65 protein-coding genes and 3 tRNA genes (1 of these 68 cut by a window edge) are annotated in these 56140 nt (G+C 45.8%); 31 read left to right on the forward strand and 37 right to left on the reverse strand.

Annotation, left to right across the window (positions count from 1 at the left end; all coding sequences use genetic code 11):
* Nucleotides 1-272 precede the first annotated feature (272 nt).
* The 3 genes from NWE96_08665 to NWE96_08675 all read left to right on the forward strand — a co-directional run bounded on the left by NWE96_08665 (nt 273) and on the right by NWE96_08675 (nt 1534).
* On the forward strand, nt 273-605 hold the full coding sequence (locus tag NWE96_08665) for a PadR family transcriptional regulator (protein MCW3984053.1): 333 nt from the start codon (nt 273-275) through the stop codon (nt 603-605).
* Between the two features lie 113 nt (nt 606-718).
* Complete coding sequence (locus NWE96_08670) at nt 719-1381, forward strand: DUF996 domain-containing protein (GenBank protein ID MCW3984054.1); 663 nt, start codon at nt 719-721, stop codon at nt 1379-1381.
* Between the two features lie 15 nt (nt 1382-1396).
* Complete coding sequence (locus tag NWE96_08675; GenBank protein ID MCW3984055.1) at nt 1397-1534, forward strand: hypothetical protein; 138 nt, start codon at nt 1397-1399, stop codon at nt 1532-1534.
* 88 nt (nt 1535-1622) lie between these two features.
* Here NWE96_08675 and NWE96_08680 read toward each other — a convergent pair whose 3' ends face one another.
* Both NWE96_08680 and NWE96_08685 read right to left on the reverse strand, forming a co-directional pair.
* On the reverse strand, nt 1623-1814 hold the full coding sequence (locus NWE96_08680; GenBank protein ID MCW3984056.1) for a hypothetical protein: 192 nt from the start codon (nt 1812-1814) through the stop codon (nt 1623-1625).
* Nucleotides 1815-2162: 348 nt separating this feature from the next.
* Nucleotides 2163-3524, reverse strand: a complete 1362-nt coding sequence (locus NWE96_08685) for an NAD(P)/FAD-dependent oxidoreductase (protein MCW3984057.1) — start codon at nt 3522-3524, stop codon at nt 2163-2165.
* 104 nt (nt 3525-3628) lie between these two features.
* Between NWE96_08685 and NWE96_08690 the strand changes: the two genes are divergently transcribed.
* Nucleotides 3629-4057 carry a helix-turn-helix transcriptional regulator gene (locus NWE96_08690; protein MCW3984058.1) on the forward strand — a complete coding sequence of 143 codons (429 nt, stop codon included), beginning with the start codon at nt 3629-3631 and terminating at the stop codon, nt 4055-4057.
* Here NWE96_08690 and NWE96_08695 read toward each other — a convergent pair whose 3' ends face one another.
* Nucleotides 4058-4558, reverse strand: a complete 501-nt coding sequence (locus tag NWE96_08695) for an Lrp/AsnC family transcriptional regulator (protein ID MCW3984059.1) — start codon at nt 4556-4558, stop codon at nt 4058-4060. It abuts the gene before it with no gap.
* Between the two features lie 125 nt (nt 4559-4683).
* Between NWE96_08695 and NWE96_08700 the strand changes: the two genes are divergently transcribed.
* The 5 genes from NWE96_08700 to NWE96_08720 all read left to right on the forward strand — a co-directional run bounded on the left by NWE96_08700 (nt 4684) and on the right by NWE96_08720 (nt 9930).
* The gene (locus NWE96_08700) at nt 4684-5652 is read left to right on the forward strand and encodes an asparagine synthetase A (GenBank protein ID MCW3984060.1); all 969 of its coding nucleotides are present in this window, start codon (nt 4684-4686) and stop codon (nt 5650-5652) included.
* Between the two features lie 17 nt (nt 5653-5669).
* Entirely contained in the window at nt 5670-7565 is a 1896-nt protein-coding gene (locus NWE96_08705) for a phosphoenolpyruvate carboxykinase (GTP) (GenBank protein ID MCW3984061.1), read from the forward strand.
* 137 nt (nt 7566-7702) lie between these two features.
* Nucleotides 7703-7948 (forward strand): hypothetical protein, encoded by a 246-nt coding sequence (locus NWE96_08710; GenBank protein MCW3984062.1) that lies wholly within the window; start codon nt 7703-7705, stop codon nt 7946-7948.
* 127 nt (nt 7949-8075) lie between these two features.
* A complete protein-coding gene (locus NWE96_08715) occupies nt 8076-8846 on the forward strand; it encodes a YhfC family intramembrane metalloprotease (GenBank protein MCW3984063.1) in 771 nt (256 codons plus the stop codon).
* 103 nt (nt 8847-8949) lie between these two features.
* The gene (locus NWE96_08720) at nt 8950-9930 is read left to right on the forward strand and encodes a ferritin-like domain-containing protein (GenBank protein ID MCW3984064.1); all 981 of its coding nucleotides are present in this window, start codon (nt 8950-8952) and stop codon (nt 9928-9930) included.
* A gap of 191 nt (nt 9931-10121) precedes the next feature.
* Here NWE96_08720 and dnaK read toward each other — a convergent pair whose 3' ends face one another.
* From dnaK to NWE96_08755, 7 genes are all read right to left on the reverse strand, one after another.
* Nucleotides 10122-12041 (reverse strand): molecular chaperone DnaK, encoded by a 1920-nt coding sequence (gene dnaK, locus NWE96_08725; GenBank protein MCW3984065.1) that lies wholly within the window; start codon nt 12039-12041, stop codon nt 10122-10124.
* A 33-nt stretch (nt 12042-12074) separates the two neighbouring features.
* Nucleotides 12075-12596 (reverse strand): nucleotide exchange factor GrpE, encoded by a 522-nt coding sequence (locus tag NWE96_08730; protein ID MCW3984066.1) that lies wholly within the window; start codon nt 12594-12596, stop codon nt 12075-12077.
* Between the two features lie 19 nt (nt 12597-12615).
* Nucleotides 12616-13017, reverse strand: coding sequence for a hypothetical protein (locus tag NWE96_08735; protein ID MCW3984067.1), 402 nt, complete (start codon nt 13015-13017; stop codon nt 12616-12618).
* A gap of 292 nt (nt 13018-13309) precedes the next feature.
* Complete coding sequence (locus NWE96_08740) at nt 13310-13720, reverse strand: toprim domain-containing protein (GenBank protein ID MCW3984068.1); 411 nt, start codon at nt 13718-13720, stop codon at nt 13310-13312.
* A gap of 5 nt (nt 13721-13725) precedes the next feature.
* Entirely contained in the window at nt 13726-14814 is a 1089-nt protein-coding gene (locus tag NWE96_08745; GenBank protein ID MCW3984069.1) for a tyrosine--tRNA ligase, read from the reverse strand.
* 74 nt (nt 14815-14888) lie between these two features.
* On the reverse strand, nt 14889-15275 hold the full coding sequence (locus tag NWE96_08750) for a PIN domain-containing protein (GenBank protein MCW3984070.1): 387 nt from the start codon (nt 15273-15275) through the stop codon (nt 14889-14891).
* Nucleotides 15268-15498, reverse strand: coding sequence for an AbrB/MazE/SpoVT family DNA-binding domain-containing protein (locus tag NWE96_08755; protein ID MCW3984071.1), 231 nt, complete (start codon nt 15496-15498; stop codon nt 15268-15270). The genes NWE96_08750 and NWE96_08755 overlap by 8 nt, the downstream gene beginning before the upstream one ends.
* A gap of 426 nt (nt 15499-15924) precedes the next feature.
* On the opposite strand from NWE96_08755, the gene NWE96_08760 reads away from it, so the two are divergent.
* Nucleotides 15925-16482, forward strand: a complete 558-nt coding sequence (locus NWE96_08760) for a YdeI/OmpD-associated family protein (GenBank protein ID MCW3984072.1) — start codon at nt 15925-15927, stop codon at nt 16480-16482.
* A gap of 6 nt (nt 16483-16488) precedes the next feature.
* On the opposite strand, the gene NWE96_08765 is transcribed toward NWE96_08760, so the two are convergent.
* The 5 genes from NWE96_08765 to NWE96_08785 all read right to left on the reverse strand — a co-directional run bounded on the left by NWE96_08765 (nt 16489) and on the right by NWE96_08785 (nt 23501).
* Nucleotides 16489-16564, reverse strand: a tRNA-His gene (locus NWE96_08765).
* A gap of 239 nt (nt 16565-16803) precedes the next feature.
* A complete protein-coding gene (locus NWE96_08770; GenBank protein ID MCW3984073.1) occupies nt 16804-19539 on the reverse strand; it encodes an HAD-IC family P-type ATPase in 2736 nt (911 codons plus the stop codon).
* A 130-nt stretch (nt 19540-19669) separates the two neighbouring features.
* A complete protein-coding gene (locus NWE96_08775; protein ID MCW3984074.1) occupies nt 19670-20950 on the reverse strand; it encodes an alkaline phosphatase family protein in 1281 nt (426 codons plus the stop codon).
* 64 nt (nt 20951-21014) lie between these two features.
* The gene (locus NWE96_08780; GenBank protein MCW3984075.1) at nt 21015-21959 is read right to left on the reverse strand and encodes a hypothetical protein; all 945 of its coding nucleotides are present in this window, start codon (nt 21957-21959) and stop codon (nt 21015-21017) included.
* 66 nt (nt 21960-22025) lie between these two features.
* A complete protein-coding gene (locus NWE96_08785; GenBank protein ID MCW3984076.1) occupies nt 22026-23501 on the reverse strand; it encodes a M56 family metallopeptidase in 1476 nt (491 codons plus the stop codon).
* 230 nt (nt 23502-23731) lie between these two features.
* Between NWE96_08785 and NWE96_08790 the strand changes: the two genes are divergently transcribed.
* Entirely contained in the window at nt 23732-24127 is a 396-nt protein-coding gene (locus NWE96_08790) for a response regulator (protein MCW3984077.1), read from the forward strand.
* 86 nt (nt 24128-24213) lie between these two features.
* Here the strand turns inward: NWE96_08790 and NWE96_08795 are convergent, their stop codons facing one another.
* Genes NWE96_08795 through NWE96_08810 form a run of 4 tightly spaced genes read right to left on the reverse strand, consistent with a single transcriptional unit; the run spans nt 24214 to nt 27672 of the window.
* Nucleotides 24214-25470: a PQQ-binding-like beta-propeller repeat protein gene (locus NWE96_08795; protein ID MCW3984078.1), complete on the reverse strand. Its 1257-nt coding sequence runs from the start codon at nt 25468-25470 to the stop codon at nt 24214-24216.
* On the reverse strand, nt 25467-26246 hold the full coding sequence (gene arsM / locus NWE96_08800; protein ID MCW3984079.1) for an arsenite methyltransferase: 780 nt from the start codon (nt 26244-26246) through the stop codon (nt 25467-25469). The genes NWE96_08795 and arsM overlap by 4 nt, the downstream gene beginning before the upstream one ends.
* Nucleotides 26247-26269: 23 nt before the next feature.
* A complete protein-coding gene (arsB, locus tag NWE96_08805; protein MCW3984080.1) occupies nt 26270-27322 on the reverse strand; it encodes an ACR3 family arsenite efflux transporter in 1053 nt (350 codons plus the stop codon).
* A gap of 2 nt (nt 27323-27324) precedes the next feature.
* Nucleotides 27325-27672, reverse strand: a complete 348-nt coding sequence (locus tag NWE96_08810; protein MCW3984081.1) for a metalloregulator ArsR/SmtB family transcription factor — start codon at nt 27670-27672, stop codon at nt 27325-27327.
* A gap of 69 nt (nt 27673-27741) precedes the next feature.
* Between NWE96_08810 and NWE96_08815 the strand changes: the two genes are divergently transcribed.
* Both NWE96_08815 and NWE96_08820 read left to right on the forward strand, forming a co-directional pair.
* Complete coding sequence (locus NWE96_08815; protein ID MCW3984082.1) at nt 27742-28023, forward strand: ferredoxin family protein; 282 nt, start codon at nt 27742-27744, stop codon at nt 28021-28023.
* A gap of 28 nt (nt 28024-28051) precedes the next feature.
* On the forward strand, nt 28052-28492 hold the full coding sequence (locus NWE96_08820) for an arsenate reductase ArsC (protein ID MCW3984083.1): 441 nt from the start codon (nt 28052-28054) through the stop codon (nt 28490-28492).
* Nucleotides 28493-28519: 27 nt separating this feature from the next.
* Here the strand turns inward: NWE96_08820 and NWE96_08825 are convergent, their stop codons facing one another.
* Nucleotides 28520-28681 carry a hypothetical protein gene (locus NWE96_08825; GenBank protein ID MCW3984084.1) on the reverse strand — a complete coding sequence of 54 codons (162 nt, stop codon included), beginning with the start codon at nt 28679-28681 and terminating at the stop codon, nt 28520-28522.
* Between the two features lie 31 nt (nt 28682-28712).
* On the reverse strand, nt 28713-29306 hold the full coding sequence (locus NWE96_08830; GenBank protein ID MCW3984085.1) for a hypothetical protein: 594 nt from the start codon (nt 29304-29306) through the stop codon (nt 28713-28715).
* 134 nt (nt 29307-29440) lie between these two features.
* On the opposite strand from NWE96_08830, the gene NWE96_08835 reads away from it, so the two are divergent.
* A tRNA-Leu gene (locus tag NWE96_08835) sits at nt 29441-29528 on the forward strand.
* Between the two features lie 112 nt (nt 29529-29640).
* Here the strand turns inward: NWE96_08835 and thsB are convergent.
* Entirely contained in the window at nt 29641-31284 is a 1644-nt protein-coding gene (gene thsB, locus NWE96_08840) for a thermosome subunit beta (protein ID MCW3984086.1), read from the reverse strand.
* Between the two features lie 599 nt (nt 31285-31883).
* A complete protein-coding gene (locus NWE96_08845; protein ID MCW3984087.1) occupies nt 31884-33140 on the reverse strand; it encodes an MBL fold metallo-hydrolase in 1257 nt (418 codons plus the stop codon).
* Between the two features lie 205 nt (nt 33141-33345).
* Between NWE96_08845 and NWE96_08850 the strand changes: the two genes are divergently transcribed.
* From NWE96_08850 to NWE96_08870, 5 genes are all read left to right on the forward strand, one after another.
* The gene (locus NWE96_08850) at nt 33346-34020 is read left to right on the forward strand and encodes a GDSL-type esterase/lipase family protein (protein MCW3984088.1); all 675 of its coding nucleotides are present in this window, start codon (nt 33346-33348) and stop codon (nt 34018-34020) included.
* A gap of 127 nt (nt 34021-34147) precedes the next feature.
* On the forward strand, nt 34148-34807 hold the full coding sequence (locus NWE96_08855; GenBank protein ID MCW3984089.1) for a hypothetical protein: 660 nt from the start codon (nt 34148-34150) through the stop codon (nt 34805-34807).
* A 130-nt stretch (nt 34808-34937) separates the two neighbouring features.
* Nucleotides 34938-35105, forward strand: coding sequence for a hypothetical protein (locus tag NWE96_08860; GenBank protein MCW3984090.1), 168 nt, complete (start codon nt 34938-34940; stop codon nt 35103-35105).
* A gap of 90 nt (nt 35106-35195) precedes the next feature.
* Nucleotides 35196-35387, forward strand: coding sequence for a hypothetical protein (locus tag NWE96_08865; GenBank protein MCW3984091.1), 192 nt, complete (start codon nt 35196-35198; stop codon nt 35385-35387).
* Nucleotides 35388-35389: 2 nt separating this feature from the next.
* Nucleotides 35390-35551 (forward strand): hypothetical protein, encoded by a 162-nt coding sequence (locus NWE96_08870; GenBank protein MCW3984092.1) that lies wholly within the window; start codon nt 35390-35392, stop codon nt 35549-35551.
* A gap of 201 nt (nt 35552-35752) precedes the next feature.
* Here the strand turns inward: NWE96_08870 and NWE96_08875 are convergent, their stop codons facing one another.
* On the reverse strand, nt 35753-36886 hold the full coding sequence (locus NWE96_08875; GenBank protein ID MCW3984093.1) for a DUF763 domain-containing protein: 1134 nt from the start codon (nt 36884-36886) through the stop codon (nt 35753-35755).
* 197 nt (nt 36887-37083) lie between these two features.
* Between NWE96_08875 and NWE96_08880 the strand changes: the two genes are divergently transcribed.
* Both NWE96_08880 and NWE96_08885 read left to right on the forward strand, forming a co-directional pair.
* The gene (locus NWE96_08880; protein ID MCW3984094.1) at nt 37084-38127 is read left to right on the forward strand and encodes an inositol-3-phosphate synthase; all 1044 of its coding nucleotides are present in this window, start codon (nt 37084-37086) and stop codon (nt 38125-38127) included.
* An 89-nt stretch (nt 38128-38216) separates the two neighbouring features.
* Nucleotides 38217-38750 carry a nitroreductase family protein gene (locus NWE96_08885; protein ID MCW3984095.1) on the forward strand — a complete coding sequence of 178 codons (534 nt, stop codon included), beginning with the start codon at nt 38217-38219 and terminating at the stop codon, nt 38748-38750.
* 7 nt (nt 38751-38757) lie between these two features.
* Here the strand turns inward: NWE96_08885 and NWE96_08890 are convergent, their stop codons facing one another.
* Nucleotides 38758-39858, reverse strand: coding sequence for a bifunctional phosphoglucose/phosphomannose isomerase (locus NWE96_08890; GenBank protein ID MCW3984096.1), 1101 nt, complete (start codon nt 39856-39858; stop codon nt 38758-38760).
* A gap of 88 nt (nt 39859-39946) precedes the next feature.
* Between NWE96_08890 and NWE96_08895 the strand changes: the two genes are divergently transcribed.
* Both NWE96_08895 and NWE96_08900 read left to right on the forward strand, forming a co-directional pair.
* The gene (locus NWE96_08895; GenBank protein MCW3984097.1) at nt 39947-40801 is read left to right on the forward strand and encodes an RNA methyltransferase; all 855 of its coding nucleotides are present in this window, start codon (nt 39947-39949) and stop codon (nt 40799-40801) included.
* 34 nt (nt 40802-40835) lie between these two features.
* Nucleotides 40836-41996, forward strand: coding sequence for a hypothetical protein (locus tag NWE96_08900; GenBank protein ID MCW3984098.1), 1161 nt, complete (start codon nt 40836-40838; stop codon nt 41994-41996).
* 75 nt (nt 41997-42071) lie between these two features.
* Here the strand turns inward: NWE96_08900 and rpl12p are convergent, their stop codons facing one another.
* On the reverse strand, nt 42072-42395 hold the full coding sequence (rpl12p, locus tag NWE96_08905) for a 50S ribosomal protein P1 (GenBank protein MCW3984099.1): 324 nt from the start codon (nt 42393-42395) through the stop codon (nt 42072-42074).
* Nucleotides 42396-43030: 635 nt separating this feature from the next.
* On the opposite strand from rpl12p, the gene NWE96_08910 reads away from it, so the two are divergent.
* Nucleotides 43031-43108: transfer RNA gene (locus NWE96_08910), tRNA-Ala, on the forward strand.
* Nucleotides 43109-43229: 121 nt separating this feature from the next.
* On the opposite strand, the gene NWE96_08915 is transcribed toward NWE96_08910, so the two are convergent.
* The gene (locus NWE96_08915; GenBank protein ID MCW3984100.1) at nt 43230-43742 is read right to left on the reverse strand and encodes a hypothetical protein; all 513 of its coding nucleotides are present in this window, start codon (nt 43740-43742) and stop codon (nt 43230-43232) included.
* 509 nt (nt 43743-44251) lie between these two features.
* On the opposite strand from NWE96_08915, the gene NWE96_08920 reads away from it, so the two are divergent.
* Complete coding sequence (locus NWE96_08920; GenBank protein MCW3984101.1) at nt 44252-44722, forward strand: class I SAM-dependent methyltransferase; 471 nt, start codon at nt 44252-44254, stop codon at nt 44720-44722.
* A gap of 18 nt (nt 44723-44740) precedes the next feature.
* On the opposite strand, the gene NWE96_08925 is transcribed toward NWE96_08920, so the two are convergent.
* The 3 genes from NWE96_08925 to NWE96_08935 all read right to left on the reverse strand — a co-directional run bounded on the left by NWE96_08925 (nt 44741) and on the right by NWE96_08935 (nt 47437).
* Nucleotides 44741-45985 carry a 4Fe-4S binding protein gene (locus NWE96_08925; protein MCW3984102.1) on the reverse strand — a complete coding sequence of 415 codons (1245 nt, stop codon included), beginning with the start codon at nt 45983-45985 and terminating at the stop codon, nt 44741-44743.
* A complete protein-coding gene (locus NWE96_08930) occupies nt 45979-46692 on the reverse strand; it encodes a hypothetical protein (protein ID MCW3984103.1) in 714 nt (237 codons plus the stop codon). Before NWE96_08930 ends, NWE96_08925 begins: the two co-directional genes overlap by 7 nt.
* Before the next feature lie 67 nt (nt 46693-46759).
* Nucleotides 46760-47437, reverse strand: a complete 678-nt coding sequence (locus tag NWE96_08935) for a hypothetical protein (GenBank protein ID MCW3984104.1) — start codon at nt 47435-47437, stop codon at nt 46760-46762.
* 382 nt (nt 47438-47819) lie between these two features.
* On the opposite strand from NWE96_08935, the gene NWE96_08940 reads away from it, so the two are divergent.
* Nucleotides 47820-48143, forward strand: a complete 324-nt coding sequence (locus tag NWE96_08940) for a hypothetical protein (protein MCW3984105.1) — start codon at nt 47820-47822, stop codon at nt 48141-48143.
* Here NWE96_08940 and NWE96_08945 read toward each other — a convergent pair.
* The 3 genes from NWE96_08945 to NWE96_08955 all read right to left on the reverse strand — a co-directional run bounded on the left by NWE96_08945 (nt 48118) and on the right by NWE96_08955 (nt 51068).
* A complete protein-coding gene (locus NWE96_08945) occupies nt 48118-49368 on the reverse strand; it encodes a PAS domain S-box protein (GenBank protein ID MCW3984106.1) in 1251 nt (416 codons plus the stop codon). The two genes, NWE96_08940 and NWE96_08945, sit on opposite strands and share 26 nt — an antisense overlap.
* 230 nt (nt 49369-49598) lie before the next feature.
* Nucleotides 49599-49874, reverse strand: a complete 276-nt coding sequence (locus tag NWE96_08950) for a hypothetical protein (GenBank protein ID MCW3984107.1) — start codon at nt 49872-49874, stop codon at nt 49599-49601.
* A 48-nt stretch (nt 49875-49922) separates the two neighbouring features.
* Nucleotides 49923-51068, reverse strand: coding sequence for a hypothetical protein (locus NWE96_08955; protein MCW3984108.1), 1146 nt, complete (start codon nt 51066-51068; stop codon nt 49923-49925).
* A 237-nt stretch (nt 51069-51305) separates the two neighbouring features.
* Between NWE96_08955 and NWE96_08960 the strand changes: the two genes are divergently transcribed.
* Together NWE96_08960 and NWE96_08965 are read left to right on the forward strand one after the other, a co-directional pair.
* A complete protein-coding gene (locus tag NWE96_08960; GenBank protein ID MCW3984109.1) occupies nt 51306-52487 on the forward strand; it encodes a 50S ribosome-binding GTPase in 1182 nt (393 codons plus the stop codon).
* Between the two features lie 148 nt (nt 52488-52635).
* On the forward strand, nt 52636-52821 hold the full coding sequence (locus NWE96_08965) for a ribbon-helix-helix protein, CopG family (protein ID MCW3984110.1): 186 nt from the start codon (nt 52636-52638) through the stop codon (nt 52819-52821).
* A 27-nt stretch (nt 52822-52848) separates the two neighbouring features.
* Here NWE96_08965 and NWE96_08970 read toward each other — a convergent pair whose 3' ends face one another.
* Nucleotides 52849-53436, reverse strand: coding sequence for a 30S ribosomal protein S7 (locus tag NWE96_08970; protein ID MCW3984111.1), 588 nt, complete (start codon nt 53434-53436; stop codon nt 52849-52851).
* A gap of 5 nt (nt 53437-53441) precedes the next feature.
* Nucleotides 53442-53882 (reverse strand): 30S ribosomal protein S12, encoded by a 441-nt coding sequence (locus tag NWE96_08975; GenBank protein ID MCW3984112.1) that lies wholly within the window; start codon nt 53880-53882, stop codon nt 53442-53444.
* Nucleotides 53883-54082: 200 nt separating this feature from the next.
* Between NWE96_08975 and NWE96_08980 the strand changes: the two genes are divergently transcribed.
* On the forward strand, nt 54083-54268 hold the full coding sequence (locus tag NWE96_08980) for a PAS domain-containing protein (protein ID MCW3984113.1): 186 nt from the start codon (nt 54083-54085) through the stop codon (nt 54266-54268).
* The gene (locus tag NWE96_08985) at nt 54265-54816 is read left to right on the forward strand and encodes a HAMP domain-containing histidine kinase (protein MCW3984114.1); all 552 of its coding nucleotides are present in this window, start codon (nt 54265-54267) and stop codon (nt 54814-54816) included. Before NWE96_08980 ends, NWE96_08985 begins: the two co-directional genes overlap by 4 nt.
* 38 nt (nt 54817-54854) lie before the next feature.
* Here the strand turns inward: NWE96_08985 and NWE96_08990 are convergent, their stop codons facing one another.
* A complete protein-coding gene (locus tag NWE96_08990; protein MCW3984115.1) occupies nt 54855-55355 on the reverse strand; it encodes a hypothetical protein in 501 nt (166 codons plus the stop codon).
* Between the two features lie 128 nt (nt 55356-55483).
* Between NWE96_08990 and NWE96_08995 the strand changes: the two genes are divergently transcribed.
* Nucleotides 55484-55903 (forward strand): CBS domain-containing protein, encoded by a 420-nt coding sequence (locus tag NWE96_08995; protein MCW3984116.1) that lies wholly within the window; start codon nt 55484-55486, stop codon nt 55901-55903.
* A gap of 86 nt (nt 55904-55989) precedes the next feature.
* On the opposite strand, the gene NWE96_09000 is transcribed toward NWE96_08995, so the two are convergent.
* Nucleotides 55990-56140 carry the 3' portion of a hypothetical protein gene (locus NWE96_09000; GenBank protein ID MCW3984117.1) on the reverse strand. It continues 149 nt past the right edge of the window, so only the last 151 of its 300 coding nucleotides appear in the window; the start codon falls outside the window, past its right edge; it ends in the stop codon at nt 55990-55992.

Below are 56140 nucleotides of genomic sequence, written 5' to 3' on the forward strand. Positions count from 1 at the left end.
CCTCTTTTTGCGAACTGGCTTTGAACATGTCTGATTTTTTTCTCCTTTGTGTATTTTTGTCCAACAGTTCGGCTGTTAGACGCATATACAATATGTCCACAACTGGACATATCTTGAATACAGAGTAACAATACACAACCATATAAAGCTTGACACATACCCCAAGCATACTAAAACATACCCCGACATATGTCGAAATACGAAAATTAACATAACACAAATAAATCCAAACATCCAATCCATACCTGAACGTAGCGGCAAAGGCTCAAGTCATGACTGAAACCTACAAAAAACAAATTGTACAACACATAATCAGAAACCTCCTCGACATCCAACTGTTACGCATCATTCAAGTTGAGCCTACATGGGGATACAAGATAAAAAAACAGGTTGAAACCGATTTCAACATCAAAATCCGCCACGGCGCACTCTATCCAACGTTGAATTTGCTTGAGGAGAAGGGGTTTGTTTCCTGCCTGGTTCAGCAGATGGGGGGGCGTGCACGTAAAGTGTATGCCATAACAGCAGACGGCAAAGCCTACTTGCAGACGTTCTATGATGTTTTACAGGGGCAACAGGCCAACCGCAATCCAGCAAGCGTTTAACTTGCAACTGCAAGGGTGGTTGGTGGAATGCAGGTAGCGTTTGGGTGCCTGTTGGTTAGTCATGAAAAAGCTTTTATGCCCTTTGCGCTGAACAAAACGCAGAGGAAAACGAAATGAACTATGAAACGAACAAAATCTTAGGCGGCATCGGCGCGATCTTGATGTTCATCGGCATCTTGCCCGTGGCGAACTTTTACGGTATATTGGAATTAATCGGTGCAGTGCTCATCTTGGCGGCGTTGTATGGGCTTTCAGGGCATTTTCATGAGTCAGGCATCTTCAAGAACGCAGTCATCGGCGTACTTGCAGGCGTAGTGGGCGCGGTCTTAGCGTTTGTTATTTTGGTTGCGGTTGTCTTGGCTAACATTAGCAGTTTTCTCTACCAGCTTTACCCAGGTTGGGATGGCTCGTGGGCTTCTCTTTCAGGCATGACGGCTGACACAAGCCAGTTTACCTCAGGCAACTTTGACTACAGCACTCTTGTTCCGCTTGTAACGGGTGCGCTTGCTGTGCTGGTTATTCTGTGGGTTTTTGCCATAGTCGGCACGTTCTTCATCAGGCGCTCACTAAAACAGGTCAGTGCAAAATCGGGTGTTGGCTTATTCGGAACCGCTGGAACCTTACTGTTGGCTGGCGCGTTTTTAACCATAATCGGCTTCGGCTTACTGTTGATGTGGATTGCAGCGCTGCTTTTGGCAATCGCCTTCTTCCAGCTAAAGCAAGCAGAACCCATAGCACCGCCAACTTATCCGCCGCCACCACAACCTCCCACTTAAACCCTCTTTTCTTTTTTGTCACTCACTCACCAAAACGTGCCCCTCGCAGACGCCTTAATCGCCTCGTGCGTCACCACAGGCCTCGCCAACTACGTCTTAACTGACGACCCACACTACAAAACCCTAAACATAAAAACAAAATCGACACCCTAAAAAACCACGCCACCTCTCTACAGCTACCTCCCCTCCCTTATATAAAGCCGTATCGAAGCGTTTATGCTATGGGCAAATTTTTGGGGGGTTAGGTTGCTTTTTTTCGTTTGGCTTTTTTGATTTCTGCCTCTATCTGCGCGATGGACAGCTTCGCTGTGGCTCCGCGAAGCTCAACCACCGAGTCGCCGTAGCACTCACGGATTTCGCTGATGAACTCCACTGCTCGCTTAGCACCCAGTTCCTTAACCAACGCTTCGAAAGGAACCTCAACCGTCGCCACAGTCAACTTCTTTTAACTCTCCCCGAATTCTTCTAAGTAACTAATTGGATTTCTCACTTTTATGTTGTACCCCATTGACTTAGCCAGTTTCTCGATCAATGATGCCCTACCTGTAAGTTGATCATCGCAAGACAAAAAGTACCCCACGCCGCCTAAGCAGGCAGATGCAATGTGTAAAGCGTCTAAAGCCCCAAGGCGACAATGGGCAATGAATTCTTGGGCTAACATAACCAGTTTAATGCTTATCAGAAAATAGAAAAAATGGAACGAGATTTGAACGCAAGGAATAGGTTGAGCGAATGATACGTCTGTCTTTGCAGGCGGACTCTTAAAAAAGGTAAAAGGGGTTTAGTTGATTTTTTGTTTTGCTTCTTCAATCAGCTTTATCGTCTGTTGCTGCCATGTTTCGAAGCCGACTGGTGTTGCGGGGTACGTGTTGTAGTGTGCGCCTAGCTGTTTCATCATGCTGACGGTGGTGTGGAGTTTGTTTAGGAAGCCGACTTTTCTTATGCCGCGGAAGACTCGTTTGGCGGTTTCGGTGATGTTTAGGTGGAAGTCGTCGCCCATGCCTGCTTTGAGGACGTCGTCTTCGGTCATGAGTTTTTGGTTCATGCCGTAGTTGAGGTCTTCATCGCTGCAGCTGAGAAGGAAGATTTTGAAGATGTCCAGTGTGCCCTGCTTTTTGCCGTAGGTGTCGATGTAGCGTTTGTTGTAGCCCCACAGCGCCTCTTTGGTGGGTTCACCTTTTGAGAGGGCTTCTGCGATTTGTTGGCCTGCAAAGTAGCCGCTTAGCATGCTTGGTCCGATGCCGCCGCCGTGAATGGGGTTCACAAGCGAGGCTGCGTCGCCGACGAGCATGACACCGTTGCCGACCATGTTGTCGAGGGGTCTGCGTACGGGGTCAAACCATGCACCGCCAGTGATTAGCTTTGAGCCTTCGAACATGGGTTTCTTGTAGGCGGTGGCGTAGAGTTGCTCTTTTGGGTTGGGGTAGCCGGTTTTGCGCATGATGGCGCCGATGCCGACGTTGACGCGTGCGCCGCCTTTGGGGAAAATCCAGATGTAGCCGCCCGGCGAGGCTTTTTGGTTTAGGTAGATGCCGCAGTAGCGGGTGTCCTCTGTTTCCTGTTTAAGTTGGCGGATTTCGCGATAACAAGCCTCAACATCCTCGTTGTCGATTTCGCGGTCTAAGCCTAACTCGGCGGGGAGCTGTTTGCGTACCATGCCAAAGTAGCCTGTCGCATCAACGACAACTTTGCCGCGGATTTCGCTGATTTTGCCTGTTTTCATGTTTTTGGCGGTTACGCCGACGACTGCACCTTTCTCGATTATGGGGCTGCGGAAGTTTGTGTTGTCATGTAATTCGGCGCCTTTGTCGATGGCTTTTTTGAGGAGCCATTGTCCGAAGAGGTGGCGGTTTAGGATGTAGCCTTTAAAGTCTTTGTCAGCTATGGTGAAGATTGTGTTTTCGTCGGGGCTGTAGATTTTTAAGCCGTCGATTTTGGCTTCTAACTCGCCGCCCTGTGGTTTTTCGAGTCCGAGGAAGGTGAGGTGGTGTTCGCCCAGTGCGTCGCCGCAGATTTTTTCTCCAATTTCTGCACGGGGCTTCTTTTCGATTAATGCGACTTTGAGGCCTTTTTCAGCTACGGTTTTGGCTGCGAGACAGCCTGCAGTTCCTGCGCCTACGACTATAGCGTCATATTTTTCCATTGTTTGTTCTCTCTCCCGAAGTTAACTTTACTATTTACACTATGTTGTGTAAGTAAACCCTTATAAACTGTGAAGTGAGCAAAACCACACCAAGTGTGACCCACATGAGCGCACCCCTAACCTTGAGCGCGGAATTCCGCAAAACCGTCGAAGCCCAAATGGACCAAGTCCTACGCGGCATAGAATTCACATTCAACCAAATCATAGAAAAACAGAAAATCACCCCAAAAGACCTCAAAGACGAAGTCGAAAGCCTCCAAGAAACCTTCACGGTCCTCTTCCAGAAATGGAGCCTAGAAATCCTCTACACCCTCATCCTAAAAGACACCATCGGGTTTGGCGAAATCAAGAAAACGCTTGGTGTAAACTCACGCACCCTTAGCGATAAACTCAAGATGCTGCAGGTACATGGTTACATTACCCGAAACGTCACCGCAGGTCCACCCCTAAGAGTCGAGTACAAGCTGACCGCCAAGGGGAAAAACACTGTGCTTTTGGCTTTGCCGCTACTGTACTATTCGGGTTCAGCGTAGTTAAGGTTTAGGTTGGGGCTTCTTTATCTGGGGCAGGCTGGTGCTCTCTTTGACGGTTTCGAAAACCATGCAGGTGAGGGTTTTTTCTAAGCCTTTAATGTGCCGCAACTTGTCGACAACGAATTTGCCGACTTCCTCCACGTTCTCCGCGCGCAACTTCACCAGCAGATCCCAGTCGCCTGTGATGATGTGGACTTCTTGGACTTCTGGGAAGCGGGCGATTTCTTCAGCTACGTCGCGCTGGGTTATTGGAGTGTCGTCTTTGGTGCGGTAGGAGACGGAGGCTAAGATGAAGGCAGTGGTGGCGAGGTTGAGTTTTTCTGCGTTGAGTATGGCGCGGTATTGTGTTATGATGCCGAGTTCTTCCATGCGTTTGATTTTTGCGAAGACGGTGGTGATGGGGCAGCTGATTTTTTTTGCGATTTGGTTGGCGGTTAGTTTGCTGTTTTCTTGTATGAGGGTGAGTATGGCTAGGTCTTTTTCATCTAATTTAGCACTCATATGTAAATATTACAGGTTACAGGTATAAAAACCTGTAGTTACTGTAAAATATCCACATTTTCATATAAAAAATTTAATTACCACAACTGCGTTGGTGTACAACCAAACATATCCCAGTGACCAAAATGACAAAACAAGAAACAATCCAAATCCCAAAACCGCTAGAACAACTAACGGCAAGTGAAATAGAACGCAAAGCCTGCATAGGCAAAATCATGACTTACACTCTAAGAAGCCTCACAAATACCTACATAAACAAAGGCTTCCAATGGCTCCTCCCAGTGGCCCTCAGCCAAAGCACCGACCCCCTCTGGCCAGATCCAGGTGCATCCATAGAGAAACGCATCGAAGTCGACATCTACGGCAAACCCGTCCGCACCATGTCAAGCATGATCATACACAAACTCGTCGCCGCCTCCACCGCTTACCCAAAACTGTTCATCCTCTCACCCAACATCCGTATCGAAAAAGGCGAACGCGCCAAAACAGGCAAACACATCTACGAATTCACCCAACTGGATTTTGAAATGGCAGACTCTGGCTCCAAAGACGTCTTTGCCTTGGTTGAAGACGCCATATGTACCTTAGTTAAAGACCTCAAGAAGGACATGAAAAACGAATTAACCACTCTGTGCCGCTGCGACACCCTAAAAGCGCCAAAAGCGCCGTTCAAAATCTATGACCGAGCCGATTTAGAAGCAAAATATGGCGCAGACGGCTGGGAAGAAGGGATAGCTAAAGACATAACGGAACCTGTCTGGGTAACAAACATTCCACGTGAATTCTACGACTACGAAGACTTCAAGACAGGCAAATGGGACAACTACGACCTGTTCATGCCACAATTCGGAGAAGTCCTCAGCGGCGCCAAACGTGAATACGAATACAAGAAAATCGTAGAGAAAATCGAACGCGACCAAGTTAAGAAAGAAAACTACGCCCTAATCATCAAGATGGCTAAAGAAGGCAGACTAAAACCCACCGCAGGCGCAGGCATCGGTATGGAACGTTTAGTCGGCTGGATTGCAGGCGTAAAGCACATCGCGGAATGTCAACCTTTCCCACGCGTACCCGGAAACGTTAATGAACTATAGTGGACTGACTAGATAGTATGAATCCATACTTAGAAGCATTACAAGCAAAGCTAAGCGCCGAAGACTTCAAAAAACTAAGCGCAATCGACAACCCCAACGTGCATGAGTTCATCGCTAAAGAAAGCGACCTCTGCCACCCCGAAAAAATCTTCATCTGCAGTGACTCCGCTGAAGACATCGCCTACGTGAGGAAACAGGCGATTGCCACAGGTGAAGAGAAAGCCATCCTAAAACTCGAAGGGCACACGGTGCACTTTGACGGGGAGCAGGATCAAGGACGGGATCGCCAAGCAACCAAATACCTTGTTGCAAAAGGCGTAACCCTCAGCAAAGCCCTTAATCAGATTGACCGCCAAGAGGGCCTTATGGAAGTTATGGGTTTGCTGCGTAACTCCATGGTGGGTAAAACCATGATTGTGCGCTTTATTTCTTTGGGGCCCGCTGACTCTGTTTTTACCATTTTAGGTCTGCAATGTACGGATTCTTGGTATGTTGCACACACCGAATCCTTGCTCTACAGGCCAGGATACGAGCAGTTCATTAAAGCAGGAAACAAAACTGACTTCCTTAAAGTGCTCCACTCTGCAGGGCGACTCAACAGCGACATGGTAAGCGTTGATTACAACAAAAAACGCATCTACATCGACCACATGGACGAAACCATCTACAGCGTCAACACCCAATACGCGGGCAACTCTGTTGGTTTCAAGAAGCTTGCGTTCCGCTTAGCAATCCGCAAAGCCAGCAGTGAAGGCTGGTTAGCAGAACACATGTTGCTCATGGGTGTCTTTGGACCCAACAACCGCAAAACCTACTTTGCAGGTGCTTTCCCAAGTGCATGCGGCAAAACCTCAACTGCTATGTTACCCGGTGAAACCATACTCGGAGACGACATAGCCTACATCCGCGACATCGGCTCCGTTGCACGTGCTGTGAACGTGGAGTCAGGCATATTCGGAATCATCCAGGATGTAAAAGCCAAAGATGACGCTCTAATCTGGAAGGTTCTCACAAACCCCGGAGAAATCGTATTCAGCAACATCCTAGTCAAAGATGGGCGGCCTTACTGGCTTGGAATGGGCGAAGAACTACCCAAAGACGGACTTAACTACACAGGCGCATGGTATGAAGGCAAAAAAGACGAAGCAGGCAACGACATCCCCGCAGCAAACAAAAACGCTCGATACGCAGTAGCATTAAAAGCGCTTGAAAACGTTGACCCTGAACTGGACAACCCCAACGGCGTCGAACTCGGCGGCATCATGTACGGCGGTCGAGACGCAAAAGCCTACGTGCCTGTTCAGCAAAGTTTCAGTTGGGAACACGGCATCATCGCATACGGTGCTTCACTGGAAACCGAAACCACCTTCGCCACCATCGGCAAAGAAGGTGTCCCTGAAATCAACATGATGAGCATCCAAGACTTCATCAGCATTCCACTTGGCAAAAACGTCCACAACAACCTAGAATTCGGGCGTAAACTCAAAAAGCAACCCTTAATTTTTGGCGTAAACTATTTCTTAAAGGAAGTGGGCAACGGCAAATACCTCAACACCCCCCATGATAAGCATGTTTGGGTGAAGTGGATGGAACTTCGCGTCCACAACGAAGTCGGCGCCATAAAAACCCCCACAGGCTACATACCCAAATACGACGACCTCAAAAAACTCTTCAAACAAGTCCTCAACAAAAGCTACGATAAAGAAGACTACATAAAACAATTCACCATACGTGTCCCAGAAAACCTCGCAAAAATCGAGCGCGTACAGCGGTTCTACCAAGAAAACGTCACTGACACACCACTGGAACTCTTCGGCATACTATACCTCCAACGCCAACGCCTTATGGACGCTAAAGAAAAGTATGGCGACTACATTTCGCCCGAATGCTTCGAAAAAGAAGCCTGCCCATAAAAACGGCGACTTTATCTTTCTTTTTTTCCTTTTTTAGGCGTCAAACTTTTAAACAAACACGGTTTACTGACTAGTAATTCATAATCGTTAATTAAGAAAAAGGTTAATTCAGAAACTGAAGTGAAGGAAGAATGATGATGAAGAAGCTGGAACAGAAAGGAAAATGCGAACACACCATCAACTTGGCAAGCCTCGAAGGCGACGGCTCATTCCCCTGCCCCAAATGCGGAACAACCATCTCTCCAGACGACGAAACAGAAGACAACTACCAAATCATGGATACCAAAGTCGTCAACGACGAACTCACTGAACTGGTTATTGCTTGCGGTAAATGCGGCTGCACTATCAAGTTAACTGGTTTCCAGCAAGGATTAGACGCATAAACAAACCTTTTGCATTTTTTCAATTTTTAGCTATACTTTCTATTTTGCCCGCCGTATGCAGGGTTCACTTTTAGGTTTTAACTGAGTATCCCAAATCTTTTAAGCACAAAACGAATTAACGCTTGCTATGGAAAACATCAACCCCATCTTCATCATCCAACCTGTCGTCACCATAGCCATCGGCGCAGCCTTAATGCTTTACTGGTACAAAAAACGGCACTTCCACACAAACGTCTGGCTCTATTCCTTGGCTGCTTACGCCATAGCCATCGGATTAAAGTATGCAGTTCAAATCCCAACCGTAGGTTTGGTTTCTGGGGCTGGCGAGGTCTCTTTGGGCTTGTATTATGGGTTGCAAACGGTGGTTTTCGAAGTGGGGTTGGCTTATGTGGTGGCTTCTTATGCAGTTAAACGCAGCAAAATGGACAGGCGGGATGCTGAGGCGTATGGTTCAGGGCTGGCGTTTTGGGAAAACGTAGCTTTCATAAGCGTACTTTCGCTGATTAACTTGGTTGCTTACTACATTATTCTTTCAGGCAGCGGTTCCATCGCGGAGTTAACCTACAACCAATTAACTGCGGCTGCGCCCTCGCTGTTTGCGTCAAACAGTGAAGCACTCGGATTGGTCGGCATGGGGATTCTTGAACGCATATCCTCTGCGTTGATTCACATAGCTTGGGGTTACCTCTGCTTGATGGCGGTTATCTACCGCAAAAAAATCCTCTTCTTCATCGCGTTACCGATGGGGTTGATTGATTTTTTGGTACCATTTGCCAAGTACTCGCCACTGTTGTTTGAGGTTGTGGTGTTTGGTTTAGCTGTGCTTTCGGTTTTTGTGGCGTGGTATGCAACTAAGAGGCTCTGTTTACAGCCTGAGATACCTAATCAGCAACTTTAGCTTGACCACAACATCTATGGCTGATTCACTGACGATTTAGCGCTTTTACAACAAATCTTATATTTGTGGTTTAGTTCCTTTTGAAACAGGATGTTGTGATTTTATGTCAGTCAAAATAACAACAGAATACATAGACATGTTGAACAAGGCAGTTGAACGCGAAATCGGCGTTTCACTTCAATACATTCTCCAACATGCCAAGATGGAGAAGCTAATGCGCAAAACACTGCCCGAAAACATACTCCTCGACAAAACCACCTACGACGCAGTCGGAAAATTCCTAAAAGACATCGCCATCCAAGAAATGAAGCATGCAGCCACCATAATGGAACGCATCTACTACCTCGGCGGACAAGCCACCACTAAATCCAGCAAAGTCACCGTCGGCGACAGCTTAAGCGAATTCGCCAAGTTGGGCGTAAAAGCTGAAGAAGAAGCCCTAGTGCTCTATCGGCAAATCATCGAGACTGCTACAAAGATGGGCGACTGGGAAACACATGAAGTCTTCGAGAAAATCTACGGCGAAGAAGAAGGTCACCTTTTCAAATTCCAAGAATACACCAAATTCCAAGACGAAAAAGATGAACCCAGCAAGGTTCCGCTTCCTGAGTGGCGCAAAATCTACACCGACGACTACTTTGCCTTACTCAACAAGGCAGTAGCAGCAGAAATCACAGGCATAGTACAATACACCAACCAACACGAAAAAGCTGCGTTCCTCGAATTACGCCGCAAAAACACCCCGCTTGAAACCATCACCGAAACCAACAAAGCCGACGTCGTCAGCAAACTGCTCAAAGGTGTCTTTATGCAGGAAATGGAGCATCTGGAGAAAATCAGCGAACGCATCTACCTCCTTGAGGGCGAAGCAGTAGCTAAACCTGATCCGTTGCCAGTCGTCGGAGAAACCGCACAAGACTTCCTGATCCTTGACCATGCATTGGAAAGCAGCGCAATAACGTTGTACCGCCAAATTATCGCTGAAGCACTTAAACGCGGCGACACCACCACAAGGCGCCTCTTTGAAGACATCGTCATGCAAGAAGAAGAACACTTCTGGTCATTTGACGACTTCATAAGATAACAAACCTTCTTCTTTTTTGTCATTTTTCTGTTTGCTCTGCCGCCTCCTACCGTTCCTTATACAAAGGCGGGTCACTTTTTTGTTCACCCACTCTATGAGAGAGTGCTATGTAGTGTTAAAAGGGGCAATTTATTATAATAGAAAACTGGAAAATACGGAAAAAAATTTTGGTAAAGAAAAAAGAAAGTGGTTTATTTGACTTTGTAGTCTTCTGAGTCAACCACGTTATCGCCTGATGGGCCACCCTGCTCGGGTCCGCCTGTAAAGGGTCCTTGTGGACCTGCTCCGGCTTGTGGACCAGCCTGCTGGCCTCCCTGTGCCTGTTGCTGCTTTGCGGCTTCAGCTGCGGCTTGCTGGTAGACTTTGGTGCCGACTTCTTGAAGTACCTTCTGTAGCGCGTCTGATTTGGCTTTAACTTGTGCCATGTCGTTGCTTGCTAAGGCGTTTTTGAGTTCTGTTACGGCTGCGTCGATTTTCGCGGTTTCATCCGTGGAGAGTTTGCCTGCTAAGTCTTGTTTGGTGCGTTCAGCTGTATAGATGAGGCTGTCTGCTGCGTTGCGTGTTTCAGCTTCCTCTCTCTTCTTGCGGTCTTGCTCTGCAAATTGCTCTGCTTCACGTATGAGGCGTTCTTTTTCTTCTTTAGAGAGTTTGGTTGAGGCTGTGATGGTGATTTTGGATTCTTTGCCTGTGCCACGATCTTTAGCGGTTACGTTTAGGATGCCGTTGGCGTCAATGTCAAAGGTCACTTCGATTTGGGGTACTCCTCTGGGTGCTGGCGGTAGGTCAACGAGGTTAAACATTCCCAACGAGACGTTGTCTGCTGCCATGGCGCGTTCGCCTTGTAAGACGTGGATGGTGACGGCGGTTTGGAAGTCTGCGGCGGTTGTGAAGATTTGGCTACGTTTGGTAGGGATGGTGGTGTTCTTTTCGAGCACCTTAGTCATGACTCCACCCATGGTTTCAACTCCCAGCGACAAAGGTGTGACGTCTAACAGTAGCAGGTCTTTTACTTCACCTGTAACTACACCGCCCTGTATGGCTGCACCTATCGCGACGCTTTCCATGGGGTCGATTCCCCGTTCAGGGGCTTTGCCCAAGATCTGCTCCACGAAACGTTGAACTAAGGGCATTCGGGTCATGCCACCGATTAGGATGATTTTGTCGACTTGTTGTGGTGTGAGTTTGGCGTCTTCGAGTGCTTTTAGTAGTGTGGGTTTTGTGCGTTCTATGATGGGTTGTGCGAGGGATTCCAGTTTTGTTCTTGTAAGTGTTAAGTGGAGGTGTTTGGGTCCTGAAGCGTCGGCAGTTAAGAAGGGCAGGTCGATGTCTGTGCTCATCAATGTGGAAAGCTCGATTTTCGCTTTCTCAGCAGCATCTTTCAATCTAGACATGGCCATGCGGTCGTTTGAGACGTCTACGCCTGTTTGGCGCTTGAACTCTTCGAGGATGTAGCCCATGACTGCTTTGTCCACGTCAGTTCCGCCGAGTTGGGTGTCGCCGCTTGTACTAAGTACTTGGAACACTCCTTTGCCGAAATCCATCAGGGTGACATCGTGGGTTCCGCCGCCGAAACTGAACACGAGGATTTTCATTTCATGCTCAAGTTTGTCGATGCCGTATGCAAGGCAGGCTGCGGTGGGTTCGTTGATGATACGCATAACTTCAAAGCCCGCGATTTCGCCTGCATCTTTGGTTGCTTGGCGTTGGTTGTCATCGAAGTGTGCGGGAACGGTGATGACGGCTTTGTTCACGGGTGTACCGAGGTAGGTTTCGGCGTCTTTTTTGATTTTCTGCAGTATGAAAGCTGAGATTTGCTGTGGAGTGTATTCTTTGCCGTGAATGTTGACTTTGTAGTTTGTTCCCATTTTGCGTTTTATTTCAAAGATTGTTCCTTCAGCGTTGGTGGTGGCTTGCCTCTTTGCAGGTTCTCCGACTAGCAGCTGTCCATCCTTGGTGAAAGCAACTACTGAGGGAAACATTTTGCCTGCCATCGTGGGTCCTTCGGCGCTGGGGATAACTGTTGCGTGTCCCCCCTCGTATATGGCTGCGGCTGAATTGGTTGTTCCTAAGTCGATACCTAAGACTTTTTGACTTGTTTTTTGGTTACTCAATTTGTTTTTTCCTCCAATGTTTTTCTTTTTTTGTTACTTTGATTTTGGTTTGGCTACTCTAACGATGCTGGGACGCAGCACCTTATCCTTCATCTTGTAGCCCTTCCGGATTTCCTCTAATATCGTGCACTCTTTAGCGTCGTCGCATTCTTCTGCGGCGATGGCGTTATGGTTTGATGGGTCAAAAACAGTGCCCACTGTGCACTCGATTGGGCAGACCCCTTCTTGCTCAAGGACTTTTTTGAGCTTCTTTAACGTCATTTCTACCCCTTCAACGAGAGTTTTCTGCGAGTTATCAGCACACTTTGCAACTTTAACCGCCAACTCTAACTCGTCAACCACGTCAAGTAGCTGGTTGATTATGCGTTCGTTACTGTAGCATCTGATTTGTTCGGTTTCTCTGTCGAAGCGTTTTTTGACGTTTTCAAAGTCAGCTTGCAGGTACTTTAGGCGAGTTAGGTAGTCTTCGGAGCGTTTCTTTTCTGATTCAAGCAGTTTTTCAAAGTCAACAGTTTGGGCTGGTTCCTTGACTTCCTTAGCTTTGTCTTCAGTCAACTTTTTCCCTCTGGTTGGTTTATGTTATGTATTTTTGTTTCTTTGTGTTTTGGTTGTTGGTTTGTTCAGGTGGTAGAGCGGGGTTTTGTTTTGTTGGATCGCATACAGCGATGCTGGTTTGTTCGACGAGTTTTTTGAAGATGATTTCAGCGACTAGGTCTCCGACGGATTCTTCTTTTAGTTCTGAGTTGAATGCGTGTTTTTTGAAGGATTCGACGATTTCGTTTTTGTCGATGGTTACGTTTTGGCTGGTGTCGCCTGTGCTCCAGGCGGTGGACATGACTTTGTGGCCTAGCTCGATGAATATATTGACCATTGTGGTGTAGTCTATGTCTAGTGGTGCGTCTCCTGTTAGGAATCGTCCTTTTGTGAGTAGGATTTTTTTGTCGTTTTCAGGGGTTACAGTTAGGCTTCTTCGCATATTTTCACCTGTGCATACGCGGTTTTGCACCGCTTCACCTTATGCACACCTGTGCATACATGCTTATAAACATTCTCCGCATTCAACAAGCAAAACAAACATACCCGCCCTAAATAAGAGGCAGGAACAAAAAAACCCCACAAACACTCCTAAAATTATCGAACAGTCGCATTATTTGGTGGAAATGGCTTTCCTCCACCAGCTGGAAGGGATTCTTCTCATGGCTACTTTAAATAAGGGAGGGGAGGTACACACTGAGACGTCGCGTGGTTTTCAACATGACAAAGTCTGTTTATGCAGCCTTCTGTTGGGCAGTCGCCAGATAAGCTGGCAAACTCTCGATACATTGCACGTCACGGTTAACCAGCGCTGCCAGTTCACGCCAGAAACGTATATTCGCCTTGATTTGATCTCGTTCGAGGTTTTGTTGGAGCCGTTTTGTTCCTTCTTTGCCACGGCGGTCAAAATCCAACAGCAAAATAACCTCGCATGCACCAAAAGCCTCGATTTCCGTGGTGGCTTGCAAAAAAGATTTACCGCCCGTCTTCACGGTTAACACTTTGCCGCTGACGCCTAATTCACAGAGTGCATCTGCATCTTTTTTGCCCTCAACCACGATGGGTTTGCCTTTGGCTGCCTCTTCAGAGAGTTTAGCTATGATTTCTTCGATTTTTTCTAATCTTTCTTTTCTACGTGTGGACAAGGAGGTTACCTTGTGATTTTTGCTTGACGAACCACTTCTAAGCAGTCTTTTGCTTCCTTGTTGTTTTCGAAGTAGCGTCGGACGGGTTCAAGGATATTGCCTAACTCAGCTGCAACACCGTTTTTGAGGTCCATCGGATGCAGCTTCCCCTCGGTGTATGCTGCTTCTAGCGCTTGAAAACTCTCGAAAGAGACGGTTCCACCGAATTTGGCTGGACGCTCAACGGTGAAAACGGGTTTTTCTCGGAAGATGATGTAGCGGCAGATGTCCATTATGGGGTTATGTTTGACGGTTCGCTCGGGGCAGAAGGCTTTGGACATTTTCTTCTTGATTTCCTCGGGAGCGTCATAGATGAAGATGCATGTGTCAGGTTTGCTCTTAGACATCTTTGCAGACGCTATGGCTTCGCGTTCTTGTCCCTCTGGAATTGGCCAAACAGCAGGTTTAGCTAAACCCTGCAGCAGGTGGTGATGGATGCAGACGGGTTTCCAGTAGCCGATTTTTTCGCCGATTTCCCTTGCAACCATGTTGGCTTTACGTTGATCCAAACCAAGCTGACACATTTTCACGTTTAACTGGAAAATGTCGGCAACCTGCATCGGTGTATAGAGGTAGTCGCCGACGTAGTGCGCTTCGCCCTCTTTTCGGCCTGCAATTTCCAGTGTACGGGTTGTGCGGGCAATCGTGAGTTCCTTTGCGATTTTAACGGTTTTTTCCCAATATTTGATGTCAGTGTAGAGTTCGTCAGAGTAGATGAATTCGACTTTGTCGCCTGGCACACCCAACGCCAGCCAGCTGTGGCGGAAGAGGTCTGCGGCTTTGCGGATGAGTTCGCGGTCGCCGCCGAGTTTGTTGTTGAGCCATGCATGCCATGTGGCGAGGAAGGCTTTGTAGTGGATGCCTGCTTCGGCGAAGTCTTTCATTTTGTAAGCGCAGATGACGCCTGTGCCGAGGTGCGCGAGTCCTGAGGGTTCCCAGCCGTTGTAGGCGATGGGGTGTTCTTCTTTTTCAAGTAGGGCTCGGAGGTCTTCTGAGGTTACTACTTCTTCGGTTGGCGGTCTGCAAATAAGCTCAATCTTTCGTTCAATATCCACATATCTCAGCTCAGTTACAGATAGCTAATTATAGATAGTTATTTAAGAACTTACTCAGCGAATTGAAAAGATAACTACAGCCAAGTTGTTTTTATTTCTTTTATTAGTTTGAAGTGCGCGTCGTCTGAGATGCAGATTGCGTTAAGCACAAATGCTGTGGCTGCTATCATGCTATCTCCCATGGAGAGGTCGTATTTCTGTCTAAATTCAGCTGATACTTGCGCTATTTCTTCGTCTACAGGGACGATTTTGAATTCTTGCTTAACGTATGTTAGTTTTATTTTTGCTATTTCCCGTCCCTCTGTAGATAGAGAAGTTTTGTATAATTCGTGGAGGGCAATTGTTGAAACGTATTTTTCTTTTCTTGTCCGCTCGTTGATTATTTTTTTACGCATTTCTTCGTTTTTGGATCTATAAAGTTGGGTGAAAAATCTGGTATCATACACTGCAGGTTTATTCATTTTCATGCCTTAGTTTATATAGTTGTTTATCTATTTCGTCAGCGGTTTTAGTGTCAGAAAATGCACCGATCATGTCCCAGATGGTTTTTTTGGGTTTGAACAAAATACCCTCTTCGGTTTCAATAATTTGTAGTCGTGTGCCTTTTTCTATTTTGTATTTTTTTCTGAGGCTAATTGGGATGGTGGTTTGACCTTTCTCTGTGACGGTTACTTCGTTTTCCAACTTGAAACCTCGTTCTTACTTGAATATGGCTCTTACTTTCTTAAAAATCTTACATCACGAAAGGTAAACCCAAAACACCAAAATACCTTTTTCGCGGGCGGTTTGTCTCCCGACGTAACCTAACACTTCACCTCACAGCTAAGCGTCGCTATAAGCTTGGTGAAGCTCTCTCGGCGCGGGAATTTGTGCCCGGCCCACCGTGTCCCTTGTTTGGGTGAACCCTTCGTCACGGCAGCGCAAGCGTATTGAGTCTTGCAGCTCTGTTGGGTCCGTCGTCAAGGGTGAACTTAACCAGTGGGAGAATGTAATAAAACCCATCAGCAAAATTAAGCATTCCTGTCAAAAACAACACTCAGCTAAGACTAAGATTTGGCAATTATTTAATTAACCAAACCCACAAATCAAACAAGGACAACGCTATGAACATTGGAAAAACCGTTTACTTCCCAGACAGGCAGGGGATGGCGCGATTGGCTAGAAAAAAATTACGGTCAGGAAAAGGAAATTTGGCTGGTTTTCCCCAAAAAAGCAAGCGGCCAACCCCGCATACCCTACAACGACGCCGTAGAGGAAGCACTATGCTTTGGCTGGATTGACAGCACAGCCAAACGAATCGACGACGCCAAGTATGCCCAGCGGTTTACTCCCCGAAACCTCAAAACGCCCTATTCAGAAGCAAACAAGCAGCGACTACGTAAACTCGTAAAAGAAGGCAAAGTGCTTCCCGTAATAGAAGCCTCAATCAGAGACCTCCTTGCCGAAGAGTTTGCTATGCCAGAGGATATTTTAGAAGCCATCAAAAGCAACAGGGAAGCGTGGAACAACTTCCAAAAGTACTCCCTCGAATACAAACGAATCCGAGTCGGCTACATCGAAGACGCAAGAAACCGGCCAGACGAGTTCAAGAAGCGACTAAACAATTTTATCAAAAAGACTGCTAATAACAAACAATTCGGCTTCGGCGGCATCGAAAAACACTATTAACAGAGGTGGGGCCGGGGCAGGGATTTGAACCCTGGCGAAAGGCTCCACAGGCCTCTATGCTGCCAAGCTACATCACCCCGGCCACTTTTACCAAATCTGTAGCTTTGCTTCTTTACTCTCATGCTAAACCCCTTTATTTGCGTTTGCAAATGCTTTTCCATTCATGCCTAGAAGAAACCCGTGCTTATTGAGCGAGTTAACTTTTGGTTTTGGACATTAAAATGGGGTTTTTGTCGGCAACAGTTTTGAGAGCTTTGTCATCTATCTTCCTATTTCACTGTTTCCAATTATACATAGACCTGAGTTCAGCGTTTTCACGGTTTAAGTTTTTGTTTTACGTTTTTTTCCTATTTTTCTTAAGAGTTTCTCCAATTCTACTAAGCCAAAGCCTGGAAGTAATGCAAGGAGTATCGATGGCCACCATTCAAGGGGTATGTTTGCCGTTTTGAAGATTAATTGCCCTGCAGGTACGTACACTATGAGCAGTCCAGTAATTACTGTTGCGCCCACCCCAACTAGTAGCCACTTGTTAGAGAACGGATTGAGAGTAAAGGCAGAATCGTAGACTGAACGGGCAGTTGCTACGTAACCTAAGTGTACAAATTGTACAGCTAGGAACGCTGCGGATTGGGCTTGCGCTAAAACTATGGCATCGTTGGCCAAAGCTGAATGACCGTAAACCCAAAAGATGATGAAACCTGATAACGCCATGACCACGGATACCTGAATTACCCGTATGAAGAATAGTTTGTTGGCTATTTTCTCTTTGGGGTTGCGAGGAGGTTCATTCAGTAAACCTTTTTCTTTGGGTTCAAACAGTAGCGGCATAGTTAAGAAGACGGAGTCAGCGAGGTTAATCCAGAGAATCTGAATCGGTTCTAAGGGAAGTCGCAAAGCAAAGAGTGCTACGTATTGCGCCAGTATTATTGAGCCGATTATCAACAGCATTTGTCCAAAGTTGGTTGGGAGGGTGTATAGAATGGCTTTTTGGAGGTTCTTCCAAGCGTGTCGTCCCTCTTCAACGGCTGAAACGATACTTGCAAAGTTGTCGTCAGTTAAGACTACACTGGCGGCTTCCTTGCTGACTTCAGTCCCGGTTATTCCCATAGCTATACCGATATCAGCGGCTTTAAGAGCGGGGGCGTCGTTCACTCCATCACCGGTCATGGCTACAATTTCACCCCTCTTTTGGAGTTGCTGGGCAATCCTTAGTTTGTGTTCTGGCGCAACTCTGGCGTAGACATTGTGATTTCCTACAACTTCGTAAAGTTGGGTGTCGCTTAGGTTGGCTAGTTGTTCGCCGCTAATCGCGTTGTCTTCTTTTTCATCGATTATTTTGAGTTTTCGAGCAATAGCTACAGCGGTACGAATGTGGTCGCCTGTTATCATTACGACCCGTATGCCCGCTTTCTTGCATTTCGCTATTGCCTCAGTTACTTCTGGCCGCGGTGGGTCTATCATGCCCTGTAAACCTAGAAAAACCATGCCTTTCAGGTCTTGTTTTGTTAGGGTGGTTTTAGTTTTTGGCACTATCTTGAAAGCCATGCCGAGAACACGCATTGCTTCGTGCGCCATAGATTCTGCTTCATGTATGATTCTCTTTTTATCTATTGGAACATTTTTGCCGCCAATTGACTGGAATTCGCAAAGTTCAATAATTTTTTCAGGGGAGCCTTTGATGTAAATGACGTTTTTGTCCACATCTTGCTGTAGGGTGGCCATGTACATGTATGCAGAATCAAAGGGGATTTCATCCAACCGATGACCTTGTTCTGATATTCCTGCTTTAATAGCTGAAACCAGTAATGCGCCTTCTGTTGGGTCGCCGATGATGCGGTGTTGGTCGCCCTCTGTTGTTAGTGAGGCGTTGTTGCACATTTTTCCAGCTTTAAGGGTTTCGATTAGTTCAAAACTGTAGTCATCGGGGGTGAGAGATGTGTTATCTTCTTTGAGAAATTGTCCTTGAGGCGCATACCCCACACCTGTCACTAAGTAATTGGCATCCCCGGCGAATACTCTTGAAACAGTCATTTCGTTCTTGGTGAGGGTGCCTGTCTTATCTGAACAGATCACAGTGGTGCAACCTAAAGTCTCCGTAGCAGTTAATCTTCGTATCAACGCGTTTCTCCGCGACATCTGAGTGGCAGCTAAAGAAAGAACACCAGTTACAATCATCGGAAGCATTTCAGGTATGCCGGCCACGATAAGCGCCACTGTAGCCATGAAGAGGTAAATCAGGCTTTGACCAATTGAAATACCAATTATGGTATTCACTATACCCAAGAAGAAAATTGCAATTATAAGCGTCTTAGTGAAAGCGTCAATCTGCTTTTGCAGGGGTGTTTTATGAGATTGAGTTTCTTTCACTAGAGTAGCGATCTTTCCAAATTCTGTCTTCTCGGCTGTCTTTACTACAACACCCAAAGCTGAACCGCGCGTAATGAAAGTTCCGCTGAATGCAATACACTGCTGGTCTCCGGGTGTTAAGTCGGGGGAAGCAAGTGGTTGGGTGTTTTTGATAACTGGAGTTGACTCCCCAGTAAGTGATGCTTCATCGGCGTAAGCATCCTTTGCAAAGAATAAACGAAGGTCAGCGGGTACTTTGTCGCCGCTGTTGAGAACAACAACATCTCCGGGTACAAGTTCACGAGTTGGGATAACCTTTTGGACTTTGTCACGAATTACAGTACATTTCGGCACAGACATTTTTTTGAGGGCATCAAGGGCGCCTTCAGCTTTGCCCTCTTGATAGAAGCCCAAGATAACGTTTATGATTACGACTCCAAGAATTACGCCTGTGTCTACCCATAAATCTTCAATATGTAGTATCGACAAGGCTCCAGTGACTGATGCAGCCACAATAAGTATCAAAACCAAGGGACTACGGAATTGATCTAGAAAACGCATCACTGTGCTTCTCTTTTTCAGAGTGATCTCGTTGTAACCGTATTTCTGAATCCTAGCTTTCGCTTCTGCATCGGTAAGCCCTTGGCTGCTTGTTTCCAAAAGCTGAAAAACTTTCTCGGTTTCTTGTTGATACCACTTAATTTCTGACATTTCAAAAAAATTAAAAAAATTCGTGTTAATTAATGTGGTTATCAAGAATTAGAAAAACTTATGTTAAATTGCTTGGAGTTGAAAACTGCAAGTTCAATTTTCAGTCTTACACGCATCAAAAAAGCGGGAACTATTTTTTAAGTTCCTCCATAAGTTTAGGCATCAACATAAACCCGCGCTCTATTGTACCGAGACTGCCTTTAGCGCAGTTCCTCTCAGAGAACTTGACCTCTCTGCCCTCACCAACCACTTTACCACCAGCAATGAGCACCGCAACCGGGGTGTCACTGTGCACTTTAAGTTCGCAGGGTGTTGCGTGGTCAGAGGTTACACAGATGAGTGTGTCTTTTAGCGCTGTCTGTTTGAGAAGAGGACCAAAGAAGTATTTGTCTATGGCTGAGATGATTTCGGTTTTTAGTTTGTAGTTGCCGTCGTGACCTGGTTCGTCGGGACCTTTTAGGTGAATGTAGAAACAATCATGTTTTGGCATGGCCTCAAGGAGAGCTTTTACGCGGTATTCGCAGTCAGCTTGCAAGTTGCCTGAAGGGGGCGGAAGGAGCGTGGACTCCATGCCTGCTAGCTGTGCAATCCCTCGTTCTGTGTGCATGTCCGCAAGGCAAGCGAAGTTAACGTTGTAGTGCTGATTTATGTTGAAGAATTTTGGTAACAGGTGCCCAGCATCGCGGGTTAAGACTACGTTTGCTTTTAGTTTACCTTCTTTAGCCCGTTTAAGGTTTAGAGGGTGGTTCTCCCAAAGTTGGTGAGATTTCTCGATGAACTCGTTAACTAAACCTGCTGAAACTTTGGCTGCTTCAGTGTTATCCATGGGTTCACAGGTTTTCAGCACCATCTCGGGGTTAGATTGTGCGACGCCTAAACCGTTGATTATTGCGTAAGCGGGGTCGCTGTTAGTTATATGGCTGCAGAGTGGTTTGTCTTTACTCTTTATGAGTAGGACTGCCCGGTGACCGAGCGTGTTTTTGAATTCAAAAGTCGCAGGATAAGAGGTCAATTGAACTTCATCGTTGACGGCTTTGCTTAGTTCTGCGGCTTCTTCGGTGGTTAGGTTTCTGCCGACGCGGCGATCCAAAATTTTTTTATTCTGCCCCAAAGTGGCAAAGTTGCATCGCAATGCTAAATCGCCATCTTTCATTTTAAGGCCTATTCCTGCTGCTTCGGTTACGCCTCTACCTGTGCTGTACTTGAAAGGGTCGTAACCTAACAGCGAAATGACTGCTACGTCGCTTTCTGGGGCGACACCTTTTCCCACAGTGTACATTAACCCTGTTTTGCCATTTTTTGCTAAAAAGTCAAGGTTTGGGGTTTGAGCTGCTTCAAGGGTTGTTTTGTTACCTAAAGCTTTGATGGGTAAATCGCCCATGCCGTCTATTGCGATGAAGAGTAGTTTCACGCTTTTTTGCCTCTGAGGGGTTATTGCTGCCTTGCTAGTTTATTAGGTTTTTTTGTATAGGCAACTATGGCTTTAAAGATAGAAGGCGCCTAATAACCCCTTGAGTGTCCTGTGGAGAGCCAGTGGTGTTTACGAGGTAAACGTCGGTCTGCTCAAAGAGTTTCTCGAAAAAGTTTATCCTCAACTCTGTTTTTCTCTGGTCACGCACTAACTGGTGGGGATTGCAAAAATTGTGTTCCAACATAAACCGCAAAGCGCCATCTAAATCAAGCGAAGTCACGATAGCTGAATCGCTGGGGTCGCGTTTTAACAGAATAATCTTGTGAATGGTCATCATTGGGATTACGCCGCCGTTGCCTGCAATCCAGCGAACGTTCACCACAGCTCTGCCGCGCTCGTCTAGTTGTGCCTTATCTACTAGACGCTCGTATTCATTCCAGATTTTTCCGATATCAGCTTGAATGTATGTGTTTTTTTCTGAACCGAAAGCTAAGGGTTCACGGTTGCTTAATCGCACAAAATACCAGTCGTCGCTGATTAATCGTGCAGTCGGAATTCGCAGCAACCCCCATGAATGGGTGGTTTTTCCAGTGCCAGACGGACCAATTATCGAGACGCCGAGGCATCCGAGGTCAATTGAAGCGCCATGTACAGAGTAGATTCTGTGCTCATCTTCCAATATGTCTCCTGCTACAGCTAAAGCGATGCTTTTTACCCAGCCATAGTAGTCTACGTTTACTAAGAAAGCTGTTTTTGTGTATGGGTCATACTTGACGCTTAACGGTTGACCTGCAATGTTAAGGACGATAAGGCGCCCGTGTGAGCGGATGTTTTCGTTGGCTGAGAAAAAGTTGTCTTCCCAGAGGTCTTTGACTTTTGGTGAATCGGTTAAGAGTTTTATGCAGCAACCATAGATGTCGGCTTTACTTGTGTATAGGAGTCGGGGTTCATATGTTTCGTAGAGGGTGTTTTTTTCTTCTGGACTGATTAACTGCGCATTATAACTCATAGTTGCATCCCAAAACAAGTCAACTAGAAAAATGCAAATCAAGTGGATAAGCGTTTCTGCCTAACACTAACTTTTGAGAGTTGCAATAAAACCCTTCGTTACATCTTTTATAGATTGAATCAACGGACTCCGCACCACCCCAGGTTTTAGGGTTTCAAGGCGGTCCACTCTGAAATATATAGGTGGGTGAGGGTCGAGTCCCAGCCATTCTTGAACACGATAAGAGGGGGTTCGCTCGTAGAGGAGCCTTTGGAAACCAATTTTCTCCAGCGACCCCGCCAGCACTTGCGGGTTCCCCACAACCATAGCGGACACCAAATCTGCGCGTGCTTCAAAGAATTTGGCTATGAAGAAAATCACAACCATCACAGCCCAGAAGTAAGCGAAAAACAGAAAAGACGAGAAAATCACTGGGAACAGGGGAAACAGTACATAGAAGCGGAATAGAAATTCGCTTGATACTAACCCGTACAGAATCAATGGATCGCGTCCTTTGAGGTGCCCAAATTCGTGACCCAGCACACCCTGCAACTCTTCTTCATTTAGTTGAGCCAAAATGCCTGTGGTGATTAAGACTAAACCGCGTTTGGGGCTGGGTCCTGAAGCTGCAGCGTTGGGAACCATAGTGTTGGAAACCACAATTTCAGGCATTGGGAAGCGAAAACGCTCAGCTATGCCTTTAACTAAATCGTAGACGTTGACTTTTTTTGCTTTAAGGTTCTCTAACTCGCAGGGCACGCCGTGTTTTAGGAAGATTTTCTGGGCAGATTCAACGTCCACTTGGCCCTTTTTGGCGATGATTTCTTCATAGATTTCTTTTTTTATCGCAACCAGTGTTTCGCGGGGGTAGGTTTTTGTGAAGCCCTCAGTTTCTGAAATCGGCAAATAATACTCCAAAAAATGTATTGTTGGGTTTTCTTTGGTTATGTGCCAATCAGCAGTTCGGGCGATAAAACGATTAGAAAAAAATACAAAGCCGAATTGGATGGTGATTAAAATGAGTGGGGCAATCCAGAAGGCGTCTGGAAACGCTGTCGATATGGATACAAAGATAATCATGCCAAAGACGATGAACACAACAAAAAACAGAATCTGCGTCTCCAAAAAAAGCCTGTTAAAAGATTTTTCTGGTTTAGTGTAGGCTTCTGGAACGATTTCTTCACCTTCCCGCCAAGCAAAAAACACCGATGCACTACGCGCGTTCTGCGAAAAAAGCTGCATAGCGATAAGAATATCCTGCTTAGCCTCTTCGATGGCGGTATGAGAGGGAACTGAACTTAGAGGCGTGATGGTTAATTCGAGGGGCGTACCGCTTTTTGCTTCCACGTAGAAGAAGCGGTTGCCCTGTGAATCAGTTACCGTGTAGGTTAGTCTTTCGCCTTTGGTTGTGGATTCACGGGTGATGTCTGTGAACCGCTGTTTTTGGGGAACTAAATACTGCGTGTATATGAAGTCGAATAGTTTTTCGTAGTAACTAGGCGGAACCTGAGTTGTTATCCTGTACGAAAAAGACGGTAGCGGTGTAGACATTTCTACTGTCAAAACCTACAATTAATCCTTCGTTTCGGGTTTTATATCCTTATTGCATTCAAGGCAGGTTTTATCTCCCTTTCTGAGTTGGGAGAGCGTTTATTAACACCGAAAATAATTGTTAAAAATGTCAAAATCCAGTGTAAAGGCGACTTGTAGCATCAACTAACTCTTTGTTGATGCTGCGGATTTAACTGTTGAACTCAAAAAATTCGCCGATTAATTGAAAGGATGTATGCAAGTTGGCGACCCCCAAAAAAACCATACTAGTTGTAGACGACGACAAATCTATACTTAGAACTTTCACCCGTATTCTACAGAAAAGCGGCTACGAAATCGACACTGCAGAAACAGGAAAAGAAGCCATAGAAAAAACCGACAACCACCACTACGACCTAGCACTTGTAGACATCAGACTGCCAGACATGGATGGCACGGATTTGCTTGCAAAACTAAAAAAGCCCCTTCAAAACACAGTTAAAATCATGATCACTGGGTTTCCTTCACTGGAAACAGGCGTTAAAGCGCTCGACGAAGGCGCAGACGCATATTTGGTTAAGCCAGTGAAACCCCAAGAGTTGCTGGTTCTTCTCGAAGAGAAACTGAAGAATCGGGAAACCGCAGAAGTCAGCCACTAAACGATTTGGCAATCTTTGCAGGGTTTTGTTGAAACTTCAAGTAGCTAAAAACAAAAAAATGGGGAATAGTTCAGTTATCGGGGTTTTCAATGTTTTGTGATTTGCTTTTTGCGTCTAACGACGATTAAAACAGCAGTCAAAACAACCGCAGTCACTACAACTGCAACAACGATTACCCAGCCATCAACACCCACAAATTGACCTGCCGACTGAGAGGAACCCAAAGCATACACGTTATGGTCCCATGATGCAATGTAAATTATCCCATCGGAGACGGCAGGAGAAGAGTTAATGTGGCTCTGAGTGGTGTAGGTCCAGATTTCTGCACCGTCAGTCGCGTTGAGACAATAAATGTTCCCATCCCAACCGCCAACATAAACATAGCCACCAGCCACTGCTGGAGACGAGTAGATGCCATCGTAGGTTTCATAACTCCACACTTTTTCGCCAGTCTGCGCGTTTAAGCAGTAGACGTTTTTATCTGGAGTGTCCGATACGCCTGAACCGACGTAGACGTACCCGTTGGCTACAGCAGGTGAAGAGTCAACCCAACTCTCTATCCAAGAATTCCACACTTTCTCACCAGTCAAAGCGTTTAGGCAATAGATGTTGCTGTCCTGTGAACCTATGTAGACATATCCATCTACCACTGCAGGGGAGGATTGTATGGTTTTATCTGTGGCGTAACTCCAAATTTTTTCTCCCGTCGTTGCATCGAGACAGTAAACGTTTTTGTCAGCTGAACCAAAATAGACTCTGCCATCCACAACTGCAGGAGAAGAATCAACCAGTGCACCGGTGGTGTAATTCCAAACCTTGTTGCCTGAGAGTGCATCTATACAGTAGAGGTCTCCATCCCACGAGCCAATGTAAACACGGCCGTTTGCGACTGCAGGAGACGACTGGATGCTGTTTCTGGTTAGATAAGACCACACGGTTCTACCGTCAGTAGCATCAAGACAGTACACATAACCGTTAAAGCTGCCAAAGTAGAGCCGCCCCTCAGAATATGCCATGGAAGAACTCACTATAGACCTAAAGCTTAAGCTAGTTTTCCATATTTGAGAGCCGTCCTTTGCGTTAAGGCAATAGATTGAGCCCGCGTTGGAGGCAATGTAGACTTTTCCATCTACAACTGTTGGAGAGGCACCTATGGTTGAGCCCGTGTCGAATTTCCAGACAACTTCATTGGTTTTTGCTGGCGCGGTGGTTGTGTAGCCTGTGTGTTTTAAGTCTCCGCGAAACATCGACCAATTATCGCTTGAAGAAGCTGCTGATGCAGTCACGAAAAATGAGGATAAGAGAATTACAAAAAAGAATAGGGCAAAGATTTGTTTTTTCATCTTTTTATCGGTCCAGTTTTTGTTGCCTCGATTTTAATACTCTCAATGGGTAACCCCCCATATTGAGTTTTGCTTATGTCAACATCTTCGCCGACAATTTTCACCTTAAAACCTGCTTGCTCAATCTTTTTTATATAATCATTTTTTTGCAGGGCTCCAGATACACATCCAGAAAGCAAAGCCTCATCATTTAGTTGTTCCTCGGTCAGTTCTCCAAGCAAAACAATGTCAGAAACATACATCTTGCCGCCGTTTCTGAGAACACGATTAGCTTCCTTAAAGACCTGTGCCTTATCGGGAGCTAAATTGATTACACAATTGCTTATTATAACGTTTACAGAGTTATCTTCGATGGGCATATTTTCAATGTCGCCCAGCTTAAACTCCACGTTTGTGTAACCGTGCTCTTTAGCTAAAAGCCGAGCTTTAGCTACCATCTCCTCGGTCATATCTAACCCGATGACTTTACCGTTTTTGCCGACTTTTTTGGAAGCCAAAAAACAGTCAAAGCCAGCTCCACTTCCTAAGTCAAGAACGGTATCGCCTTCTTTTATGTTGCTAAAGGCAGTTGGGTTTCCGCAGCCTAAACCGAGGTTTGCTTCGGGCACTGCGTTGATTTCTTCTTCGGAGTAGCCGATGCTTTTAGAGACTTTTTTAACGGTTTCTTTGTCGAGGGTTCCGCAACCGCACTGGCAGCAACAGGAGTTGCTGTTTGTGGCGATTTTGGAGTAGGCTTTTTTCACTGTTTTCTTTACTTCTTCATTTTTGTTTTTCATTCTTGTCACCATTAACTATTTTTTTACTTAATTACAGTAGCCTTTTTTCTTGGGAAGTACTTTCGAGTTCGTAACCCAAGCTTCACAAGCAACAGCATAAGCGGCACCTCAAGCAGAGGCCCGATCACAGTCGCCAAAGCCGCACCTGAACCAATACCGTATAATGTGACTGCTACGGCGATGGCTACTTCGAAGTGACTGCTGCTTCCGATTATTGTTGTGTCGATGGCGCTTTCATATTTCCACCCTAAAAAGTAACCAAGCGGGTACGTCCATGCAATCATTATCGCGTAATGTAGCAAGTTGGGTATAGCGAGGTAACCTACGAGCAAGGGGTTGTTTAGGATTGTTTGTCCCTCAAACGAGAACAAAACAATCAAAGTAAGCAACAAGGCAACTATGGATATTTTGCCGACTGTTGGGTTGAATTTGTCTTTGAAGTATTCCTCGCCTTTCTTCTTGACTATGAGGTTGCGTGATATTGCACCTGCTGTAACTGGTAACGCGATGAAGACTAATACACTTAATCCTATTAGGTCCCACGGAACGGGAATACCGCTGACCCCCAAATAGAACGCAGCCAGCGGAGCATAAAGGCCTAGCATTAACAGCGCGTTTACTGCGGTGTTGATTAAGCCCTGTGCCATGTCACCTTTCGCAAGGTACATCCACCACATAACCATCGCAGTACAGGGTGAAAGACCCAACAGAATCAACCCGGGTATGTATTCGGGGTTGCCCGCCAAGAAGGTGTTCGCTAGAAAAGTCATCAGTGGCGGAGCAATAATCCAGTTGGCGATTACAGTTACGATTAGGGGTTTGGGGTTTCTTGTGGCTTGTTTAACGTCGCTGAAACGTATCCCCACAACAGTTGGATACATCATAAAGAAAAGCAGTATTCCAATCGGGATAGATAGCTGGGCAAACTTTAAGGATTCCATGAATTCCCCAAAAGCAGGAAAGAAACGTCCCACAAGCAAGCCAACAACGATACAGATGGCTATCCATACGGTGAGGTATTTTTCCCAAAGTCCAAGTGATAGTTCTTTCTTTAAGTGTTCTCGTTCGGGTTCCAAGATTATTCCTCTTCACAAAAAGTGCAACTGACTTGTGCCATAACCTCTTTCTGCAATACGCCAACAAGTGAAGGAGTCAAAGCATCGATGGTATCGTATATTTTTGGGTCAACGGTTGAGTACATTCTTTTGGTTCCGTCTTTTCTGCACCGAATCAAGCCTGCGTCTTTGAGGATTTTTAGGTGTCTGGATACGACTGGTTGGATGAGGTTTAGGTGGGGGACGATTTCGCAGACGCATTTTTCGCCGTCGCGGAGGTATTCGAGGATTTCGAGTCTGTCGGAGGCTGAGAGGGCGTGGAAGATTTGGGCTTTGAATCGGAGTTGTTGGGTGGAGGTTTGTTGGGTCATAACACCAAAATATTCATAGCAATATTTAAATATTTACATATTGTTATGGACTTGTAAGAAGGCAAACATATGACAGAAGAAACATACGAAGGAATCCCCCGAGAAAAAATCCCATGGGACCCAAAAATCGACTACCAAAAATGCACCACATGCGGCAAATGCGTAGAATTCTGCCACATGAAAACCTTTACAACCGAAGAAAAAAACGGGAAAAAAATAACCATAGTAAACCCAAACAGATGCGTGGTTTTATGTAGAGGTTGCGAAGACATCTGCCCTGCAGGGGCCATAACACATCCATCAGAAGAAGAAACAGAGAAAATAATCGAAGAACTCAAAAAAACCATCTAAACGCAAACTTTCGAACGGAAATGAGATTATGAACAAAACTAAAGTAATTTTCTTATGCACAGGCAATTCCGCACGAAGCCAAATGGCCGAAGCCTTCCTAAGAAAATATGGAGACGAACATTTTGAAGTCTACAGCGCAGGCTTTGAACCCAAACCAATCCACCCCCTTACGGTTAAGGTTATGAATGAAGTGGGCATCGACATGAGCGGGCATACCTCAAAAGACCTCAAACAGTTCCTTGGAAAAACACATTTTGGAATAATAATCACTGTATGCTCCCGAGCTGAAGAGAAATGCCCCACCTTCCCAGGCGTTTCAACCCGACTCCACTGGCCCTTCGACGACCCCGCCGCCGCTTCAGGTTCTCAAGAAGAGCAACTATCTAAATTCAGAGAAGTTAGAGACCAAATTGAAGCTAAGATAAAGTCTTGGCTCAAAGAAAGAGGCATCGCTCAAGCTGCAGATTGATTAAAGAACCTGTTGTCACCTGAATGCTTAGCCGAGCGTTCCCTTAATTGCATCGGCTCTTAATCGCAGAAAATCCATTGAATCCTCAAAATCAAGGCATTCCTGTCCAGTTTTTTCAGGCTCTTTGAGGCTACAGTGGCCTTCTTTGTGGTGGATGCAGGTTTTTTGGTCACATTCTGGGAAACTCACAGGTATCCCCTAAAAGAGGAAAAGGAGAATGTTATTGATTTGTTTTGTTCTTTACGCCTATGCCATACCAGAAGAATACTTTAGCAAGGACGGGTATGATTGCGCCAGCAGCCATGCGGGGCAGAAGAGTCAAAACAAAGCCATCAACGCCCGTCACGACATTGGCCGTGGAAAGCTGAAAGATTCCAAAAAGCATTACACCGCCGATGGTTGTAGCGATTACCCCGGAGATAAGCATTCTTCGGAAGTCGTCAGAGCGTTTGTTTAATGCACCAGCCATGTATCCTATAAGCATTGCACTTAGGACGTAGCCGAGAAGTACCGTCCCTGATCCGTGAGCGCCCTGGAAAGCGTTGGACCAGTACAGGGCGTAGAATGAGCCCATGATGAAGCCTGATGCGCCGCCTGCCCATTGATTCCAGAGCAGCCCAAGCATAAGGGGAACTGCGACGATAATTGTAAGTTCAAGGATTTCCATGGTTATACCGATGATGATGCCTGCGCTCTCAGACGCGTAGCCGATAAGTGAACTGATTTGCGAAATACCCACAATAAGCAAAACCACGATTATTGGAACAATAATACCAAAGAATACATCATTTTTAGTCCAACTTCTCCAACTCAAAGCCACAGACAACACCACATAAAACAAACAAACTGCTGCTTTGGAATTTAAGCTTTAACAACCGAGCAATACACCAACAGCCAACGGCATAGATTTATCAGTCAGAATTATTTTTCAATAGTCAACAACGATGCGCAGGGGTCGCCGAGCCTGGTCAAAGGCGTAGGCTTCAGGAGCCTATCCTGTAGAGGTTCGTGGGTTCGAATCCCACCCCCTGCACCAATACAAATCTTTGATTAGCTCCACATTGATGTTCAGTTAAAAGACCTAATCCCTCAATAAAATTCCTTTGTGACAACGTTTTTGTAATTTAAACAAAAAAGGAAAAGTGGGTTTAATCGTAGCTGGGCATTTCAGGAGATTTTGAACTCTTTGGCTCCTTATCCATGCCCTTTGCTGCGATTAAATCGTCGATTTTCAGAATCATGTTCGCGGCTTCGGTGGCTGATTTGATCACTTGCTGCTTAACACGAATCGGTTCGACCACATTGAGGTCAAGCATGTTTCTGATTTTGCCAGAGAACACATCTACACCAAAGACTGGGCTGTGATTGCTCTCATGCTCTGCGCGCAGTGCAACCATTATGTCGATGGGATCTAATCCTGCGTTTTCAGCAAGCATCAACGGAATAGCTTCAACCGCGTCAGCATAGGCTTCTATTGCAAGTTGCTCTCTACCGCCAACCTTGACAGCGTAGCTTCGAAGTTGTCTTGAAACTTCAGCTTCTGGGGCGCCTCCGCCTGGCACGATTTTACCGTCTTCAACAGCGTTTCTAACGACGCAGAGAGCATCATGAAGCGAGCGTTCTGCTTCGGCAACCACGTGCTCTGATCCGCCTCTGATGACGATGGTTACGGCTTTGGGGTTCTTGCATTCTCTAACGTATAGCAGTTTGTCATCGCCAATTTTCACTTCCTCAACAGCTTTTGCCGAACCCAAAGAATCGGCAGTTAAGTCTTTGATGTTAGCGATTATTTTCGCCCCTGTAGCACGGGCAAGTTTCTCCATATCGCTACTGCTGACATTTTTAACCGCAAGTATACCGGCTTTCGCTAAGAAGTGCAATGCTATGTCGTCGATGCCTTTTTCGCAGAACAAAACGTTGGCGCCTGCGTTACGCACTTTTTCAGTCATTTCTTTTAGCATACGTTCCTCTTCATCAAGGAAAAGCTGCATCTGCTCGGGTCTTTCAATGTTGATTTTTGCGTCAAACTCGGTCTTGTCAATCTCCAACTTGGCGTTAAGCAGTGCGATTTTTGCGTCATGTATACCTTTGGGCATTTGGCTGCTTGCAACTTCTTTGTCAATGACCATCCCTTTGACAAGTTCAGTGTCCTCGAGGCTTTTACCATGTTTCTTTATGACTTTAATTAGGTCGATGTCAGCTTTTAGTTTACCATCTCTTTCTTCAGCCACTTGCTTAACTGCATCAACGGCTAGCCGAGCATAACGTTCTTTTGCTCCACTCATTCCTTTACTTCCCATAGAAGTCAATGCAACGTTTAACAGAGCCGCATCATCGTTTATGTTAACGGGCTTTGCCATGGTGTTGAGGACTTCTTGGGCTTTGTCGCTTGCTTTTTTGTAGCCGTCGATGATTACGGTTGGATGGATGTTTTCATCTAAGAGGCTCTCGGCTTTTGACAACAGTTCACCTGCGAGAATCACCGAAGATGTTGTGCCGTCTCCGACCTCGTTGTCTTGGGTCTTCGCTACTTCTACGAGCATTTTGGCTGCCGGATGCTGTACATCGAGTTCTTTTAGGATAGTTGCGCCGTCATTGGTTATGGTTACGTCGCCTATGCTGCTTACCAGCATTTTATCCATCCCCCGTGGTCCAAGGGTTGTTTTTACGGTTTCAGCCACAATCTTGGCTGCCGCAATGTTGTTTTTTTGAGCATCTTTTCCAGTTGCTCTTCCAGTTCCTTCTTTTAAAACGAGTATAGGTATGTTTCCTTGTTGTGCTATTGCTGCCATGTTAAATCACTCTCCTACCAAATCTTTTTGGGTTCGCTAGAAGCGAAACCTAACATAGCATTTTTTCTGGAGATAACACTTAAAAATAAAAATTTTTCGCCCATTTGCAAGCAAAGATAACTACACTTTAACAAAGTGCATTACCTCAACACTTACGCTATTTTAATCCTCATATTCAAAAGACCCTACCAAAGTCTGCATTGACCAGAAGTGTATTTTCTACCCGCAAAACGTGACTAATAGGCTCCAATGAAATCTAAAAAACTGTTGATTTTGTTATGGATGTTAGAAGGGTTGTAGCCAGCGTTTTATTGCGGATTGGAGTGCGTCGCGCTGGTCTACAACCCGACCCCCACAAACAGCATCGTATATCTCAATATATAATAGGTTTGTGGATTTACAATATGAAGAAGAAGGTCAAGGACCGCACGTTTCCGAGTGGGGGTGAAAGGGAGAGATGCAGCCCTTAACCCTCATCTTATGGGCAGTCGAGTTAGCATAAAAAACTTTGCAATATTCAGATTCTGAATTTGAGCACCTTATGAAAATCCCACTAATATCCAAAACACAAAACAAAATTTTGAGCTAATTCTCAATCATTATACATCAATTACTTCGCCCTTTTGAGGAATGCACACATCAGTTAACTCACCGATTTTCTCAGCCAACAACTCAGCCTGCTCCAAATCCCCATGAACCAGAACCGTACGCTTAGGCTTTACCTTAGAAACCATCCTGACAAGCTCGGTTTGGTCGGCGTGACCCGAAAGCTCAATCTGCTTAACCTCCGCCTTAACATCATACGTTCCGTCTTCTGTTTTAAAGAAACCTTCCTCTTTCGCAGTTTTCAACGGACTGTCAGGCGGAAGGTAACCCGAGGTTAGAATAACTGCGTTATCTTTGTCTTCACACCACTCCTGAAGCAGTCTCAAGCTTGCTCCTGCATGACCGAAGCCCGAGGTGCAGATGACAACAGCAGGTGTCTCAATTTGTGTGGTGCGGTAGAGGTGTTTTACGTGGCGGTAGTTGAAGGGGTGTTTTTGGGCTTTGATTTCTTTTGTGAAGAGTTGCTTGTGGTAGTTAAAGTAGCCGTTTATCCTTTGGGCTATGTTGGAGATCGTGTAGACGTGGTATTTTGGGAGAATGCCGTTTTGTATGGCCGTGTCGATTCTTTTTGCCATTTCTTGGCTTCTGTGAAAAGCAAAGGTTGGTATCAACACGTTTCCACCCCTGTCCATAGTTAATTCCAATTGAGCTATGAACTGTTTAACAAGTTCTTTTCGAGGAGGTCTGACTTTTCCGCCGTACGTTGACTCGGTAATTAAAACGTCAGGTTTTTTGGGAAGCGTCTCTAACCGCAACCCCTGCAAAATCTCGGTATCATGAACACAGAAGTCGCCTGTGTAAACGACTTTTTTCCCTTCCGCTTGAACGGTTGTTATTTTGGCGCCTGCAACGTGACCCGCAGGTTGGAGCTGGATACTCATACCAGGCATGGCAACGGAGTCTCGGCTCCACCAGCATGCAGAGACTTTCTCGGCGTGGCTATCGTTAAAGTCTAGGTTGCCTTTTTCGTTTTGAATTTTAACCATGTCATGGAGAAGGTCAACGGTTACGTCTCGGGTGATGTCTGCTCCAACGATGGTTGGATTGTTGTTCTTACAAAGCCTCAAAAGACTGCCCGTGTGGTCTAAATGTGCATGACTTATGACTACTGCATCAAAATCTTTAGGTAGCTTTGGCATTTCTACCTCAAGCTTTGTACCGTAATCTAGGGCAATCTTGCATGAATCAGTTTCAACTGCGATACATGAGCCACCGACTTCTCTGGCTCCACCGTGAACTTCAATCTTCAAGTTTTCGTTCTTCCGAGTATTTTATGTTAATTTTTCAAAATTGGTTGATAGCCAACTTGAGGATGCTAAACAAGTGCTTAGCAATTGAGTTTACCGCCTAAAAGACAACTGGACAGATATTAACATATTGACCTGCCAAGACGACTTGAATCATCCAAAGGACATCTTTTAACCTTTAAAAGCAATATGGTAATAAAGTGGAAGTATGAATCGCATCGTGAAGCTGCTGGCGCTTAGCGTTGCAATATTAGTGGTTGTAACAAGTTTGGAGGCGGTATTGCTTGCTTCACTCTTAAATGAGGAAAAGCCTCAACGTTCTGTTCGAGTTGCCTGTGTGGGTGACAGCATAACCAGAGGCACTGAATACACGCTTTATCTATGGGAAAAGTTGGGATCAAATTATGTCTTGAGCGATTTTGGCGTCGGCGGAGTCACGGTTTCACTCAAATCAGAAAGCGCATACATGAACACCACGGCTTTTGAGCTTGCCAAGCAGTTCCAGCCCGACATCGTAGTTGTGATGCTTGGAACAAACGATGCAGACAACGACCTAAACGTGTCCAAAGAGCAATTCATATCTGACTACGTCACTTTGCTAAACGAGTTCCAATCCCTTTCAAGCAAACCACAAGTGTACATTGTGCTGCCACCACCGATATTCGAAAACGACGCGAACCTCAACGGAACCATACTTACTCAATTAATCATTCCAAGCATTAGGGAAGTCGCAAACCTGACGGGGGTGGGGTTGGCTGATGTTTACACGCCGCTTCGTGATCACGCGGATTATTTTGGTGATGGAGTGCATCCTAAGGTTGAGGGGGCGAAGGTGATTGCTGATGCGGTTTTTGGTGTTTTGACTTTGGATTTGCCTAAATAATGTTGGTTTTGGCTGATTTGTAGTTTGGATTCATATTTTGTATAGGTGTTGTACAGTTGGGTGTTGTAGTAAACACCAACTATATTATTTATTAAGACGTAATATAGAATAGGTTTTTGTGAATAGATTGCCAATCAACAAACCGCTTGTAATACCGCTAGCTGCGTTACTTGCCGTTGCAATTACTCTTACCGCAGTCACGGCAGCAGTTCTAAGCTCTCAACCCGCTACGCCAAACTACGTTCCGCCCGTTGGGTCAATTGAAGCCTCCGACACCCCAAACGGCAACAACGGAACTAATCGCATAGACACCAATGAGCAGCAAACTCCGGTTTTAGCAGATACTGAAACACAAAATGGCACAACGCCGAGTAACAGTCCAAACCCCACGGCAAGCGCAAGCAATCCAAACAGCCATAGTCAAACCGACAGCAGCAGCCAACAAAATACCATAACAAGCACCCTAAACCTTGCCATTTACACAGATGAAAGCGGAACATCAAGATGCGAAAACATAATTTGGGGCGAATTGCAACCCGGTGAAACAGCCACAAAAACAATTTACATCAAAAATACAGGCAACACTGCAGCCACTTTAACGATGTCAACATCAGCTTGGAGCCCCACAGATGCAAGCAGCAAACTAACGTTGACTTGGAACAAAGAAGGGGCGTCATTGGCGGCAGGTGCTATGGTTGCTGCAACTTTGACTTTGCAGGTTGCCACAAATACAGGGGATTTAACTGAATTTAGCATGAGCATTGTTATTTCTGGATCGACACAATAATAGGTGTGTTGATCTGCTCAGGTTGTCTGAGTGGGTAGAATGTGTGTTTGTGGTCTTTTCCAAGGCATTTATTGTTTCGCACATCTTAATAAACAAAAGACTTATATCTCTTAAGCACTGATTAAAACACATGTCACAAGCAAATAGGCAGACACAAGAAACACAACAGCAACCAATAATCATCATAAGCTCCAGCGTAGACACGGAAACAAAACCCATCAAAATCTGCTGGCTCACTGGAGAAGAAAAAAACTGCGCTGCCTGCTACCTAAGTAAGGGTTGCAAAGCAAAAACCTAAAATCATCCAACACAAATCTTTTTGAAAAGTGGCAACATATATATCTAGATATTATAAATATTTAAAAAGCAACCAAACTAAAAGCAAATTATGGCGAAATTAGCAAAAAAAGCTATTCTGTTGCCTTTTTTGATATTTGTCTTCTTCATCGGGTGGTTTCTGATTTTTATGGGAATAAAAGAGCAAGCACCTAAAGGAAGCAGTAAGCAAAAACGTGGCGAGACAATAGAATTTGAGGTACTGCACCCTCAGGCGACAGTTATACAGCCAAGGAGAAGCTAAAGATGAGCCCTGAAATAGAACAAATAGTAAAGAGGAACTATGGAACAATCGCCATAATAAACGCAACAGAAGAAAACATCCACACTAACATCTGCTGGAACACTGGTGAAGAAAAAAACTGCCACGCCTGCTATCTAAGCAAGGGCTGCAAAGCCAAAACGTAGCCCAACAAAAAAGTGCAACAATTTTTCAAAGAATTCGCCTCACGTAACATTATTTCTCATGCAAAAAATAAGTTCGCATAGGCTAACTGCAGTAAACTACCCTGTTCATTATGCTTTTAAGAGAGGAATCTCAAACTCCGCCGTTGCTCCGAATTTTTTGACTTAACTACAACAATCGTTAACACCTAGAAAAATTTGGAGTTAAGAATTTGCGTTCTGTGGCACAAACCGCCTTAGATTCTGCAGGGAACGCAGCTTGTCGTTTTCGCCGATTTTGGCTTCTTCAACTGACTTTTTGAGGATTTCTATAGATTCATCAATCGCTTTACGGTCCACGGGAAACGGAACACCGTCTTTGCCGCCGTATGCAAAGCTAAATTTAACGGGGTCTTCCCAACTTGGCGGCTCCCCATAAACCAACTCTGCAACAAGCGCCAATCCGCGAACAGTTGCGGGCCCCACACCTTTAACGCTCAAGAACTCTTCATAGTTGCTGGGTTGGAATTCGTAGAGGCGGCTGAGTGTGTCCCAGTTGATGTTACGAGGCATGTTCAGCGTGGTTTGTGTTTGTATCCATGGGTCGTCGGTTTTGGGAATCCAGGTTTGGAGTGAAGCCTGATGTTGGGGTTTGGTGGCGGATTGGATGAGTCGCATTAGCTTCTTTGGTGGTTCCTTTGCTAAATCGACCGAGGCTTTGCGTGCTTCTTCGCTGGCGCGGGCAACCATGTTGAGGGCTTTTTCACGCTTTACGTTGCATGCTATAGCGTGGTGTGGTTCAACCACGAAATCATGTGTGTGTTCTGAGAGCCAGTGGTAGCGGCGTGCGCTGCGGTCTTGATCGCTCATCCCTTGCTGAATAACCGCCCATTTGCCCTCTCTTGTAACGAGTAAAGTGTGGTGGTAGAGTTGATACCCTGCTTGAATAGCGGTGTTGTCGACTTTGGCGGTCATGCGGCTGGTGTATGCGAGGTTGTCGATGCTTTCTTGTGAAAAACCCCATTTTTCGCCTGCTGCTTGGATGTCACTGGGAGTTTTACGGGATGTTTTGCCTTTTCCACCGCAAACTGCAACGCCATGTTCCTGCGGCGACAGCGCCGTTTTAAGGACGCCTGTAACGACAGTTGTTACCCCGCTACTATGCCAATCATACGCGAGAACGCAGCCTAACGCTTGAAACCAATAGGGGTCGCTTAAACGCTCGATGAATTTCGCAGTGCCGTACTCATCGATTATGATGTGGGCTATTTCTCGGGCTAAACGACGCATGCGTCCTGTGAGCCAAGAAGGAGCCTTGCCGCCATGCAGGGGCAAAGTTGCAACGCCAGACCGAAACATAGCCATCACAATTGGAGGGGAAAGTTTGGATTTATGGATTATTGCAACCAACCCCTCAAAAATTAACGATTGATTGTTCCAACTTGAAAATTTGATAACAAGCCACGACCTGAAGTTATGGAAGAAGGTGCCGCAGAGGCAACGTAGCTTTTATTAAGGCAACAGCACCTTAACATGCCAAACAAGGTGCCAAAAGCATGCCCAAAATCAGAGTAGCTCTAATCGGCGTGGGAAACTGCGCCTCATCATTCATCCAAGGCATCCAATATTACAGTAACCAAACCAAAACCGAAGGTCTCCGCAACCCCATATTAGCTGGGTTCACCCCCAAAGACATCGAGGTTGTCGCAGCCTTTGATGTGGACAGCCGTAAAGTCGGTAAAGACCTCTCCGAAGCAATTTTCTCCAAACCGAACAATGCGCCTAAAGTCTGCGACGTACCCAAACTCGGCGTCAAAGTCGCAAAGGGTCCGCTTCTAGACGGCGTCGGCGAATCAACAAAAGCCCTCATAGAGGTCAGTTCAGAAGCTGATGTGAACGTTGCGCAAATCCTCATATCCGCGCATGCAGAAATCGCTATTAACTTGCTTCCAAGTGGTGCCTCTAACGCAACACGTTTCTACGCGATGCAAGCCATCGCTGCAGGCTGTGCATTTATCAACGCCACACCGAACTTCGTCGCCAGTGAACCCCAGACCGCTGCGCAGTTTGAAGATGCAGAGCTGCCTCTTGTAGGCGACGACTTAGTTGACCAAATCGGCTCAACCGCGCTCCACAAAACCCTTCTAAAACTCCTAAGCGAAAGCGGCGTTCATATAGACGAAACCTACCAACTCGACGTTGGAGGCGGCACAGAATCCGTTGACACCATGGACCGCACCCGCGACACAAAACGCATCATAAAAACCCAATCAGTTGCCTCTGCGCTGCCGTACAAAACCGAAATCGTCGCAGGTTCAACTGACTACGTCGATTTCCTACAGAACAAGCGTGACAGTTACTTCTGGATAAGCGGCACATACTTCTGCAATACACCTCTCAAAATCGACCTCAAATTCCAAACCACCGACGCACCGAACGCAGGCTCAGTCCTCTTTGACGTAGTACGCGCAGTCAAGGTGGCGTTGACTAAAAAGCAGGGCGGTGCGATTGAGGCAATCAGTGCTTATGGCTTCAAACACCCGCCAAAGATGTTGCCTCTTGAGGCTGCTGAAGCGGCATTCAAAAATTTTGTCGCATAAAAAGCTAAGCGCAAAAACGCTTTTTTTCTATTTTTTGTTTTTCGATAAATGTATAAGGCAGGGTTAATTTGCTTGTTTGAGGCATAGTTATGGAGTTTATGGATGTAGTTACCTCAAGAAAAAGCGTACGGGACTATGAGGATAAACCAGTTGAAGAAGAAAAATTAACCGCCGTTTTGGAGGCGGCAAGGTGGGCGCCTTCTTGGGCAAACAAGCAAGCCACAAGGTATATCGTTGTAACAGAAAAGAGGCGAATTGAAGACTTATGCAACATGTTTATGGGTTTTGTGAAAAAGGCACCAGTTGTTATTGTTGCATGCGCTAACCCTAAAGATAGCGGTTCACGCAACGGCATGGACTACTACCTTGTTGATGTGGGAATTTCGATGCAACAACTAGTTTTAGCAGCGACCAACGTGGGTTTAGGCACATGCTGGATAGGCGGCTTCGACGAAGACAAAGTCAAAAAAGCACTGGGAATCCCCGAGAACATCAAGGTGGTTGCCTTAACTCCTTTGGGGTACGCTGCAGATACAAGCATGAAAAATAAGCTTGTACGCAGCACGGTTGGCGCTGACAAAAGAAAACCGCTGGAAGAAATAGTTCATAGAGAAAAATGGTAGCAAATAACTACCGTTTTTCTAGCTGGCTGATTATTTCGTCTCTAACCCCGTTTTCCTTCAACTTGTTCTTCAACAAATCAATAGTTGGAACAGGTGATGGATCAGCTTTACGTTCAACAGCCAAATAGACACTCAAAAAGTCACCCACAACCACAGTGGAGAGCATCTTGGCAAGGCAGCTTTTACCCTGCACATGCAAATCAAAGGTGACTATGCCTGCACTTTCGATTATGGCTTTGGTAATGTCGATGCGGCTTTCAATTTCGCCTGGTTCATCTGCGTCACGGATAAAGATGATGCTGAACCATTTGCACTGTTCCCCTTTGCCAGACCAGCCCACTATTTCGTTGTGGTCTAGCTCTGGGAAGTATTCCCATTTGGCAGGGGATTTGCTGTTTTCGTTAAATTGCTGCTTAAACCTCTGGGCTACGCTGCGATAGAAACCAAAGCCGTAAACAACGGGGGCTGAATCCCAAAGGAAATGCGCGGTGTTCTTGGCGAAGTTGTCGTTTTGCGGCCGCTCTGGACCGTTTTCTTCAACTATCCGCTCTAAAACCGTAAAGGTCTCTTCCAATTCCTCAGTTACACCCTTAACCAACCCAGCTTTCTCCATGTAAACCAGCAAAGGAACCAACATGTAAGGCAACGCCGCACGGGGAGACATTCCGCCAGGAACCTGCAGGTGAGGCACTTTGTGTTTTTTTGCGGCTTTAATCAATTCGCCGCCGCTGCTGATGCAGAAAATCATGCAGCCACGCTTCAACGCATCCAGAAACGCGCTTAGCGATTCTTCGGTGTCTCCTGAGTAACTTGAAACGACCACAAGCGTTTTTTGGTTCGCGTATTCAGGCAGGTTGTATTCTCGGCTCACTTCTATGGGCATAGCGATTTTGTTTCTTGCCCAATCCTTGAACAAATCGCCGCCGATTGCAGAGCCGCCCATACCTGCTATGATTATGTTGGCGGGGGCATCGTAGCTCGTTTTGATTTTTTGAGCTATCTTTGCTGCTTCACGGTAATGCTTCGGCGCGTTGATGCAGAAATCTATCATGCTGCTTTTGTCTACGGCACGAATTTTTTCTATGTCATCTAAAAGGGGCTTATTCACAGATGTGTCCTCCAATAACCCGCAGTTTTATATCTCCAACCTGCCTTTTAAGCACAGCGCAGACAATTAAGCTTCAAGGACAAAAAACATGACAAAAAAGAAACTCTCAATCGCCATTCCTGCATCAGTGATTTCGGACACACCGCATTTGCGAGAAAAAACCTCCAAAATCGGCTTAATCGCCCGATCAGCCGCGATTTTCAGAGTGGACGAAATCATCGTTTACCCCGACAACGCCAAAGTCAATCAACAACAAGACCTCGAATTCATCGCCTTGCTTTTGAATTATTTGGAAACTCCCCAGTATTTGCGCAAAGCCCTCTTCAAACTCGACCCCGACTTACAATACGCAGGGATTCTGCCGCCACTTCGCACGCCCCACCATCCAGTCAGCGGCAAAACCAAGCACTTAAAAGTCGGCGAATACCGCGAAGGCTTAGTGCTATCTGAACGCAAAGACGGCTTAGCGGTGGATATTGGGGTGCAGCAGCCTGCGCTTCTGCGGCAGCGGCAGTTTCGGGTGGGTGAACGGTTAACGGTGCAGGTGGTTAATGTCGGTGATGTTGTGGAGGTTCAGCCAGTTAGCCGCGAGGATGTGCCTCTTTATTGGGGTTATTCTGTTAGTGTGGAGAAGCGGTCTTTTGGGCATCTATTCAAAGATGGCAACTTTGACCTCAAGATTGCAACTGCCCGCATAGGCGACAACTTTGTGGATGTAGCCGCAAAAATCGGTGAACAATGGATCGGCAGCGCGCGGGTTTTGGTTGGTTTCGGGGCACCTTCGCGGGGGTTGCATGAAATCGTTGAAGATGAAGGCTTAAAGCTCTCAGAATTGGCGGATTTTGTGGTGAATACGGTTCCTAATCAGGGCACTGCAACGGTTCGCACTGAAGAAGCGCTTCTGGCAACTCTGGCGGTTCTTAACATCTATTTCGCGTATTAACTTGCGGTTTTGTTTCTTTTTGGTAAAGGCATAAATGCCGCCGTCTGTTAATTTTGAGGCTATGCCCAACTTAGACCTCGCCATGCCCACCGCCTTATTAATCGTGGTTACCGTCGCCATGTTCCTCAACAGGCGCGTCGAACGTAAACTGATTGCAACTGTTGAAGAAAAAGAATTCAAAGCACGCGACGTTGTTTTGCTCGTGGTTTTCATCGCCATCATGATCTCCGTCATCGCATATACCTCCTTAATCAACCCAGGAGGAGTCTTCCAAAACGTCCTGCTAATCCTATTCTTATCCTCTTACACTATGCTGCTGTTCACGTTCTCCTACGTTTTCACCAACCTCACAAGAGCACGTGCACAACTGCTTTCGATAGGTTTTGGCGCCGCAAGCTTAGCTGCAGGGTCAGCCAGCCTCTTAAGTCAACTTGCAGACGCATACACCATATATCGGGCTGCTGCCTTCATAGGGTTAGCCGCGTTCTGTTTCGGTGCTGCAGCATACGAGCGCTTCAGCGTAAGCGTCAAAAAATCAAAATGGTACATCGCAGCGCAGCCTCCTGCAATTTTTGTGTTGCTGTTTGTGTTCTTTAATTTCCTCTACGATGGCACGGTTGCGCTTTGGTTTCCCTTCTTGATGGATTTGTTCGGTTTCACGTTTGCTGTTTTGATTATTCTGTATTTGTCTTCGATGTTTAATTGGAAAACTGTGAGCATATTCGCAGTGCTTCTGACCGTGCTGGATATTATTCTTGTTATCGGAACTGGCACAATGGTTACAGCAGCCAAGCAATTTACGGGGCTCGGTTTGCCAGTGTTGGTGTACTTGCCAAACGTGCCTTTCTTGTATTCAGCTGACGGTTTGCTGTTGAATCGCGGTTTGGGGTTAGGTGACTTCTTCTTTGCAGGCATATTGGCAGTGCAGACTTACAAGAAGTTCGGCCGAAACACCGCTTTAGCTTCAACCGTTGCTATGGCGGTAGCGTTTGGAGTCTGGGAAGCATACTTGGCAGATATCTTGGCACTGCTTAACCCAATTATGGGGCGAGAAATCGGCGGGTTCCCGGGCACTTTGATGATTATCAGCGGGTGGGCTCCGGTGGTTGCTTACAAGTTGCTCAAAGCTAAAAGCCAAAACAAAACCATTGCAGTTATGTCTCCAGTGGCGCCTTCAGAAACTCAACCGTTGTAGGGCAAAACGGCTATTTTTTTTGTTTTGTTAAAAGATGTTTGGGAAAAATTGGTTAAAAATAAGAGTGTGAGGCTTTTACCCGAATAGGGCGCCTAATCCTTCTAGTGCTGCTTCTTCCTTGGCTTTTTCTTCTTCAGCTTTCTTCTTCTTGTCTTCTGCTGGGGCTGCTGCTGGCTTTGCTTCTCCGCCTGCTGGAGCTGCGACTGGCGCGGCTGCCATCATGGCTGGTGCTGCTTTGATTGCTTCATCGATGTTTACTTCGCTGAGTGAAGCTACTAGTGCTTTAACTTGGACTGCGTCGACTGTTAAGCCTGCTGCTTCGAGAACTTTTGTTACTGAAGCTTCGTCGATTGGTTTTCCTGCCTTGTGAAGGAGCATTGCTGCGTAAATGTTTTCCATATCTTTTCACCTCTTCATCGGACTATTTTAACCTTATTGGTCTAACCTGTTCCCGCAATTCGAGAACTGGCTGTAACCTGAATTGGCAGATTCCTATGCCGATTTCTTGCCGTTTAGAAGAATACCCTATACCTTAAGAACCTTTCGTCAACTCATAAACAGTATCTACTCCATCAGACGACAATGCAAAGCTTATCGGTGGAGTAGCGTGGTTTGAGGGTCTTTTTGGGGCGGCGCAGCGAGTTCCCAAGCGAGGTTATTTCCAGGGGTTGTCTGAATTCAGTTGCGATTTTTTCTATAGCGCCTGCCTATTTATAGGCACAACGCTGCTGCTCTGCAGCTACCTCCCCTCCCCTTATTTAAAGAACAAAGAGTGCGATGTTGCTCTGCCATAAAAACTATCACTGTATAATATGGCTGGCGATTTTGTGGATTTTTAGCACTCGCCAAAGACCAAATCGTGAGTTGCACCAGCAAAGGCCGAGTTTTTGGTCGTTAAGCATTCTTTTCTTGGCATCACAACAACAGTAAATCTAACTGTATGTAGATTATGCTGCTTTGGTGATGCCTTACTGGGTAGCCTTAAGAAATGCTTATTAAACGAGGTGGATTAGAATTCAGAAGCCGCGTTGTTTGGGCGAGTAGATCAGCCTGGTACGATCGCCACGTTGGCATCGTGGAGGCCGCGGGTTCAAATCCCGCCTCGTCCACCAGAACACCCACCCCGTCCATTTTTAGAGGAATTAAAAAGAAGAGTACACTGAAGGCTACGAAAAACAAGATTCCTTGAAGCCAACACAGACATAACAATAAGGGGGACAGTCTCGCACTACGTTAGAGCAGATAATTTTGAAGGCTACTCAGGTTAATTCTAAAAACACACTCTGGCAGCGTCGCTAAGGTATCGTTCAAAACGACGCCTTGATTGTAAAACTTGAATTTTGGAAAAACAAATAGCCAAACTAAATTGTTATTCTTCAAGAAATAGCAAGGGTAAATATCAGCATTAGATTTTTTAAACCTATTAAGAGGATACGCTATTTTATGCCAGCCAACGTCTAAACCTCCATAAGATAAATTCTTTGATTCAATAACAAAAATCGCTTTTTCGGTAAAAATTGAGTAATCTAACTCTTCTTGACCGTTATAGGTATAAATTGCTTGGTTTTTTTCTTCTTTAGAATTGTATAAATAGACGTCAAATTTTGATGTCCGATTTCCTCTGGGACCGATGTAATATTCTGTTTCCCCAGTGATTCTTTTGATTATTTTATAAAAAATACCTAAGAAATGCATTAGTTCCAGACAAGCGTTCTCGGTTAATCTGTCTAAGTAAGCATTAACCAAGTTTTTGTGATTCTTAGGGACATCATAAAATAGGTCTTCAAATTGATTAAGTTTTAAGTCCAGATATGACGACTTAAAAAAATCTTTTGAAAACGACAAATTTGCCCTGTCCTGTGCGTAGAAGAAACAAGTTGTTATCTGTGAATTCTTTGGCTTGTTTTGAATAGAAGTCAATCGATAAGAGGTTAGCTGTAATAGCACCACTTCTTTGAAGAATTGACTGAAGATTATGTTGCCTTACATAATCTGTGAATTTTATTTCTTGCGAATAGCCTCTCTTTGATATATAAGAATTGAATTCGGAATCTTTAAGCAAGTTATCCCAAATATTCATAGCCTATTTGGAGTAGGTGATTGGTATATTAGGATAATGTTTTATTGGCAGGTACTCCAAAATGAGAAAACAGAACTACCTTTTTGTTATTAACTTCCTGTCATAAGTTAACGAAAAAGCCCGTTAAATTAATCAACGGCCGCCGCATAATTATTGGAACGGGCAGTATTTGGGCATGACTTCAATCGACTTAGGTTGCGGAAACAACAAAATTTCCAAATTTTTTGTAGGGATAGATAATCATCCTGGAGCGCAAGCCGACGTAACATGTGACATGACAAACTTGAGTATGTACAAGGATTCGTCTGTTACGGTGGTTACTTCGAGGCGTGCAATACAGCATGTTGAGGATGATGTGCAGGTTTTTAGAGAAATTAACAGAATCTTAACTCCAGATGGAGTAGCCATAATTGAAGTAGCAAGCACACTAAATGCGGTTGTCAGTAAAACATTTAACCGCTTAAAAATCAAGAAATACCGCTATACAGTTTTCCACACCTATTCAAAATCAACTATTAAAAAAAGAGTCAAAGAGGGCGGCTTACAAATAGTCACATACGCGAAAGCGCCAACGAAGCTACCGTTTTATAATCATGTAATCATAGCTATGAAAGGCGAATCGGGCGAAAACAAAAACACAACCTAAACCTTTGGTCCTCGACCCTTAATCATTGAGTTTAGCAGTTGACGAAGTGCCCTTCTCCAGCCAGTTACGTGACTTAGCCAAAGTTTTACCTGCAAAAGTAATTTTTAACGCATCTTCATAGGGACAGATTTCAACACATCGAGCACAGAGAATACATCGAGCTTCAGTTACGTCTCCACCTTTCTTCTCGTACATGTCAGTGGCCTGCGTTGGGCAGACACGTTTGCAAACGCCGCATTTGGTGCATTTCTTCTCGTTCTTCTCTAACTTGGTCAACGCGATGTAACGAAATGGTTTGAACGCACTGAACAATGCGCCTAAGCCGCCCATCGGGCAAATTCGGCACCACGCTCGACGATACGCGATAGCTAAAATCGTGACGATGATGAGTACAGTTACGTTTATTGAGGTTAAGTAGAAACCGCTTATCCAGAATGGCCCATACACTATCTGAGAAACATAAGACCAATCCATGGCTCCGATGGCGCACTCAACCGCGATACACAGAGGACGCGCGGGGCAAATTAGACAGAAAGGTTCGTTGATGTTGCTTACTATGCCTGCTTCGGTTCCTTCAGGCCCACCAGGTATGGTTCCTGGCACGATTTCTGTGCCGAAAATGGCGTAGGAACCAAAGATTACGCTAAGCAGCAACAGGACGGCGATTATTATGAAGCTTGACTGAATCAACTTCTTGTTGGTTTTGCCGGATACATTTAGGTGCTTGAGGCGTGTTGCTTTGCGCACCCGTGTTAGGAGGTCTTGGTAGAGCCCAAACGGGCACAGCCACCCACAGAAAGAACGCCCCAGAACTATGCAAGCCGCAACTAACATACCGACAACTATGGCCAGTTTCTCAAGCCCAGAGGTGGAATAGTTAACTTGGTACCCCCGTGGATAATCCCAAAAGGGGAATATGTAGGCTTGAAGCTGCCAGATAGCGCAGGTTACAGTGCGACCATTCGGGTAATAGCATGCCAGAAAAGGCACAGAGATGCCGTCGGGGAACTGGTTGCCCAAGATATCAGCGCCCAGCAAGTTGTCGCGTGGAGAAGGACCCAGAGGCGCAAAAATTTCCACGTTGAACGGCCCGACGAGTAAACCCATGAATACGGCAAAGACTGCTGCAATTTGGATGAAGAGTCTTAGGGTACTGATTTTTCGGGTTTTGTCTTTGGATAACTTGAGGATTAAGATGATTCCGACGGCGACGATTAAGGCAAACAATGGGACAACTATGTAGGGTGAGTTTTCAGTCACCATACAGAAGGCTTCCTCCTGACGTTAAAGCGGATTAGTGATGCCACCGCCACCGTCACCGCCAAAACCGCAAGCGTAGCCAACGCTACAGAATGCTGTACATAAAACGGTTGATCGCTCTCTGAATCCACATTAAACCCGTAGTGCGAAACTGTAACGTTGCCTGTTTTGCCATAAACGATTATTGTGTTGTCTGAGAGAAGCTTCCAATCTCGACCGGGAGCCAAGAAAACTCCAGGCGGGTTGGTTACACCCCATTCGCTTGTGTGGGTGGATTTTGTGGTGTTTATGTTTAGGTTGATGGTTTGTTCGCCTGGTCTATCAGCGTAGTATCTGATGTAACCGTAGCGGTTGAAAATGTTGGAGATTCTGTCAGAGTAAAACGTGAAGATGGTTATGTGAGAGTCTTTTACCGATATGTTTAGGTTGCCTAGTCTGGTGGCGTTTCTGTTGGTTAGGGTTAAGTCAGTGAAGGCCCATGTGTCGCCTTCAAGCGTGGCTGACGTGTAGGTACCGTTGAAGGCGAAGTTAAATGAACCGTTAAGGTGGGGGATTAAGAAAGTGTCACTGGCTGTAAAATTTTTCGGCGACTGAGCTTGAACAGGGGAAGTAAACAAAAGAAGCGCGAAAGCTAACAGTGTCACCGCAGCTATTCGTAAACTGAATAGTTTCTTCGCTTTCGCCCTCAAAGCCGCCCACAAGTTAACCAAAAATAAAACACTTAGGGCTATAAGGCTTTTTATAAGCCAAGCCAACAGCCCCCCTTTTGGCAATATACTAAATGTTGAAGTCTTTGCTGGGTTCTTCTTCGTCGGGTTTTGGTTCTTCTGACGCTGGAGGCATAGGTTCCTCGCTTGGTGTTTGCTCAACGGCAGGTTTTCGTGGTTTCTTGCTTTTCATCATCACGAAGAGAACAATCACAACAACGATTGCTGCAGCTGCCGCCACCACAATCCAGGGCAACCAGTCGGTTGTATCACCATCTGAGGCGCCCCCGCTTGTACTGGGGGTACGTGTTGAAGATGAAGCAACAACTTGAATGGTCGCCTCTGCAGAGTCAAACGAGAAATAGTTGTTACTAGAGTCCAAGACGTCTACACCAACACGGTAAGTATGTGAACCCAACGAGGCGCTGGTGGGGATTTGCATGGTAAATTGGGTGACGTAGACGCCGTTTGCTTCTACGGTCGCGGGGTTACTGGATAAGTTTGGACCGAAGAGTTGGTCTTTTTGCATCCAGTCTGCGTGGACACCTATCGCGTAGATTTTCAATACCTCTGAAACTTTGCTTTGGAATGTGACGCTGACAAGCACTGTGTCTCCTGGTTTTGGTGACGAGTTGGATAATGTTGCGTATATGCTTGCGTCGCTTGAAGAAAGCGCGGAAACTAAGCCTACAGACAAGAAAACAATTACCACAAAAGATGTTAGGGTTGCGATTCGGAGTCCTTTCAACTGAATTCCTCTATATCCCTTTTGTCACGCCAGTTTGCTATATATAATTTTTCCATAATCTCGCCACACTAAAGAAAACAACTAACAAAAAATTGGAAACACACCGACTATGCGGATTCTTATGCCAAGCTTGCTTGGTCAACCAAGTGTGCGGTCCCGTCGGGGCAATAAACTTTTTCGCCTAACCCCACTCTGCGATACCGAGCCAAGCATGGTTTTTGCAATCCACAGCCATCACAATCTCTCGAAATCACCTTGATTTCACCCCTCTCCCTTCACAAACAGAGACACATAGCACGAGATGATTTAAGGTAATTTACGGCTCATGGCTTGTTTTGCGTTAACCTTAAGTTTATGCAACCGATGTTTGCAGAGGAAAGATATGGATACCTTAGCCTTTGCAAACATGCTCCTAGATGTAGCCAGCATCATAAACTTCATAGCATTACTCTGGATGCTTCGGGCAATCATAAAAAACCGCAACTATCTGCGGGGCTTCAGTGTAGTCGGCTCCTTTTTGACTTTTATATCTATATTAGGCTTCGAGTTGGCTTATCACCTACTCGGGAACGTGATCGGCTTTATGATCGGTTGGGGAACTGTAGCGTTTTGGTTCTTAGCGTTTGTCTACACCCTTAGACTCAAACTCAAAGACCGAAAAAACCAAAAAGAAACACAAACTACCGAGCAGGAAACTTTATCGTAAAAGTTGATCCTTTTCCCTCTTGACTTTCAAAACATATGCTTCCGCCATGTGCTTCGATGACACGTTTACAGACAGCTAAACCGAAGCCTTGACCGCGGGGTTTTGTGGTGAAAAGCGGTGTGAAAATGTGGCTTTTTATCTTTTCAGCTATTCCCACTCCTGTGTCCTTCACTGAAATAGACACCTGACCTGAAGCGTTAATTTTCGCTGAAACAGTTAGGACGCCACCGTTGGGCATAGCCTGCACAGCATTGGTAACCAAGTTAACTAAAACCCGCTTTAACAGTTGAGGGTCAGCCAATAGGGTTGGCGCGGCGTTATGATTTTTGATTTGGACGGAAACGTTAGGTGGAATGGTAACGGTTGCCAACACGCTGTTTAGGAGTGCGTGCAACTCGACGGTTTTCTTTTCGATTTTTACAGGTTGCACAAATGCTTGCAGGTCACTGACGATTTTATCCATGTAGGCAATTTGGTCTTCAATTATCCTGAAACTCTCTTTCAAATTGAGTTTAGCCTCTTCGTCAGATAATTCTTCGACCTCAGACTTTGCCAGATACAATTCACCCAGCAACGTTTGCAGAGGATTACGCAAGTCATGTCCAACCATGGCGGCTGTTTGCCCAATCGCCGCTAACCGCTCTTTCTCTTTGAGCTGCTTGGTTCTTTCTTCCACGATTTTCTCCAGATTCCCCGCGTGCTTCTCTAAACTCTTTTGCAGACGCTTCTGAGCGCTGATGTCACGCACGATGGACCAGATGCCGACAACGTTACCTTTGCCATCGGTTAAACGCCAAGTCCGCACCGACGCGGGAAAAACAGAGCCATCCTTGCGCCTGTACTCCCTCTCAAAAACGATAGAACGACCAGTTTTGAGGACTTTGTTTACTATTTTTTCTCTTTGCTCGTGATATTTTTTTGGCAGCAGCTGCTTTATGCTTAGGTTTTTTAGTTCACTTTTGCTGTACCCCAACATTTTTGCGTAGGCTTGGTTGCAGTCGATCATCTTTCCCTCTAAGTCACGGGCCATTATGCCGTCTTTGGTGGTTTGGTATAGTCTTCGGTAACGTTTTTCTGCAGAAATTAGGGCTTTTTGGGCGTTTTTATTATGTTCATTGTTGTTTGTAGAGTTGGGGGTACTGCTATGTTGATTGATGTTTTTAGAATCTTTAAATGGGGTTTTCTGATTTTCCGCTGCGATTTGGGCAGTTTCGGTAGTAGGCAACCTACGTGACCCCTGTTCAGTAATTGAATACGTTTTAAATAAAAGGCTTTCTAAAATAGTTCCTTCTAAAGGGTAGAAATAGACAAAAAATAGACGTTTGAGGAAATTTTGCTGGAAATTAATGTTTAGTTATCAGCGCCTCCTCATTAAGTTAACTTGACAACATAGTCGAATTCAACACGACTAGGCGGCAAGGAGTAACTTAAGCCACCCACGAAAATCGTTTCCGTTTAGATGATGCTGTAGGTTTGGCGGTAGATGAAACCTAAAAGCAGCGGCCACGGAGGCGGATACCCAATTAGGGGGTTTAACCCTGTCAGGTATGGATTGGAGAAAACAGAAATTTCGTGTTGCTGGTAGGGGTTTAAGCCTGAACTAACCAAGTAACCTGTTTCTAGAAAAATTCTTTGGTCATAGTAATGGCCCAGAAAGACAGCTAGAGGCAACTGAACCAAGACACTTACTAAAACTTGTAGCTGCCCATGCCTAAGTCGGTATTTGCTCATCTAAAGTTACCTTTAAGAAACGGATAAAAAACGAGAAAAGAAGAAAGTCTAATTGAAAAGAAGGCTTTTTCTGAGAAGCTTCGACTTAGTCAAGACCGCCACAAGCAATACTGTAGCAAAAAGAATCGGCACCGCTATTATAGGTATTTCTGGCACCCAAACCATACCGTTGAAAGCCATGATTTGGCCGCCGTCACCTACTGTCCACGCTTGCAGCATCCCGGTGGTTTCGCCGTGAATCATGGATATGCCTCGTAGGTTGCCGCTTATCAGGTTGGTGTTGCATTCCCACTGGGTTCCTGTCCAATACATCACTAACCCGTTGCTACCACATGCCCAAGCTGACGTAGCGTTCCCAATAGAGATTGAGTGTATAGTTGAGTTTACGGATTGCGAAGGAGTTGTTGTGTTCATTGTTCCGAAGTTGAATTTATCCCACACTTTCCAAGTAGACTGGTTAAGGTTCAATACTACACCGTTGTTGTTGCTGCCGCCAGCTGCCCAGCCATGGTTTGCGTCTACCATTTGGATTGTGTAGAGGGGCGCGTTGGTTGGGCTTGTCATCGCTTCCCATGTGGAGCCCGTCCAATGCATGATTGTGCCTGCGTCGCCGACTGCCCATGCCTCCGCTGAGTTATGAGCCATAGCTACACCTCTCAGCGTGTGGGGCGTTATGTCTGTCATAGCGAACCATGTGTCTCCGTTCCAGTTTAGGGTCAATCCGTTTGCGCCTACAATCCAGCCCATCATGCCATCAGTTGTTATCGTAACCGAATACAGAGTGGAGTTAATCGTGTCGAAAGTGTCTGTGAAGCCGCTGAAGCTGATTCGGCTCCAAACATTCCAAGTGCCGTTATAATGCAGAATCACTCCTGAGTTGCCGCTTCCGCCCACAGCCCAACCGTTGGTTACGTTGTTAAATGCGACGGAGTAAAGGTGGGATGTAGTTGGACTTGACACCGTAGCCCATGAGTTGCCGTTCCAGTGGGCGATGGTTCCTGCGTCGCCAACAGCCCAAGCTTCAAGTGTCGTGAGGTCACCGTTGGCGGTTAGGTTGTTTACTATGCATACAGCGTTAAGGGTTGTTGTAGTGGGACTTGTCACTCTGTCGATTGAGGTTTGTGCTGCTGCACTTGAGAGAGTTAAGCAGAGACTGAAAAGACAAAGCGTTAAAGCAATCTTTGAAAATTTCATCTCTTACTTTTTCACCTGCCTAAAAATTTTCGACAACCTAGCAACCCAACCCGCGCTAATATAAGTTTGTGACTGTACAACCATGACCACTAAAGAAACAAAAAAAGTCTAAGACACCAAAATCGACAAGTAATATGCGTTTTCAAAAACATATAGACCTACTTGACCCTGTCACTTAGCGGTTTTTTGCAGAAATAGTCTTAAAGACCACTTTGCGTATGTATCAGCGAAGTTTATATGCCTACTAACCTGCCGCCTGAAGCACTGGACAAGTGGGAAGAAGTAGAAGCCGCCAAAGGCCCCCGCGAAAAAATGGAGAAAATGCAGGAATTCCTAAAGTACGTTCCTCAACATAAAGGCACCCTCAAACTCCGAGGCGAAATTAAACGCAAAATCGCCATCATCCGAGAAGACCTCGAAGAAAAAAAACGCAAAGGCACAGGCAAAAGCAGCGGCGGACCTAAACTATTCGTCGAAAAAGAAGGCTCCGCTCAAATAGCGATTGTTGGAATGACGAACGTGGGCAAAAGCTGCCTCATGCAAGCCGTCACCAAAGCCAATGTAGTGGTCTCTCCCACCCAGTTCACCACCCGCCAACCTGTACCCGGCATCATGGACTTTGGAGATGTACAGTTTCAGTTAGTTGAAACACCTGCGGTTATGGAAGGTAGCGGAGATGGACGCGCTTGGGGACCCGTAACGTTGGGGGTTGCACGGAACGCAGACGGAGTGATTTTGATGGTGGATTTGACGCAGGATCCCGTGGCTCAACTTGAATTGTTGGTAGCTGAGTTGGAGAAGAGCCGCGTATTGGTCAATCGCCCCAACGGGCGAGTGGAAATCGATCGACGCCACACAGGAGCTGCACTCCGTATCATTCTAATAGGTAAACTACTCGACACCACCATGCAAGAAGTCGAGGAATTATTGCGAAATTATCGAATAAACGATGCTATCGTCAAAATCACAGGCGAAGTCAGCTTAAGCGACATCGAAGACGCCATCTTTGAAACAACCACCTACAAACCTGCAGTCATAGCCGCCAACAAAACAGACGTAAAAGGAACCGAAGCTAACCTGCGTAAACTCATACACCACGTTAACAACAAAATACCCGTCGTGGCGATGTCTTGCGAGCAAAAGCGGGGCATCGAGGAGTTGGGTAAAGCCCTGATTTCCACCTTGGGCATTATCCGCGTCTACACCAAAGAACCCGGCTCCAAAGAAAACACAGGTCGCCCCTTCACTCTGAGGCGCGGCGCTACGTTGGGGGATTTAGCGCGTAACATCCACAAGGAGTTCATATCTAACTTTTTGTTCGCGATGGTTTGGGCGAAGAGGTTGCCGTTTAGCCCTAAAAAGGTCGGTTTGAATTTTGTGCTCGAAGACGGCGACGTAGTTGAAATTCATCTGCGTTGATTGTAGCCGTGTTGTACTGTTCAAGTCGCAGTATTCAATATGCAAAATCGTTAAATACGTCTCTCTGTAGCGTCTGTTGCCTTCATGGGGGCATATTCATCGTCAGTTTTCGAATAGAAGGCGAATAGGGAGAGGAGACGAGCAGGGGATGGCGCGTAAATGTGTAGTTAAGGTAGTGTTAAGTAGAGAACAAAAAGAAATTTTAGCTGAAATGTCGCGTCGACTGGGCACAAGCGAGAGCGAAATGCTACGAACCGCGATGATGGATTACGCCAAAGACCTCAGCATGGTCAAAGAAACTGTGCATAAACGAGAAAAACAGATATGCGCCTAAAAAAGAAAACAAAAAAGAAAGATTGGTTTATCTACTGCTTTGTGCAACGCGTTCAATTTCGTTGCGCTTAGCGACTGCCGCACTCTTTATGTCTTTAGCTGCAGCCAACACAAGCTCGTCTGCGAGTGTTTCCTGAATGCTTTTCGGTGTGTTGATGGAGGATGCTTTGGCTCCTGCAGTGATGTGGCGGATAGCGAGGTCGATTCTGCGTTGTGGCGCAACATCCACTGAAAGGTGGTAGACGACTCCACCGTAACTCACACGGGTTGTGTCTTCGCATGGTGCGCTGTTTTCCACTGCTTGGACTAGAATTTCTATGGGGTTTTTGCCTGTTTTTACGTTGATGATTTCGAATGCTTCTTTAACGATGTTTGTGGCTTTGGCTTTTTTGCCTGCGTTTTTGCCCCCGCGCATCAAACCGTTGATTAAACGTTCTACGATGTTGACACGGGATTTGCGGAACCTTTGATGTTCGTGGCGACCCATGCTGTGTGGGGCAACCATCGGGGTGAGGTTTAGGTACCGCTGTAAACCTATGTCTTTGACTGTAATGTCTTTAAAGCTCCATTTCTGGAAGAGCTTGATTTCTTGAGGTTCTGCTACTGTTTGTGACATAAAAGTTACCTTGCTGGTTTTTGTTTACGTCCATAGACGAGTTCGTTAAGTGAAACGCCGTTAACCATAACGACTTTCCATCTGACACCGGGAATGTCTCCCATGGCGCCTCCTCTGGTGCCACCGATGCCTTCTACGACGACTTCATCGTGTTCGTCGACGACGTTTAAGGCGCCGTCTCCGGGGAGGAATGCGCTGATGGTGCGGCCGTTTTTGATAAGTTGTGTTCTGACACATTTGCGGATGGCGCTGTTAGGCTGCTTGGATTCGACACCGACTTTCTCAAGGACTATTCCTCGAGCTTGTGGTGCGCCCTGCATGGGGTCTACTTTTTCGTCAAGCATCAACATGCGTCTGTTAAAGTACCTATCGTGCCAACGGAAATTCTTACGTTTCTTGGCTAGTTGCCTTGCGGCGAATTCGCCTCTTGGAGACTTGGAACCCATACTTTAGATATTCCTTCTTTTTGCACAAGCATAGTCATAACACTAATATTTAAATGAAACGAAGAAAAACGCTTGACCTGAGCTTTATTGTGGCTAGTTTACTTATGGTTTTGTATGTGTTTTTCTAAAGGTTAGTTTGAAAATCTTTTTATTACCTGATAAATTAAGGCAATGAGAATCTTAAGCTAAGGGAAAAAGGGTTGATTGCATCAGAGCAAAACCTGTTTGCGCTTGCGGTTGAGATGTCTTTAGACGGCATCGTCATAGGCGACAAGACAGGAAACATAACCTACGTCAACGACGCCATAGTAAAGATGATGGAAGCCCAAAGCAAAGACGAAATCGTCGGCAAACACATCCTCGAAAACTTAACGCTCTCAACATGAAAGCTTACTTGGCTAAAAAAGACGGCGACTTGGAGGCTCTTTTAAATTCCACTCAAACTGCTTGTAGCCAAATAAGGCGGGTTATCGAGTTCTCGCGTGACTACGAAATGCTCGGCAAAGAAGCAATGACCTACGTAAACGTCGGTAAAGTATTCGATGAAGTCGTCGAGTTGTTCCCCGACGTCAAGCTAGAGGTGAAAAACGAATGCCACGGACTGGCGGTTTTAGCGGATTCTTTGCTACGAGAATTGTTCTACAACCTCTTTGAGAACACGTTCAAATATGGAAAAACCGCCACCCAAATCCGACTCAGCTACATCCTTGAAGACGAGCAACTCAAGTTAATCTACGAGGACAACGGCGTAGGAATAGCTGCCGAGATGAAACCGAAACTGTTCACCAAAGGCGCAGGACAAGGCAGCGGACTGGGGTTGTACTTGATTAAGAAGACAGCAGAGGTTTACGGTTGGAGCGTCGAGGAAACAGGAACCGAAGGCAAAAACGCAAAATTCACCTTCACCATACCAAAAACAACCTACAAACAATAAACGCAGCAAAAAACCCTCTTTTAGAATGTGCTTCTGAATTAAACGATGTAGCGATCTGTTTTTTCGAAGTCACGGACAATCTCCATAACACGTTTAGGCGTGTAAGCTGAACTCAGATGGAGGTCTTTTAGCAGAACCCAGGGGCTTTTCTTTGCAAGAACCGTGGCGATGTGTTGTTCGCCGAAACTCTGCCGTGCAACGTCAACCACTTCGCGTCTAACCCCAACTTCGGAGAGGTCGCCTAAAGCGTGCAGGTACTCATGTAGCAGCAAGTTGTATACTAAAGCGTTTACTGTGGGTTTATCGGTTACTTGGGCTTCAACTACGTCGACAAGAGCGCGGTTGAGTACGATGTTGTTGGTTCCCACTGGATAGTAGGCGCCCAGTTGCAGTGGCAAGTCGTCGAGGAAAAGCATCATACAATTCCGCCGTTTACCTAACGCAGACTGTGCCGTTTCCTGCACGATTGCCCAGACTTCGGCGTAGTTTTTGGCTTGGTTTAGGCGGGTGGCGAAGTGTTCTGTGTCGGTTTTGCTCAAAATGAAGGCGCCTCTATTTGTTTTAAGCGTTTTTTCGTGCCTTTAAACGTTGCAGTAGAGAACACGAAAATTAATCGTAAAATACATAAACAACAACACCGTTGAGATAGCGTTAAGGTGAAAAATAAATGGCAACCAATGTCACAGTAAAAGACATCATGCAAAAAGACGTTAAAACCGTAGAAAACAACACCGTCCTAAAAGACGTAATCGCTTTAATGACTAAATACGACAAAGACGCAATCCTTGTCATCCAAAGCGGCAAGCCAACAGGCATCATTACAGCAAGAGACCTAATCGTCCGCGCAATGGAAGCTGAAGTTCCAATCAGAACCATCATTGCACGAATGGTCTACACAAACCCACTCGTCGTCATCGACCAAAACGCAACCCTCAAAGAAGCAGCAGAACTTATGAAACACTGGAATATAAAACACCTCCCAGCAGTCGACAAAAACGGTGCACTCGTCGGCATGGTCGATGCAATGCAAATCGTCCAAGCAGACCCCAAATTGATCCCCATCATGGATTATGCCCGCCGAAAGTAATTTCGGCTCAAACTTTATTTTTTAAAAACCCGAATTAACCAATTTTTTGAAATAAATGTTGCTAAAAAAGGTAATTGTAAGCAGTTTTACTGCTTGGTCGTTTCTTTTGCCCATGCCTCTTTGGATAGTTTTGCTAAAGCGTCGATGTTTGGCTGGGCGTTTAAGTCGTAGAGCACGTTTTTGAGTTCATTGTTGACTAGCAGGGCGATTTCTCCGGGTCGTAGCGGTTCAGGTCGG

It is taken from the genome of Candidatus Bathyarchaeota archaeon (assembly GCA_026014685.1).
Taxonomy (GTDB): Archaea; Thermoproteota; Bathyarchaeia; order Bathyarchaeales; family Bathycorpusculaceae; genus Bathycorpusculum.

Coding starts and splice junctions, on each gene's coding strand:
- NWE96_08860 (MCW3984090.1), top strand. CDS start 34,938: ATGTCACAAGCAAATAGGCAGACACAAGAAACACAACAGCAACCAATA.
- NWE96_08850 (MCW3984088.1), top strand. CDS start 33,346: ATGAATCGCATCGTGAAGCTGCTGGCGCTTAGCGTTGCAATATTAGTG.
- NWE96_08965 (MCW3984110.1), top strand. CDS start 52,636: ATGGCGCGTAAATGTGTAGTTAAGGTAGTGTTAAGTAGAGAACAAAAA.
- NWE96_08700 (MCW3984060.1), top strand. CDS start 4,684: ATGACAAAACAAGAAACAATCCAAATCCCAAAACCGCTAGAACAACTA.
- NWE96_08970 (MCW3984111.1), bottom strand. CDS start 53,436: ATGTCACAAACAGTAGCAGAACCTCAAGAAATCAAGCTCTTCCAGAAA.
- NWE96_08690 (MCW3984058.1), top strand. CDS start 3,629: ATGAGCGCACCCCTAACCTTGAGCGCGGAATTCCGCAAAACCGTCGAA.
- NWE96_08995 (MCW3984116.1), top strand. CDS start 55,484: ATGGCAACCAATGTCACAGTAAAAGACATCATGCAAAAAGACGTTAAA.
- NWE96_08815 (MCW3984082.1), top strand. CDS start 27,742: ATGACAGAAGAAACATACGAAGGAATCCCCCGAGAAAAAATCCCATGG.
- NWE96_08920 (MCW3984101.1), top strand. CDS start 44,252: ATGACTTCAATCGACTTAGGTTGCGGAAACAACAAAATTTCCAAATTT.
- NWE96_08950 (MCW3984107.1), bottom strand. CDS start 49,874: ATGAGCAAATACCGACTTAGGCATGGGCAGCTACAAGTTTTAGTAAGT.
- NWE96_08670 (MCW3984054.1), top strand. CDS start 719: ATGAACTATGAAACGAACAAAATCTTAGGCGGCATCGGCGCGATCTTG.
- NWE96_08900 (MCW3984098.1), top strand. CDS start 40,836: ATGCCGCCGTCTGTTAATTTTGAGGCTATGCCCAACTTAGACCTCGCC.
- NWE96_08875 (MCW3984093.1), bottom strand. CDS start 36,886: ATGTTTCGGTCTGGCGTTGCAACTTTGCCCCTGCATGGCGGCAAGGCT.
- NWE96_08770 (MCW3984073.1), bottom strand. CDS start 19,539: ATGTCAGAAATTAAGTGGTATCAACAAGAAACCGAGAAAGTTTTTCAG.
- NWE96_08940 (MCW3984105.1), top strand. CDS start 47,820: ATGGATACCTTAGCCTTTGCAAACATGCTCCTAGATGTAGCCAGCATC.
- NWE96_08715 (MCW3984063.1), top strand. CDS start 8,076: ATGGAAAACATCAACCCCATCTTCATCATCCAACCTGTCGTCACCATA.
- NWE96_08705 (MCW3984061.1), top strand. CDS start 5,670: ATGAATCCATACTTAGAAGCATTACAAGCAAAGCTAAGCGCCGAAGAC.
- thsB (MCW3984086.1), bottom strand. CDS start 31,284: ATGGCAGCAATAGCACAACAAGGAAACATACCTATACTCGTTTTAAAA.
- NWE96_08685 (MCW3984057.1), bottom strand. CDS start 3,524: ATGGAAAAATATGACGCTATAGTCGTAGGCGCAGGAACTGCAGGCTGT.
- NWE96_08885 (MCW3984095.1), top strand. CDS start 38,217: ATGGAGTTTATGGATGTAGTTACCTCAAGAAAAAGCGTACGGGACTAT.
- NWE96_08780 (MCW3984075.1), bottom strand. CDS start 21,959: ATGAGTTATAATGCGCAGTTAATCAGTCCAGAAGAAAAAAACACCCTC.
- NWE96_08925 (MCW3984102.1), bottom strand. CDS start 45,985: ATGGTGACTGAAAACTCACCCTACATAGTTGTCCCATTGTTTGCCTTA.
- NWE96_08695 (MCW3984059.1), bottom strand. CDS start 4,558: ATGAGTGCTAAATTAGATGAAAAAGACCTAGCCATACTCACCCTCATA.
- NWE96_08895 (MCW3984097.1), top strand. CDS start 39,947: ATGACAAAAAAGAAACTCTCAATCGCCATTCCTGCATCAGTGATTTCG.
- NWE96_08955 (MCW3984108.1), bottom strand. CDS start 51,068: ATGAAATTTTCAAAGATTGCTTTAACGCTTTGTCTTTTCAGTCTCTGC.
- NWE96_08985 (MCW3984114.1), top strand. CDS start 54,265: ATGAAAGCTTACTTGGCTAAAAAAGACGGCGACTTGGAGGCTCTTTTA.
- NWE96_08720 (MCW3984064.1), top strand. CDS start 8,950: ATGTCAGTCAAAATAACAACAGAATACATAGACATGTTGAACAAGGCA.
- NWE96_08820 (MCW3984083.1), top strand. CDS start 28,052: ATGAACAAAACTAAAGTAATTTTCTTATGCACAGGCAATTCCGCACGA.
- NWE96_08735 (MCW3984067.1), bottom strand. CDS start 13,017: ATGCGAAGAAGCCTAACTGTAACCCCTGAAAACGACAAAAAAATCCTA.
- NWE96_08975 (MCW3984112.1), bottom strand. CDS start 53,882: ATGGGTTCCAAGTCTCCAAGAGGCGAATTCGCCGCAAGGCAACTAGCC.
- arsM (MCW3984079.1), bottom strand. CDS start 26,246: ATGAAAAACAAAAATGAAGAAGTAAAGAAAACAGTGAAAAAAGCCTAC.
- NWE96_08865 (MCW3984091.1), top strand. CDS start 35,196: ATGGCGAAATTAGCAAAAAAAGCTATTCTGTTGCCTTTTTTGATATTT.
- NWE96_08960 (MCW3984109.1), top strand. CDS start 51,306: ATGCCTACTAACCTGCCGCCTGAAGCACTGGACAAGTGGGAAGAAGTA.
- NWE96_08665 (MCW3984053.1), top strand. CDS start 273: ATGACTGAAACCTACAAAAAACAAATTGTACAACACATAATCAGAAAC.
- NWE96_08880 (MCW3984094.1), top strand. CDS start 37,084: ATGCCCAAAATCAGAGTAGCTCTAATCGGCGTGGGAAACTGCGCCTCA.
- NWE96_08870 (MCW3984092.1), top strand. CDS start 35,390: ATGAGCCCTGAAATAGAACAAATAGTAAAGAGGAACTATGGAACAATC.
- NWE96_08750 (MCW3984070.1), bottom strand. CDS start 15,275: ATGAATAAACCTGCAGTGTATGATACCAGATTTTTCACCCAACTTTAT.
- NWE96_08710 (MCW3984062.1), top strand. CDS start 7,703: ATGAAGAAGCTGGAACAGAAAGGAAAATGCGAACACACCATCAACTTG.
- NWE96_08795 (MCW3984078.1), bottom strand. CDS start 25,470: ATGAAAAAACAAATCTTTGCCCTATTCTTTTTTGTAATTCTCTTATCC.
- rpl12p (MCW3984099.1), bottom strand. CDS start 42,395: ATGGAAAACATTTACGCAGCAATGCTCCTTCACAAGGCAGGAAAACCA.
- NWE96_08810 (MCW3984081.1), bottom strand. CDS start 27,672: ATGACCCAACAAACCTCCACCCAACAACTCCGATTCAAAGCCCAAATC.